Origin of the sequence: Bifidobacterium sp. W8110 (assembly GCF_016101375.1) — a bacterium.
GTDB classification, from domain to species: domain Bacteria; phylum Actinomycetota; class Actinomycetes; order Actinomycetales; family Bifidobacteriaceae; genus Bombiscardovia; species Bombiscardovia asteroides.
The window spans coordinates 115,343-173,013 of the sequence record NZ_JACFQO010000003.1; the positions used below are offsets into that span (position 1 = coordinate 115,343).

General features: G+C 53.7%; 50 protein-coding genes, 1 tRNA gene and 2 pseudogenes (2 of these 53 running past the window's edge). 29 read left to right on the plus strand and 24 right to left on the minus strand.

Translation table 11 applies throughout. The annotated features are described in order from the left end of the window. The 10 genes from H3T88_RS06495 to H3T88_RS06540 form a co-directional block, all read left to right on the plus strand. Nucleotides 1-153 carry the 3' portion of a ClbS/DfsB family four-helix bundle protein gene (locus H3T88_RS06495; protein ID WP_198204003.1) on the plus strand. 381 nt of this gene lie to the left of the window's left edge, so the window shows 153 of its 534 coding nt (coding positions 382-534); its start codon lies beyond the left edge, outside the window; the stop codon is at nt 151-153. Nucleotides 154-361: 208 nt separating this feature from the next. Further along, nucleotides 362-961 carry an RNA polymerase sigma factor gene (locus H3T88_RS06500; RefSeq protein WP_332461021.1) on the plus strand — a complete coding sequence of 200 codons (600 nt, stop codon included), beginning with the start codon at nt 362-364 and terminating at the stop codon, nt 959-961. A 10-nt stretch (nt 962-971) separates the two neighbouring features. Then, nucleotides 972-1,817, plus strand: coding sequence for a hypothetical protein (locus tag H3T88_RS06505; RefSeq protein WP_198204004.1), 846 nt, complete (start codon nt 972-974; stop codon nt 1,815-1,817). A gap of 107 nt (nt 1,818-1,924) precedes the next feature. Further along, entirely contained in the window at nt 1,925-2,542 is a 618-nt protein-coding gene (locus tag H3T88_RS06510; RefSeq protein ID WP_198204005.1) for a hypothetical protein, read from the plus strand. Then, complete coding sequence (locus tag H3T88_RS06515) at nt 2,488-3,297, plus strand: murein hydrolase transporter LrgB (protein ID WP_198204006.1); 810 nt, start codon at nt 2,488-2,490, stop codon at nt 3,295-3,297. The genes H3T88_RS06510 and H3T88_RS06515 overlap by 55 nt, the downstream gene beginning before the upstream one ends. Before the next feature lie 85 nt (nt 3,298-3,382). Then, complete coding sequence (locus H3T88_RS06520; protein ID WP_232347223.1) at nt 3,383-4,228, plus strand: ATP-binding cassette domain-containing protein; 846 nt, start codon at nt 3,383-3,385, stop codon at nt 4,226-4,228. Between the two features lie 17 nt (nt 4,229-4,245). Further along, entirely contained in the window at nt 4,246-4,650 is a 405-nt protein-coding gene (locus H3T88_RS06525) for a DUF2511 domain-containing protein (protein WP_198204007.1), read from the plus strand. Between the two features lie 501 nt (nt 4,651-5,151). Beyond that, complete coding sequence (locus H3T88_RS06530; RefSeq protein WP_198204008.1) at nt 5,152-6,795, plus strand: MFS transporter; 1,644 nt, start codon at nt 5,152-5,154, stop codon at nt 6,793-6,795. Nucleotides 6,796-6,893: 98 nt separating this feature from the next. Beyond that, nucleotides 6,894-8,276 carry a sensor histidine kinase gene (locus H3T88_RS08850; protein ID WP_198204009.1) on the plus strand — a complete coding sequence of 461 codons (1,383 nt, stop codon included), beginning with the start codon at nt 6,894-6,896 and terminating at the stop codon, nt 8,274-8,276. After that, on the plus strand, nt 8,273-8,902 hold the full coding sequence (locus tag H3T88_RS06540) for a response regulator (protein WP_110417186.1): 630 nt from the start codon (nt 8,273-8,275) through the stop codon (nt 8,900-8,902). The genes H3T88_RS08850 and H3T88_RS06540 overlap by 4 nt, the downstream gene beginning before the upstream one ends. Nucleotides 8,903-9,123: 221 nt before the next feature. On the opposite strand, the gene H3T88_RS06545 is transcribed toward H3T88_RS06540, so the two are convergent. After that, nucleotides 9,124-9,651 carry a VOC family protein gene (locus H3T88_RS06545; protein WP_198204010.1) on the minus strand — a complete coding sequence of 176 codons (528 nt, stop codon included), beginning with the start codon at nt 9,649-9,651 and terminating at the stop codon, nt 9,124-9,126. 84 nt (nt 9,652-9,735) lie between these two features. Beyond that, complete coding sequence (locus H3T88_RS06550) at nt 9,736-10,539, minus strand: MerR family transcriptional regulator (RefSeq protein ID WP_198204011.1); 804 nt, start codon at nt 10,537-10,539, stop codon at nt 9,736-9,738. A gap of 329 nt (nt 10,540-10,868) precedes the next feature. Between H3T88_RS06550 and H3T88_RS06555 the strand changes: the two genes are divergently transcribed. The 5 genes from H3T88_RS06555 (at nt 10,869) to H3T88_RS06575 (ending at nt 15,592) form a co-directional block, all read left to right on the plus strand. Then, on the plus strand, nt 10,869-11,888 hold the full coding sequence (locus tag H3T88_RS06555) for an ABC transporter ATP-binding protein (protein ID WP_198204012.1): 1,020 nt from the start codon (nt 10,869-10,871) through the stop codon (nt 11,886-11,888). 20 nt (nt 11,889-11,908) lie between these two features. Continuing rightward, entirely contained in the window at nt 11,909-12,736 is an 828-nt protein-coding gene (locus H3T88_RS06560; protein ID WP_269748986.1) for an ABC transporter permease, read from the plus strand. Beyond that, nucleotides 12,733-13,533: an ABC transporter permease gene (locus H3T88_RS06565; RefSeq protein WP_198204014.1), complete on the plus strand. Its 801-nt coding sequence runs from the start codon at nt 12,733-12,735 to the stop codon at nt 13,531-13,533. The genes H3T88_RS06560 and H3T88_RS06565 overlap by 4 nt, the downstream gene beginning before the upstream one ends. Before the next feature lie 107 nt (nt 13,534-13,640). Beyond that, nucleotides 13,641-14,921, plus strand: a complete 1,281-nt coding sequence (locus H3T88_RS06570) for a sensor histidine kinase (protein ID WP_198204015.1) — start codon at nt 13,641-13,643, stop codon at nt 14,919-14,921. After that, entirely contained in the window at nt 14,918-15,592 is a 675-nt protein-coding gene (locus tag H3T88_RS06575) for a response regulator transcription factor (RefSeq protein WP_198204016.1), read from the plus strand. The genes H3T88_RS06570 and H3T88_RS06575 overlap by 4 nt, the downstream gene beginning before the upstream one ends. Before the next feature lie 69 nt (nt 15,593-15,661). On the opposite strand, the gene H3T88_RS06580 is transcribed toward H3T88_RS06575, so the two are convergent. The 4 genes from H3T88_RS06580 to H3T88_RS06595 all read right to left on the minus strand — a co-directional run bounded on the left by H3T88_RS06580 (nt 15,662) and on the right by H3T88_RS06595 (nt 20,705). After that, complete coding sequence (locus H3T88_RS06580) at nt 15,662-16,648, minus strand: alpha/beta hydrolase family protein (RefSeq protein ID WP_198204017.1); 987 nt, start codon at nt 16,646-16,648, stop codon at nt 15,662-15,664. A gap of 625 nt (nt 16,649-17,273) precedes the next feature. Next, the gene (locus H3T88_RS06585) at nt 17,274-19,481 is read right to left on the minus strand and encodes a glycosyltransferase family 39 protein (protein ID WP_332461022.1); all 2,208 of its coding nucleotides are present in this window, start codon (nt 19,479-19,481) and stop codon (nt 17,274-17,276) included. 221 nt (nt 19,482-19,702) lie between these two features. After that, nucleotides 19,703-20,128, minus strand: a complete 426-nt coding sequence (locus H3T88_RS06590) for a hypothetical protein (protein WP_198204019.1) — start codon at nt 20,126-20,128, stop codon at nt 19,703-19,705. Beyond that, complete coding sequence (locus tag H3T88_RS06595; protein WP_198204020.1) at nt 20,094-20,705, minus strand: glycosyltransferase; 612 nt, start codon at nt 20,703-20,705, stop codon at nt 20,094-20,096. The genes H3T88_RS06590 and H3T88_RS06595 overlap by 35 nt, the downstream gene beginning before the upstream one ends. Before the next feature lie 1,866 nt (nt 20,706-22,571). Here H3T88_RS06595 and H3T88_RS06600 point away from each other — a divergent pair. The 5 genes from H3T88_RS06600 (at nt 22,572) to H3T88_RS06620 (ending at nt 28,667) form a co-directional block, all read left to right on the plus strand. Then, nucleotides 22,572-23,510, plus strand: coding sequence for a carbohydrate ABC transporter permease (locus tag H3T88_RS06600; RefSeq protein ID WP_110417175.1), 939 nt, complete (start codon nt 22,572-22,574; stop codon nt 23,508-23,510). 16 nt (nt 23,511-23,526) lie between these two features. After that, nucleotides 23,527-24,429: a carbohydrate ABC transporter permease gene (locus tag H3T88_RS06605; RefSeq protein WP_198204021.1), complete on the plus strand. Its 903-nt coding sequence runs from the start codon at nt 23,527-23,529 to the stop codon at nt 24,427-24,429. Nucleotides 24,430-24,501: 72 nt separating this feature from the next. Continuing rightward, nucleotides 24,502-25,836, plus strand: a complete 1,335-nt coding sequence (locus H3T88_RS06610) for an ABC transporter substrate-binding protein (RefSeq protein WP_110417173.1) — start codon at nt 24,502-24,504, stop codon at nt 25,834-25,836. A 101-nt stretch (nt 25,837-25,937) separates the two neighbouring features. After that, nucleotides 25,938-26,633, plus strand: coding sequence for a DUF624 domain-containing protein (locus H3T88_RS06615; protein WP_198204022.1), 696 nt, complete (start codon nt 25,938-25,940; stop codon nt 26,631-26,633). 9 nt (nt 26,634-26,642) lie between these two features. After that, nucleotides 26,643-28,667, plus strand: coding sequence for a glycosyl hydrolase 115 family protein (locus H3T88_RS06620; RefSeq protein ID WP_198204023.1), 2,025 nt, complete (start codon nt 26,643-26,645; stop codon nt 28,665-28,667). Between the two features lie 19 nt (nt 28,668-28,686). Here the strand turns inward: H3T88_RS06620 and H3T88_RS06625 are convergent, their stop codons facing one another. Next, a complete protein-coding gene (locus tag H3T88_RS06625) occupies nt 28,687-29,811 on the minus strand; it encodes a LacI family DNA-binding transcriptional regulator (protein ID WP_110417170.1) in 1,125 nt (374 codons plus the stop codon). Nucleotides 29,812-30,879: 1,068 nt separating this feature from the next. On the opposite strand from H3T88_RS06625, the gene H3T88_RS06630 reads away from it, so the two are divergent. Continuing rightward, complete coding sequence (locus H3T88_RS06630; RefSeq protein ID WP_110417168.1) at nt 30,880-31,047, plus strand: helix-turn-helix transcriptional regulator; 168 nt, start codon at nt 30,880-30,882, stop codon at nt 31,045-31,047. Nucleotides 31,048-32,234: 1,187 nt separating this feature from the next. Here the strand turns inward: H3T88_RS06630 and H3T88_RS06635 are convergent. Then, complete coding sequence (locus tag H3T88_RS06635) at nt 32,235-33,062, minus strand: hypothetical protein (RefSeq protein ID WP_198204024.1); 828 nt, start codon at nt 33,060-33,062, stop codon at nt 32,235-32,237. Nucleotides 33,063-35,295: 2,233 nt separating this feature from the next. On the opposite strand from H3T88_RS06635, the gene H3T88_RS06640 reads away from it, so the two are divergent. After that, a complete protein-coding gene (locus H3T88_RS06640; RefSeq protein ID WP_198204025.1) occupies nt 35,296-36,876 on the plus strand; it encodes an ATP-binding cassette domain-containing protein in 1,581 nt (526 codons plus the stop codon). Between the two features lie 250 nt (nt 36,877-37,126). Here the strand turns inward: H3T88_RS06640 and H3T88_RS06645 are convergent. Then, nucleotides 37,127-37,203: transfer RNA gene (locus H3T88_RS06645), tRNA-Pro, on the minus strand. 179 nt (nt 37,204-37,382) lie between these two features. Between H3T88_RS06645 and H3T88_RS06650 the strand changes: the two genes are divergently transcribed. The 7 genes and pseudogenes from H3T88_RS06650 (at nt 37,383) to H3T88_RS06675 (ending at nt 44,992) form a co-directional block, all read left to right on the plus strand. Then, complete coding sequence (locus H3T88_RS06650) at nt 37,383-38,813, plus strand: UTP--glucose-1-phosphate uridylyltransferase (protein ID WP_198204026.1); 1,431 nt, start codon at nt 37,383-37,385, stop codon at nt 38,811-38,813. Between the two features lie 144 nt (nt 38,814-38,957). After that, nucleotides 38,958-39,741, plus strand: a pseudogene (locus tag H3T88_RS08930) (helix-turn-helix transcriptional regulator); the annotation flags it as partial. Nucleotides 39,742-39,815: 74 nt separating this feature from the next. Beyond that, nucleotides 39,816-40,913, plus strand: a pseudogene (locus tag H3T88_RS08935) (helix-turn-helix transcriptional regulator); the annotation flags it as partial. Between the two features lie 21 nt (nt 40,914-40,934). Continuing rightward, nucleotides 40,935-41,258, plus strand: coding sequence for a hypothetical protein (locus tag H3T88_RS06660; protein WP_198204027.1), 324 nt, complete (start codon nt 40,935-40,937; stop codon nt 41,256-41,258). 13 nt (nt 41,259-41,271) lie between these two features. Next, nucleotides 41,272-43,836, plus strand: a complete 2,565-nt coding sequence (locus tag H3T88_RS06665) for a DEAD/DEAH box helicase (protein ID WP_198204028.1) — start codon at nt 41,272-41,274, stop codon at nt 43,834-43,836. Between the two features lie 84 nt (nt 43,837-43,920). Further along, a complete protein-coding gene (locus H3T88_RS06670) occupies nt 43,921-44,268 on the plus strand; it encodes an RNA polymerase-binding protein RbpA (protein ID WP_015021769.1) in 348 nt (115 codons plus the stop codon). Then, a complete protein-coding gene (locus tag H3T88_RS06675; protein ID WP_198204029.1) occupies nt 44,261-44,992 on the plus strand; it encodes an HAD hydrolase-like protein in 732 nt (243 codons plus the stop codon). The genes H3T88_RS06670 and H3T88_RS06675 overlap by 8 nt, the downstream gene beginning before the upstream one ends. Before the next feature lie 260 nt (nt 44,993-45,252). On the opposite strand, the gene H3T88_RS06680 is transcribed toward H3T88_RS06675, so the two are convergent. The 15 genes from H3T88_RS06680 to rlmN form a co-directional block, all read right to left on the minus strand. After that, nucleotides 45,253-45,849: a MerR family transcriptional regulator gene (locus tag H3T88_RS06680; protein WP_015021767.1), complete on the minus strand. Its 597-nt coding sequence runs from the start codon at nt 45,847-45,849 to the stop codon at nt 45,253-45,255. Between the two features lie 13 nt (nt 45,850-45,862). Further along, nucleotides 45,863-46,306, minus strand: a complete 444-nt coding sequence (locus tag H3T88_RS06685; RefSeq protein WP_110417160.1) for an FHA domain-containing protein — start codon at nt 46,304-46,306, stop codon at nt 45,863-45,865. Between the two features lie 6 nt (nt 46,307-46,312). Next, nucleotides 46,313-47,146 carry a DUF881 domain-containing protein gene (locus H3T88_RS06690; protein WP_015021765.1) on the minus strand — a complete coding sequence of 278 codons (834 nt, stop codon included), beginning with the start codon at nt 47,144-47,146 and terminating at the stop codon, nt 46,313-46,315. Between the two features lie 4 nt (nt 47,147-47,150). Then, complete coding sequence (locus tag H3T88_RS06695; protein WP_015021764.1) at nt 47,151-47,483, minus strand: small basic family protein; 333 nt, start codon at nt 47,481-47,483, stop codon at nt 47,151-47,153. A gap of 1 nt (nt 47,484) precedes the next feature. Beyond that, nucleotides 47,485-48,441, minus strand: coding sequence for a DUF881 domain-containing protein (locus H3T88_RS06700; RefSeq protein ID WP_198204030.1), 957 nt, complete (start codon nt 48,439-48,441; stop codon nt 47,485-47,487). Further along, nucleotides 48,434-49,057: a CDP-alcohol phosphatidyltransferase family protein gene (locus H3T88_RS06705; protein WP_198204031.1), complete on the minus strand. Its 624-nt coding sequence runs from the start codon at nt 49,055-49,057 to the stop codon at nt 48,434-48,436. The genes H3T88_RS06700 and H3T88_RS06705 overlap by 8 nt, the downstream gene beginning before the upstream one ends. Before the next feature lie 4 nt (nt 49,058-49,061). After that, nucleotides 49,062-49,913, minus strand: a complete 852-nt coding sequence (gene hisG, locus H3T88_RS06710) for an ATP phosphoribosyltransferase (RefSeq protein WP_198204032.1) — start codon at nt 49,911-49,913, stop codon at nt 49,062-49,064. Between the two features lie 50 nt (nt 49,914-49,963). Further along, on the minus strand, nt 49,964-50,227 hold the full coding sequence (locus H3T88_RS06715; RefSeq protein ID WP_198204033.1) for a phosphoribosyl-ATP diphosphatase: 264 nt from the start codon (nt 50,225-50,227) through the stop codon (nt 49,964-49,966). Between the two features lie 31 nt (nt 50,228-50,258). Next, nucleotides 50,259-50,924, minus strand: coding sequence for a ribulose-phosphate 3-epimerase (gene rpe, locus H3T88_RS06720; RefSeq protein ID WP_110417155.1), 666 nt, complete (start codon nt 50,922-50,924; stop codon nt 50,259-50,261). A 90-nt stretch (nt 50,925-51,014) separates the two neighbouring features. Next, nucleotides 51,015-51,926 (minus strand): prolipoprotein diacylglyceryl transferase, encoded by a 912-nt coding sequence (lgt, locus tag H3T88_RS06725; RefSeq protein ID WP_198204034.1) that lies wholly within the window; start codon nt 51,924-51,926, stop codon nt 51,015-51,017. A 37-nt stretch (nt 51,927-51,963) separates the two neighbouring features. Beyond that, nucleotides 51,964-52,854 carry a tryptophan synthase subunit alpha gene (gene trpA / locus H3T88_RS06730; protein WP_198204035.1) on the minus strand — a complete coding sequence of 297 codons (891 nt, stop codon included), beginning with the start codon at nt 52,852-52,854 and terminating at the stop codon, nt 51,964-51,966. Further along, the gene (trpB, locus tag H3T88_RS06735; RefSeq protein WP_198204036.1) at nt 52,854-54,959 is read right to left on the minus strand and encodes a tryptophan synthase subunit beta; all 2,106 of its coding nucleotides are present in this window, start codon (nt 54,957-54,959) and stop codon (nt 52,854-52,856) included. The genes trpA and trpB overlap by 1 nt, the downstream gene beginning before the upstream one ends. Before the next feature lie 43 nt (nt 54,960-55,002). Beyond that, a complete protein-coding gene (gene hisI / locus H3T88_RS06740; protein ID WP_110417151.1) occupies nt 55,003-55,437 on the minus strand; it encodes a phosphoribosyl-AMP cyclohydrolase in 435 nt (144 codons plus the stop codon). A 191-nt stretch (nt 55,438-55,628) separates the two neighbouring features. After that, nucleotides 55,629-56,405: an imidazole glycerol phosphate synthase subunit HisF gene (gene hisF, locus H3T88_RS06745; RefSeq protein WP_198204037.1), complete on the minus strand. Its 777-nt coding sequence runs from the start codon at nt 56,403-56,405 to the stop codon at nt 55,629-55,631. Between the two features lie 114 nt (nt 56,406-56,519). Beyond that, a protein-coding gene (rlmN, locus tag H3T88_RS06750) for a 23S rRNA (adenine(2503)-C(2))-methyltransferase RlmN (RefSeq protein WP_198204038.1) crosses the window boundary here: on the minus strand, nt 56,520-57,671 show its 3' portion. 36 nt of this gene lie beyond the right edge of the window; the window shows 1,152 of its 1,188 coding nt (coding positions 37-1,188); its start codon lies beyond the right edge, outside the window; it ends in the stop codon at nt 56,520-56,522.

Genomic DNA, 57,671 nt, shown 5'->3' on the forward strand with positions numbered 1-57,671 from the left:
GCGCAATCGTTCACCAACGAGCAGCTATTCACCAAGGGCGCCCTCCCATGGACAGGCAACTCTACCTTGGGCTCTGCCTTCATCTCTTCAACCTCCAGCCATTACGACTGGGCCCTGAAGAAGATACGTAAGTACTTGAAAGGACGCAAATAAGCGCTAGGACACCTACACCTGATAAGAAGTTGCTTGATACGCAGACGTTAATGAGTTGTCTTGCGACGGGATTCACAGGATGGGCGACCCTAAAAGCAGCATCCCAGTATATTCGTAATAGCAATGGAGCATAACCACGATAACCGCTTGTATAACAGTATGCAGGACGTTATCTAGGATGTAGACAAAACAGAGAAGGACATCATCGGTGAAACGATCTCGCATTGATCCAGATGCTGATGATATAAGGCTGATCAAGATGGTGGCTGACGGAAATGAATCAGCCTTTGAAGCACTTTACCATAAGTATGCCCATACCGTCCAAGCCTTTATTGCCTTGCGAATATCCGACGATGAGGATGCCAGTGAAGTTTTTGCTGACACATGGCTGGGCTGCTGGCGTTCCTCAAAAATCTTCCGCGCAGACAGCAAGGTGCTTACCTGGATACTCAGCATTGCCCGGCGGCAAATCTATATGAAACGTCGCAAACCGAAACCACCTGACCAAATGGATCAGGCGGAACTTGACTCGATAACCGATGATCAGCTGGAGCCTGTAGAACTGGTCAATAGGGATCTGACGATGAGAATAATACGGCAAAGGATTGATGCACTCCCAGCAGAAATGGCATACACGGTGACGCTGGCATGGCTTCACGAGTTACCCTACCAGGAAATAGCCTCCCTGCTCGACGTTCCGGTCGGGACTGTGAAATCTCGCATTGCCCGGGCAAGACAGATTCTGCGCCCGCAGTTGACCGACCTCGCTCCAGTCAAAACCCAAAACTGCAAAGCCAGAGATAATTGAAGGGGTGATTATGGCAGACCGATACAAGAGCACAAGCCCAGACAGCACAGGCCCAGTCACCGAAGAATACCGGGGTGAAGTTCAAGAGGCGCTTAGAGAGAAAGAGCAAAATGCCCAGCCGGCAGTTCCGGCTTTTACTAGCGTAATGAAGGCCATCCACCAGAAGCCGTCGCTGGCAACGGATCAACCAATACCATTCATGCGTCGAGTGCGTTCCTGTGGCCCGCTTGTTCTGGCACAATTACGCCTCATACCGCGATATATCTTACTGGTGGAAATTGCGATAGCAGCGTGCTCCGTTTTAATTAGCAACCTTATGCAAGGTGCACGTTACGGCAGTCTCGGTACGCATATCTTTTCAAATATACTCATGCTCAACATGGCACTGACCATGATCCTGGTCTTTTCCATTAAAGATGATCGTGAATTAATGCTCAGTATGCCCCTGGGACCTCAAGTTGTAGTAGCTACTAGGCTATTGCTGGCCTTTATCTCCAACATTGTCGTCGGAGGAGCAGCCTTATTGATTGTCGCTGCCATCAACCCTGGAATAAGGCCCCTGCCAGTTATTGCCCAAACCATAGCCCCCATAACACTCCTGGCGAATATCGTGGCCCTCTTATGCATATGGCAATGCTCTTGGATTGCACTGCTCCTAGGGGTACTTGCACCACTATTGAGAACTTTGCAGAACTTTAGGTCATCATTTTTCCTACCGGCATGGGTCAATTCGGCACCCACTACCGCCGCAGCCTGGGCAGGGTTCATCCTCGTTACAGTGGGACTCATATCTGCTGTTATCCTTACAGCCCCTCTTGCCTGGCATACTCGACTCGCCGGTGGAGATAAAAATTAATGAACCTTTCCATCCTCTCTCGCTACTAACTAAGCAGACGGAACGAGTAGCGAGCAATGTCTGGCGGCAGCCGAGACCAAAACCAGATATGAGGAAGGTGGACGAGGTTGGCTTTCGTAGGTATACAGCTCAAGAGGCTTTATAGGCTGGCATTACTGCCATTCATACTAACCGCAGGTATTCTTCTTGCGGGCTTCGTACTGGAGGGCATCTGGTCATTGAGCCGCATACGGCTGGTTATGATGGTTCTTACTCAGGTGCCAGTATTTGCTGCTGGCCTATCTACAGCTTTTGTGCTCAATGGTGACCCAATCGTTGAACTTGCTGAGTCAACTCCAACTGGATGGCGGAAAGTTCAAGTGACCAGGCTGCTTATCATTACCGGAGCATTTCTTGCTGCCGAAGGCCTTCTTTTTATTGGCTTGCATGTGATGCGACTTTGGCCACGTGACATGGGATGGGTGAGCATCATTACCCCGGTTGGCAGTATATTCATTGTCAACTGTCTGGTTTTCCTTATAGCCGTACTCACCACGTCTATGCCAACATCGTCGCTGGCTTCCATAGCTATTTGGCTGTTTTTATGTTTTATATGGGATCCATACATCACCGATCCGGTCCGGCAACGACTCATTCCATTGTTTATTGCAGCAGCAGGCGCAATCTTCGGATGGAAAATCTGCAATTATGCGGAGCGCAATGTTATAAAAATGGCAACCCTATGAGGATACTGAGCCTTGTACGCATCACGCTACTGATGTTTTATCGGCGCAAAGCCTTGTGGATAGCCAGCATACCGCCGGCGATCTTCGCCCTCTTTTTGGCCTATGCCTCTCCTATGTCACCTGGATTCAACAACACAGATGGTCTGGTCTTTACGGGACAGGTTCTTGCTATGTTCACCCCGTTGGCATACGCAGCATCTTTTAGCGACCTTATGACTGCCGGCAGGCGAACAGGTATGGACGAGCTTGAATCCACCTCCCCCTTGCCGATGGCAGTCATCCGCTCGGCTCATGTCTTGGGAGCCTGGGTCATCTGCATATCGTCTTCCCTGCTTTTCCTTGTATTGATCGCGGTCCACCAAGCCTTTAAAGGCAACGGTAAGGCAATACTGGTGGCCCTGGCATTAGCACTTGTCATACTCTCACCATCAATGCTGATCGCTATGGGGATATCCGCCCTGCTAGGAGCCCTGTTGCCCACAATCGTAGCCCGAATTCTTGCCGTCCTGGCATGGGCCTGGCTGGCTTTCTATACCCCCCTATTGCCACTTCCAACGCTCAATGGCGGCCCGCTGGCCGTCATTGGCGATCCCATTGCCCAAGGATGGTTCCATACAGATCCTATGTACGTACCGGCGAACGGCCCCTTTACCGTCCAATCGGGAGTCATATCCTTGCTCTGGCAGGCGTGTATTATCTTCCTTCTCTTCACTGGCGCAAACATAGCCTCCAACCACATGAAAGTTCGGGTCTGACTATCCACTGACTTTGAAAGGAATTACTCACATGTTTATCTCTATTGACCATCTGACCAAGGATTTTCGGGGGAGACCGGCCGCTTTGAACGATCTGACCGTTGATCTTCCACAGGGCATGATAGGGCTTATTGGTCCAAATGGTGCCGGCAAAACAACCCTCATGCGCATTCTCACCGGAATAATCAAACCGACTAAAGGTAAAGTTTTTATTGATGGGCAAGACCTGTCATCGCCGGCCAATAGGCGAAATCTAAAACGACACCTGGGTTATCTGCCTCAGCACATCACCCCCTACGACAACCTGTCGCCACTTGAATTCCTTGATTATATCGGCATCTTGAAAATGATTGACAACAAACACGTACGGCAGGAGCAGGCACATACCCTCCTGGGACAAGTGGGATTGGAAGACGTGATGAACCTACCTATCCGGGGCCTATCCGGGGGTATGAGGCGCAGGGTTGGCATCGCACAGGCCCTTATGGGCGACCCCCAGCTGCTGGTAGTCGACGAGCCCACAGCAGGGTTGGATCCCGAAGAGCGCATGCGGTTCCGCACACTCCTTGCCCAACTGGGACAGGATCGAACCGTTATCCTCTCCACCCACATACTCGATGATGTTGCACAAACCTGCCCTTGGGTGTGCGTATTACGTTGCGGACGCAACCAGTATGACGGGCCGACAGAGGGGCTGATCCATGAAGCTGCCGGTCACACCTGGGTCACGCCCCCCATCGCAGCCCCACCGGATAATGCCACAATCATCAACGCGGAACCTACCCCACAGGGGACAAGGTACCGCATAGTCACCGACACCCCGCCCGCAGGCTCTGTCGAAACCGCACCCAACCTTGAGGACGGATATATGGCCTTAGCCAGTGAGCAGCAGATACCGCCTCTTACAAGGACACCCAATACTCAAGTATGAAAGAACGCCGAACAATTATGAAGCGAACCAAGCAGAGCCTCAGGACCCTTTCCCTTATATGCGCCACAATTATGCTGACTGTTGGGGTTGGCGGCTGCACTGATGGCATGAGGCACCCTGAAGAATATTCCACCGATGGAAGCAATAAGGTTGCAGCCACCAGTAACCCGCAAGCAATTTCAAAAGAAGAACTGGGACACACCTGGCCTCTGAAGGTAGATAAAGGCACCGTGTCATGCAAGCTCAGCAAGCATGGAGACCCCATCCTCCGCTTTACCACCTCAGATGGCGCACAGTACGCGCTGAACCAGGTGCAAGACAATGAGAATCTCAAAAGCATTGAAACATTAAAATCAGATAAGAGTAAGTCAGTAGGAACTCTGATGAGTTTCGCCTTCTCGGTCTGCGACATATCAAAATAAACCAATTTACAGTGCCCAACAGATAGCCAAACGGTGGGCAACAATGACGACAGGTCAACCAGGTTGACCGCGTGGAGAATGTCCTCACATTGCATTGTCTGTCGCTGATGTTGCTCATTCATAGCGTCAGGCGAATCCCGCTCACATTGGCCAGTGGAGAAGGCAGTTGCTCACGGGTCTTCTGGGTAATCTGCCTGCCATAACTATTGATCCCCCCCCCCACCAATTGGCTTATAAAATCACTCGATAAACTGCGAGACAGTACTTTTCCCAGCACTAGAGGGCCCTATAATTCACACAGTCAGATTTCCACAAACTGTTGCATTGCTGATCTTCTAGCCCCAGCTCTGACACGGCTGACATCATGTCATCCGAATGGGGGACAGAGATACAGCGACTGGGATGACATAAGAAGCGAGAATATCTTTTTACTCTCATGGTGTAGCGCTTCCAAAGCCGATTACGGCGATACCAGTTGCGCAAACACAAAAGGGAGACAGCATGCAAGATTGCGAAGTCAAGAGACAAGAAGACCCCTTGCCAGTGATTGAGTGTTCACAACCTCCTATCAATCACAAAAAACTCAGCCTGATCATGATTGGACTTATTGTCGCCGTCTCTATGACCAACATAGATTCGACAATCGTCTCCTTATCGAGTCAGGCAGTCCAATCAGGTCTGGGTCTGACCGCAAGCGGCATACAGTGGATTGTCAACGCCTACATGCTGGCTGCGGCCGCCACTTTCCCCATCTGCGGGCATCTGTCTGATCTAGCGGGCTACAAGCGCATCATGCTTTCAGGTACATTCCTTTTTGGAATGGGCAGTTTATGTTGCGGACTTGTTCCTGCAAATTCACTCTCGCTGATGCTGATGATCTTCTCCCGAGCGCTCCAAGGCATTGGTTCAGCCATGATGTTCCCGGCCGCTATCGGTATTCTGTTCTCCTACTCGGCCGAAAACAAGAGGGCCGGAAATATGGCTCTGTTCTTCGCCATCACAGGAGCCATGACATGTTTGGGCCCCATTCTGGGCTCTTGGCTGATTCAATACTCCTGGCGCGACATCTTCTTTATCAATCTGCCTCTGGCTCTGGCGGCAATCGCCATGATCGTCTCGATGATTCCGAAGGACTCACCCACAACCGAACCCGGTAGTCAGCATATTGACTGGGCTGGCGGCCTGGCCGTAGGACTCGCCATGATAGCTCTGATCGTGCCGATTCAACAGGGCAGCACCGTTGGCTGGTCGGATTGGCGCATTATTGCCAGTTTTGGTGCCAGCCTTGTGCTATTCCTTGTGTTCGGCTTCTGGGATTCGCACGTTGACAATCCAATCATTAAACTCAGAATCTTCCGCAACCCACCATTCGACATTTCCCAGCTCGCCATGTTGGTAGCCGCCGTGATCTTCCAACCCATCATGTACTTCCTCAGCGTCTATGGGCTCCTTGCACTCAACCGGTCAACATTGATGACCAGCCTATTCATCCTCTACTTTTTCTTAGGTTTCCTGGTTTCCGCCTTGTTAGGCGCCCAACTCTTCAACAGACATGGCATGAAACCGGTATTGCTGATTGCCGGCTTGATAGCCGCAACGGGTTTCTCCCTCATGTCGCTTACAGCCGGTTCACTCGATAAAGGACTGCCCTCCAATACCGTCTGGCTGTCACTTTCCATGGTGGTTGCGGGTGCAGGGATCGGATTCATGTTCTCGCCATCATCCACTGATGCGGTCAATCGGGCCATCAACGCCTCTTATGGCGAAGTCACTGCCATCAATCAGACCTTCAAAAACTTCGGCGGCGCCTTGGGCATGGCAATGCTTGGACCATTGTGCACCCATTATTTTGCCCTGGATATTCATAAAGCCTTGGGCAAGTACGGAGTAAGTGCATCCCGAGCGCAAGCCATCGCAGATACTATTGGATCCGGAACTTCGGCAGGTGCTCAATCACAATTCGCCAGTATGCCCCGATCCATGCGGAATATGATCATGCCTCTGATCAGGGCCTCCTATGCCAGCGGCAGCAGCAAGGTCTTCCTAGCAATGGGTTGTCTGTCCTTGCTATTCATTCCCTTGGCTCTCTTGTATCCCCGAAAAGGCAAGCAAATTTTCGCTGGTAAGACAGTCAAAAACCAATGAAGATCCCGGTTTCGAGGCTCGGAAACAGGAAAACCCGACGATTTCTACAGGCATTTTGGCAGTAGGGTGAATAAGTGTGCAAATCATGGGAGACATGAGTGAAAATCACTGAGGGAATTAATAGAGAAAACCAACAGCAAGACCAGCTTTCAATGAATCTAAATGGTGATTGCGGCGACGGTCAACTTGACGCGACCGCAAGGACCGATGCCCAGCGTCAACGTCTTCATAACACCTGGAACTGGTATTTCATTGTGGAAGCAGGCTGCGTAACAGGAGCCAATTGCTTCTTCTCGACTGCATCCATGACCTATAAACTTGTTTCAAGCTTTCTCATCCTATTGCCCTGCCTATTTTTCATGATCGTGGTTCTGCCTAGGGTATATGACAAGTCTGAAAGATTTGATCGGAAAACGGCAGATCAGCCGGTAAGCAAAACAGGAGCATATGGTTGGATTTTCGCTCTGCTGACGCTGGTCTGCCTGCCCATGGGCGCCTGGTTAGATGGTACCGCTATTCTGGCTCAGCTGTTTATCGTGCCACAACTCTTCATCGCTTTTGCCTACCTTCCTGCCCTGGGATTGGTAGGAGTCCTGAATATAGCCTATCTGGGCATGGTCTTGGCTGGAAAGAGATTTTTAAGCACTGATCTAACCGGCAATCTTATGCTCATGATTCTCGTAGTGGTATTCTCCGCAATGATTGGAAAGTCCTTTAATGTCCTGGCTTTGACCAACGGACATAATCAAATGCTGCTGGACAAAATGGAGTCTCAACAAGAGACGATTCGCAGACTCAGCAGAGCCGAAGGAGCGTCCATCGAGCGTGAACGTGTGGCCAACGAAATGCATGACACGATCGCCCAGTCTTTGACTTCCATTCTGGCCTTGGCCAGGGTAGCTCATGAAGAACTGATCGACGACATACCTGCAGCTCAGAAACATTTGGAAATGATCGCCAGCACGGCGAAGGGTTCTTTGGATGACACCAGAAGAATGATTGCGGATTCGGCACCGGCTGATCTGGATGGCAGGGACCTGAAGACGGCCCTGGAGCGGACAGTGCATGCCGCCGCAGCAAAGACAGGTTTTCAATCACAGTGCCAGATTCAACGAACCTTGCCGCCCTTGCCTAAGCAGACCGAGGTCAACCTGCTACGTATAGTTCAGGAATCCCTGACTAATATTTCCAAGCATGCCAATGCCAAGCATGTACAGGTGAGCTTGCTTTTGAAAGGGCAGGAACTGTTACAGCTTCGGATCAAGGATGATGGTCGTGGTTTTGATATTCAGAACTTGGATTTCCAGGAGATGGAAAAGGCCGGGCATGGCTATGGTCTGCGAGATATGGCCAAACGAGCTCAAGACGCGCGTGGGCGCTGTACGGTAACCTCCGTTCCAGGGCAAGGCACCTCCATAACTGTAAATATTCCTGTCGAAAGACCAAGTAACACTACTCGACCAGATAAGGAGGAAAGATGATCCGACTTGTCATGGCCGACGACCACCCCATGGTTCGGGAGGGCATACGCAGCATGCTGAAACGCCATGCAGACCTTGAAGTGGTTGCCGAAGCATGTAATGGCGCCCAGGCCATAGAGGCTGTAGCGAAAACACGTCCGGATTTGTTGCTACTCGATCTGCGGATGCCTGATATGAACGGTTCTGAAGTCACCCGGAAAGTGCTGGCTTCTTATCCCAAAACCAAGGTATTGATCCTTACCACTTATGATTCCGACCACGATATTCTGCCGGCCATAGAGGCCGGAGCCAATGGCTATCTGCTGAAAGACGTAGAACCTCATGTCCTGGCCCAAGCCATCCGTGACACTGTTGCAGGGTCCACTGTCCTGAATCCGACCGCCGCGGAAGCAGTCAGCAAGGCGCTGCGCCCTGCGACCAGACCAGCACTGTCCGAACAAGAGACACGTGTGCTGCGCGAGGCCGCCAAAGGCATGACCAATCGGCAAATCGCAGAACACTTATACATCAGCGAGGCAACAGTGAAAACATACTTCAGTCGGATCTTCGCCAAATTGGAGGTCAGCGATCGCACGGCTGCAGTAGCGGAAGCCATCGAAACTCTAGGCTTGAAATCCGAGCAGTAAACCTGCTGGCCTAACTTCCATAACTGGACTAACTTCAATAACCAATAGCCCGCTAACCGATAGCCCCTTAAGCGATAGCCTCTTTCGAATCCAGGGGCAAGAACCGGCTTTATACAAGAACAAACGTTATAAGTCTTATATATTTTTCATTCGGCCGTTCGAGACATCTAATCGTTGCTCTTTCAATCAAATCACGAGTAGGGGAGGTACTTCATCTTTGTTCATTGACCGTGCGAGTTCAGATAAACTTGAGCCTTCTGTTTGTCGACAGCCAAAGCGGCTGTTAGAATAAGGATCAGGCCTTCCGGAGTGTGAATCCTGGCTTCTAGTGAGTTCCACGGCTTACGTAATGGAGCTGAAGTGGAGCCCGGACGGAGGCGCTCGCATGCATCCACAATCTTGCTGATCTGCTTTTCCGTGACTGCTACGCTCAGGCTTCCTATGGACTCCATATCCGTATCAGGGTCGCCAGTATTGGAACCACTCTTACGAATCAGCACATCCTGAAAGGCCCAGCGCCTCAAGTGAATCATCATGCCCGGCATGGTGTATAAATTGATGAAGCCCAATCCCTGCGTCCAGAAAACCTCTGATTCATCTAGATCGTCGCTATACAGGCACATGAACATGGGCATGAGATAGATGCCCCTATAAGGTTCCGGCGGTTCCGCATCCTTCCCCGGCTCCGGCACGGGACTTATGCCTGCACCTGCATAAGCAGTAGTTTTGGGCTGGTCATGGTTGTCCATGGCTACCTCGTTCCTTAGTTGAAGTGTTTTGAATTGGGTAGTCAAACACAAAACGTGATACGTAGACGGAAGATACTGACTGCATCACTCCCATTTGACGGTTGCCGGATCTATCCCGTTTGCACGCGCTGCAGTTTCGATTGCAACCAGCATCCATTTCGCCAATCCAGGTTCCAGTTGTTCGTAATGGCGCCTGAAACGCGGGTCGGCCACATACATCCGCCCCAGAATGACATGCATGGACGGCGTCACATGGAACCATGACAAAGCCTGCCGATGTTCGTCAATCAGTTCGAGAACCTTATCTGATGTCGGAGCCAGCCCTTTTCGTTTGGCTTGTGCAAGCTCACTTTCCACGTCTTTAAGCCGGGTCATGTCCTTTTTCTGTTCTTGTTCGGAGCGGGAAGCTTTTCGCTCCGCATACTCAAGCCACTGTCTGCTAGCACCCCAGCGTTCGTATGCTTCCGAAAAGTACCGGTCCTCCTGATCGATCTTCGTAGGAGCTGAATCATTACCTGACCTTCCCTCGGCAAGGGCTATGAGTCGGTCCAGACGATCCGCAGCTTTCCTAAAAAGCTGGATTTTCTCATCAATTCGCGAGCGCTGTCCCTGCAACTCGTCCAAGGCAAGCGGTGTCTTGCAATCGAGCAATGCCTTGATTTGTCTGGCATTGAATCCCATCTCCCTATAGGTCACAATTCGCTCCAGCCGTGCGACGTCATCCTGCATATATTGCCGGTAATTCGACAGTCCACGAATGGGATAGATCAGTCCTTCCTCTTCCCAGTGGCGCAGCATTCTCCTACTGACCCCTGTAAGTTCAGACATCTGACCGATGCTCAAGCCGCTCTTGCTGCCTTCGCCACTGAATTCGCTCTCACGTGTCATGCCTTGACCCTAAACCCTGCCATCATGTCAAGGTCAAATCAATTGTTTCCTGGGGATGGATGAGGCAGTGCATGCACACACCGGCCCCAAACGCCCCAATAACAGGTTCTTGAGGAGGCAGCTTTTGATCCTGCTTGTTTGCGAAGTATTCCCCCTCCGATTATGAAAACGACTAAATCCGGCGAGACTCCTTCCCCATATGTGCAAATTAGCCTCGTCAGCAGCGACGTGTCCCCTGCAGGGGACAGTTTCTTTTCCCGCGTTGAAGGATTGCGCCCGCCGAACTTGCATAGGAATCAGTTGAATTCCGATTTGGAAGGGGAGGCGCAATGGCATATACGGACGGAAACAACGACCCGCAACTGGCTGTGTCCACACAGGGGTTGGTCAAGGCCTATGGCGGATTCAAAGCCGTGGATGGACTGAATCTACGGGTGCCGGCAGGCGGGGTCTACGGACTGCTGGGACCAAACGGAGCCGGAAAATCGACCACTATGAAACTCCTTCTGGGATTGACAAAACCGACTGCTGGAAGCATGTGGCTGCTTGGACAGCAGGTCGGGAAGAAGAGCAGGATCCAGCCGGGCCGTGTGGGCTCCATGATTGAAGGACCCAGCTTCTACCCAGGCTTATCAGGTCTCGATAACTGCCGCATGGTAGCCGATTATCTGGGTCTGCCAGTTTCGGCTTCCTCAGAAGTGCTCACCAAGGTTGGATTGCGGGGATACGAGAATAGGAAGGCGGGCGCCTACTCCCTGGGGATGAAGCAGCGGCTGGGCATCGCCATGGCGCTGATCTCACATCCGGAGCTCCTGCTCCTGGATGAGCCCACCAATGGCTTGGATGCCGAGGCAGTGGTCGAGGTGCGACGAATGATTATGGACTTGGCCGCCTCGGAGGGGGTCACTGTCATCATCAGCAGCCATATCCTGTCGGAGATTGAAAAGATGGCTCCGGTGGTTGGCATCATTGCCGATGGTCATTTGCTCTACCAGGGAACTTTGAAAAACCTGCGGGAAGAGGGTCATATCGATCTACGGGTGTCCGATCCTGGGCTCGCATCAGAGATGCTCGAAGCTCAAGGCATTCACCACGAATATATCAGGAAGAGCGCAACCCTGCGAATTCCCGAGATACCCGATCCACAAATCGGGTCGCTGGTAACTCGACTGGTTTCGCATGGTCTGCTGGTATACCGTGTCGCTTCCGAACGCAAAAGCCTGGAAGAGGCCTTCCTCGAACTAGTGGAAAACCCGCAGAACCATATTCCACAAAACTATGTCTTACAGAACCATGTAGCTCAGAGTGGTATGAAGCCGTCCGGTCTTAAACGGAGGAGCACACGATGAGCTCTGTCGAATCAATCTCCATGCGGTCCGAAGAATTTCGATTGGGAAAACCGCCACGCCCATCCCATCCAGGAGGGCTACCTGTTCTGCTTTCCATGGAGCTTCGCAAGTTGAAAGGCTCCTCATTCTGGTGGATGGCCTTGGGCATGATTGTTCTGGTTTCGTCATGGTCGGGCTTGGCATTCATGAAACGAGCTGAATCTTCGAACCCCGCCACTCGTACCGTAGCCCTTGCACAAGGTGAGATCTTCCAGACCGTAGGCCTGCTGGCACCAATCCTCGCGGCCCTGCTGACCAGCCGGCTTGCCGTCATGGAGAGCAGCGAGCGCATGGATCTCAAATGGCTCTCCTTGGGCCAGAGCCCGATGGGGATGTTTCTTGCCAAGCTCGTAGTTGCGGGGTGCGCGCTTACACTTTGCTTCGTAATTCCTCTGACTTGGATACCGTTGACGGCCTCGGCACAAGGGTTCCATCTCGAGGGCAGTCTGGCCGAATACATACTCCTTCCGACACTGATTGCCTGCTTCTCATCCATGGCTGTCACGACCATACAACTCGCCCTCTCCCTGACTATCGAAAGGCAGGCCATAGGCCTGGGACTGGGTGTGATAGCCGGTCTGATCGGGACTGGACTGGCCCCGATGAGTATGCCGGGTCTGGGCTGGTTCTTCCCGGCCGGGATCAGTTCCGCCGCCAGCCCGTTCCTGTTTTCAGCCAGCTCTGATGGTTTTGCCAGAATGACCTTGGTCACCAACCCCTGGCCAAAAGTTCTGACCAGCCTTCTGGCATACATTATCTGGTCGGGAATATCAGCACTCATCGTCAAGGTCAAGGAGTCAGACCGATGAACAGGCAATACCCTGTAAACGCTATAACCATCACCCCGATGCATCGCCACAAGCCATCGATCGCCGCCGCCCTCAGATGGGAGATTCGCAAGGCCGGCAATCTCTGGTACTGGCTGGCCACCATGCTCTTCGACGCCATAGGAATCTTCAACGGTTGGGACCAGTACCAGAGCTACAGACCGGACTTCCAGGCTCAAGGAGTGACCTGGGCTGCGGTCTGGGGGCAGGCGATCCTTCTGCCAAGCATGGTCTTCATACCAGTCCTGGTCGCAGCCTTTGCAGCCCAGGTTGAAGCCAGCGAGCACAAGGGACGCAACTGGCAGCGCCTTAATGCCTCCGGCATGGTCGGGACCGCCATAGTCGGGAAGATGCTGCACGGACTGCTGGCATCCCTCCTTACCGTCGCCATTTTCGAATCCGAATTCATACTCGTGGGTGTTCTGGTAGGAGGCTTCGACCCTGCGGAACTCGGTCCCTATCTTATGCGTGGCGTACCGATGACGTTGTCAGTGTGGGCCATTATGACTCTGACCCAGGCCATAGCTGCCAGAGCCGAATCCTTTGCCTCAACCATGAGCATCATGTTTCTGCTCACTCTGGCAGGCTGTGCGCTGTCGGTTGCCGCACCGGCTTTGGCACTGCCTTATCCGCTGGCCCTGATCACCACTGCATCCGCAGCCCGTGACATGGGCAATATCGCGTCTACGGCCTCTATGGCGGCCTCGTGCATGACGGCAATCCTCTGGGTGCTGATCAGCCTCCTTATATTCCGGCACGAGGCCCGCAGAGCAGTCTAATTTTGATGCAGAGTCAATGAAGAGAGGATGCAGCACTCGCAAGGTCGCACATTTCAGTGTCTGACAGCATAATGGACTACCAGCAGTTACCAGGAAGAGGCTCATCGATGAGGGCAGACAAGAAGACTCAAGGTTGGATTCAGTTATGGAACCGGCCATACACGGCCTTCGTGGCAGTCTTTCTCTGCGCCATCTACGAGACGATGATGCTGACCAGGCTGATTCTCGCCCCGGGCAGTGCCAATCGAACCCTTTACCAGGTTTTGAAGTCTGACAGCTGGGGCTTGCCCCTGTTCGTGGTCATTATTTTTGTCGCACTTGTCACCCTATGCCTGCGCCGCCTATATCCTATGGCGACCCTACTGGTTTTCAGTGGCCTGCTTGCCCTGACTGCCGCAATCTATGGCTCGGGATGCACCTACCTGATCATCCCCTGGCTCGTCAACCTCTACGCCTGCGCTGTAGAAGCCAAAAGCATGGCATCATTGGCAGCCGGACTGTGTAGTTCCACCATTCTGGGTCTGCTCAGCATTGCACTCTCTACCAACTGGCATCATGATGTCCACTTCACTGACCTTCTATATCCGACTGGTCTGGCATTCGCCCTGTGTCTGACAGCCGCCTTTTTCTCACGCTCAGCAAGGCAGTCACGCATGTCGGCGCAGGCGCTGGAGGAGGAGCGCTCGCATGCCCAGACCCTGGCCCGCGAGCGGGACCAAGCCATGTATCAGTCCAAGGTCGCCGCCGATTTGCACGACAGCCTGGGTCACGACTTGACCGCCATCATCGCCCTATCCGAGGGGATGGATCATGCCAGCGGTAAGCCGGAAATTGATGAGGCCATCTCGATGATCAACGACCTGGCACGACAGGGATTGGACGACACCCGGACAGCTGTAAAAACCCTGCAATCAAAGGCAGGACCTGAAAACGACCCAGCGCAGTCCATAGGGGAGGAGCATGGCTGGAATGACATCAAACCCATCCTCGACCACGCCCGTCATGCCGGCATCAGCACTGCCCTGACAGAGACAGGCCGCCGACCACAGGATCCCAGGCAGGCCAATCTTGCTTTCACTGTGACCAGGGAGGCGATCACCAACGCTCTCCGCCACGGACAAGGAGTCGATCGTATTGTGGTTTCCTGGGATCACGACAGCCAGGGCGGCACAAACATTACCGTTCGTGATGATGGCCAACTTTTGAACAACGATACTGACAACAACGGTAGCAACGGTACAGGCCTTGCCAGGTTAGGAGCCGAAGTGCAAGCTCATGGGGGCAGCTTCCATTCTGGTCCTGGTCCTGACGGTTGGATCTTGCAGGCCCGCATACCCTCACTAGCCGCAATGGCAGCTGACAACAGGGGTAAGGAGGAAAGTGCATGATCCGTGTCATGATCGTCGACGACCAGCGCCCGACCCGCATGGGACTGGCACTCATGGTCGCCAAGGATCCAACCTTGCACGTCGTAGCACAGGCGGCCAACGGCCAAGATGCTCTGGATCAGCTGGCTACAGCCGCCGAAAATCAGCAGCCTCTGCCCGATGTGATTCTGATGGATGTGCGCATGCCTGTCATGGACGGGCTGGATGCCACCAGCCGTATCAAAAAGCTCCATCCTGAAATGAGCATTCTTATTCTGACCACCTACGACGAGGACGACTATGCGTTCACAGCCTTAGGGGCAGGCGCCTCCGGCTTCTTGCTCAAGGATGTCAAGACAGCCGATCTGAATAGAGCCATCCATGCGGTGCAAGCAGGCGATGCCATTCTTACGCCGCGCATCACGGCCGAAGTGATCAGGAGGGGAGTCCCAAAGACAAGAGCCAGTGATGAGTCTAAGGCTCGCGAAAAATTCGCCCAGCTGGGCAAACGCGAGCTTGAGGTCGCTTCGCTGGTCAGCCAGGGCCTGACGAATGCGGAGATTGCCGAGCGCCTCCAGCTGCAGCCCGACTCGGTCAAAAAGACAGTCAGCCGCATACTGGCAAAACTCAAGGTCAGGGACCGGATCAACATCGCCGTCCTTTGGTATCAGGCCAACTTGGCAAACCACTGAATAGCACTGAATGCAAGCGGGCTTATCCCTAGATGGAAGGGGACTTCATCCGGCTGTATCTTTTACGGCTTAATCCATATATTGGCGATAGAAGTCCGCCATTTGGTTCATCAACGGCACATCCAGCTCGAAGCCCCTCGACTTGTCGAAATGCTTGGCCGAATATGCGTTATAGCTTTCGTTAGAAGGCTTTTGACCCAGTCGTCTCATGTGTTCCTTGTATTTCTGGTCGAATTGCTTGCGGTATCGCACTGAGTCCTGTGAATAGTAGACATAGGCGTGCCCGCGATCCTGGTATTCACGGAACCGGAATCGTGGGTTGGACTGAAATTCCTCACGGAAGAGGTCATAACTATATCTGACCGGTACCACCTGATCGTCCCGGCTCTGAGTGATGAAAATTCCCGCCTTGGATTTCTTCAAGCCATCCAAAGCGGTATAGCCCGCAAACTTCCCGAACTTTATATGCTCATACAAGCTCACGCAGGGCATGATGAGCGAGACGGCAGGGCCAGCGATTTTTCTGCCGGGCTGACGCATCATATCGATCGAGCGATTGAATCCAGAAACCATGACCGTGGCCTTGACCTCTGGGTGAAGGTTGAGAACAGCGCCGACGGCATAGCCTCCCCAGCTCTGTCCGAACAGGAAAAGAGGGAGACCCTTATATGATTGCTCACCCTCCACGAAACGAAGGGCTTGGTCAAGATCCTCGACCCCTTGAGGAAGGCCCCTGACGGACTTGCCAGCGCTTTCATCATTACCGGTGACGTCATAGGCGAAGACCAGGAAGCCCTGGGAGGTGAAGTAGTTGGCAACATCCATGTAGGTATTCTGTCCGCCGCCGCCGAAACCATGAGCAATGACCACAAGGCCCTCAGCCTTGTCCCCAGGCTGGTTCGAATTCTCTCTTGAATACTGATATCCTGCCAGTTTCTTACCGTCCTTGGACCGGAAGACGCACCGCTTCATGCGCAAGCCGGGAAAGTCTGCGAGCGCATAACGCATCCATCCGGGAGTGTTATACCGTTTTCCGAAGGTGTCCTCATAGACCAAAATGGAAGCCCCCGGCAGAATGATAACCATGACAAGAACAAGTACTATTGCCAGGGCAAGAAGGGCCCGCCTCCAATTGCTTTTGGGCTTTGTCCCGTCCGGATTTTTGGACATTTCACTCCCTGATCGGCACCCCATTGTCTGCTTGTATAGATATAAATTCTATAACTATGAGACCAGACCGACCAAGCGGTATCGCAGTGATTTAATCGCGTGTTTGTAAATACTTGTCCTCCTATTCGTGTGGCAAAGGTTGTCAGATTCTTATTAGCCGGTGTTCGTTTGAAAATGGTTCCATTTGTATGGATTATCTACTACCGTGCAATGCAACCCTCGCAACGCAGACCAATGTAATGAAATCAATGGCGCTATTGAGTTTGATCTGCAGTGATTTGGACTGCAATAACAGATCCTGCAATAATCAGACAAAAGTACCTTCCTGTATTTATCAATAAGAAATGAGCGGACTGTGATATTCCCGGCCCGCTCACTGCTTTGCACTTTTACACCACACAAAAGAGACAACTACTCACAACCTACAGCTTAGAAGTCAGTGGCTCGTCTCATCTTTATCTTGTTACCGCAAACCTGGGAGTATCCCTTAGCCAAGAGCTGCCCCCACCGCTCAGCTGGCCTGCTGCTGGGTCAGATCATACACAGTGACGCCGTCAACCGTGGTTGCGGTATAGTGCTTGGCCACCCACTGCGAGATTTGTGTGGCCGTATCGGAACCTCCCATCTGATGACCGCCCATCTCACCAGCTATGTAGTAATGAATCTGCTTATCCTTCACGTACTGCTTGAACTGTTCCAAGTTGGGGTAGGGGTCGGAACCATTGAACCCGCCAATGGCCATAACCGGCTTTTGAGAGGCCAGCTGATAGCCCGCCGCCTGCTGGGATCCTGTCGTGGCCGCGGACCATCGGTAGGAGTCGGATGACTTTTCCAGCATGACGACGACCTTGGAACTGGACCGGCCTCCACCAAGCAGACTTCCTCCTTTCATCCTTCCTCCTTCTGATCCCCCATGGAATCCAGATTTGCCCCTGCGCTGTGAACGCATGGAGGGCGCACCCGAAGAGCTGGATTCCCCCTGTGGCCCTGAAGAATCCTGGCCCATGGGACCTGGTCCTTGAGAACCCATGCTGGGAGGCTGTTGACTATCCGAACTACCACCGGGCATCTGGCCCTGCTTGCTCGGCTGTCCCAGCTGATCCGTCGGGTCTTGACCCATTTGATATGAACCCATGGGACCGCCGTCACCACCAGGTATGCCTTGCTGCATATTGCCAGGTGCCATGCCGCATGCCTGACCACCACCATGCCGGCCACCGCCAGGAGCACCCCCGGGCATACCACCGGGGCCGCCACCCATGCTCCTTGAAGTCAGACTGGGGCCGGCCAGGACGATTGATCCCATGTGTCCTTGGGATACGGTGTACAGCGTCCATGCAGCAGGGCCAGCCATAAGCCCTATGACCGAGAGAATGAGGGCTACAAGAGCGAGTCGTCGTATTCGCAAGAGTCCAGCCAAAGCAAAACCGAGGGCGCCCATGAGACCGATTATGAGAATGGACCACTTGAGCCAGGGGAGCCACTGGGAGCGACCTGCCAGACTGAAATCCCAGAAGGCCGCGAAGGTGATAAGAATCGGCGTGACAATCCTGGCCCAGAGCTTGTCCCGGGCGATCCACAAACTGAATGCGCCGATGGCCACCATCGCAGCCAGGGCTGGAGCCAGTGCCACAGTGTAATACTGGTGGAAAATGCCGGCCATAAAGCTGAAAACGAGCCAGGTAACGATCGACCAACCTCCGAAAGCAATGACGCTGGCCCTGCGCACATCAGTACGGGCAGCTCTGCCGATAACTAACAAGCTGATGACAATGCCCGCGAAAGCCAAAGGAGCCAGCCAGGAAATCTGCGTACCGAACTCGCCGCTGAACAGACGGTTAAGGCCAGTCTGGCCCCACTTGCCGCCACCGCGACCACCACCAGCCGGCATGCCGCCACCTTCATGGCCATGGCCAGGTATGACCGATTCCTCCTCGCTGCCGGTCAAGCGTCCGAAACCGTTGTAGCCAAAGGTGAGCTCAAGGAAGGAATTTCGCTGGGAGCCACCTATATAAGGCCTGTCGTTGGCTGGCACGATGACCGTCAGCAGCACCCACCAGCCAGCGGCGACGATCATGGAACCAATGGCAGCCAGTGAATCCAAGATGCGACGAACCATGCCTGTCGGCGAGGCCAGAAGAAAAGCCAGGGCAAAACCAGGCAGTACGAGCAGCGCCTGCAGTTGCTTGGTAAGGAAGCCGAATCCAATCAGAGCACCGGCCAGGACCATCCACCAAGTGCGCTTTCGATTGCCAGAAGGATGGTTGGCATACTCCAGGGATCTGAGGAGCGCGTGAGTGGCACCGGTCATCAATAAGACCAGCAAGGCATCGGGGTTGTTGAAGCGGAACATGAGCGCGGCTACCGGAGTGAGCATGAAGATGAAACCGGTGACAATACCCGCCCAGTCTCCCCAATACCGGCGCACTGTGGCATAGAGCAGGTAGGTGGTCGTAACCCCCATCAGCGCTTCCGGCAGGAGGATGGCAAAGGAACTTAGACCAAAGATACGCACGGAAAGTGCCATCAGCCAGAGGGCTGCCGGCGGCTTGTCCACGGTGATGGCGTTCCCTGAGTCCAGGGACCCCCAGAGAAAGGCCTTCCAGCTGACCGAGCCTGCCTGGGCCGCAGCCGAATAAAACTCATTGGTATATCCGGATGCTGTAAGGTTGATGAAGAATATTGCACAGGCTGCAAGCAGCATGGCTCCAAGCGCCACCCAATCTCCACGAGTCCGTCTGGGCAGAATATACGCGCGGGAGGTGTGCTCCTCAGCGACTGTGTCTACGCTTGTTGATCGTAGCGGATTGAAAGTCCGTGAATGCGAGGGAGAAGCCATAGCTGCTGTTAGAAGCCAATGAAGCGTTCAGATAAGTGAAGTTTGCTCTTTCTATATCTGATTTCGTTTGCTGTCAGTCCGTTTCCACTGCTGTCAGCCACTCAACAAGCGGCAGCTTCTTTGACTGGATTCTGCATACTTGAATGCGGATCCTTCTCTTCTGCAGGCAAGAGGGATCCGCGTAGCTCATGTTGGCGGATCTGATCCCAGATAGCAGGGGAGTCCAGGTCGACGCGAAGCTGCTCGACCGCTCGGGCCTCCATACCCTCCCTGACCCGGTGCATGCCTTCCAGATCCTTCTTTACCGTGTCTGGAATGTCGACCGTCGAGCCGGCATCCTCCACCCAGCGAACAGGCAGCTCCAGCATGGTCATTCCGGCCTGCTGGGCTCGCACAAGCAGCTCGGTATTGAAGAACCACTCGTCATCTTTCACCTGAGGCAGCAGGGCATGCGCAGCCTGGGCAGTAATGGCCTTGAAACCGCACTGTGCATCATGACAGGAGACCGCCAGATATGAGCGGAGCATGAGGTTGTAGGTGCGCGAAAATGAATTCACGTTTGGGGGAGCGGGTGACCTGAGATTGCGGCAACAGACGCGAGCCAAAGGCGATGTCAGCCCCACCCTGGAGCAGGGGAAGAATAAGGCTGCCCGTAGAGCCGATGTCGCTGGATAGATCCACATCCATATATGCTACGAATGTCGCCCTGGAGCCAAGCCAGGCCTGTTTCAGGGCGTACCCGCGGCCCTTTCTGGTGAGGTGCAAGGCGCGTACCTGATTGGGACACCAGTCACACAGGGACTTGGCGATCTGCCAACTGGCATCGGTGCTGGCGTTGTCCGCAATCACGACATTCCAGCTAAAGGGTGTCAGATCTCTGGGGTGACGATCCAGAAAGCTGCATAAGGTGGATACGGAGTCAACCAACTGGGTCTCCTCGTTGTATATGGGAATGACAATATCGGCATCGACCGGCGCTGGATCGCCATGGTAGATAGGCGAATCATCTTCACCCGGTGGGATTTGCCTGTTGCCAGAAGAGCGCTTGCCAGGCACATAGAGTTGCCCGCTGATGTTTCTTTTGAGTATATTCGTTGTATTCATGACTCATAGTAAACAGCGGCTTCTTGGGATATTCCTCGAACTTGGCTTTATAAACTGATTAGACTCCTTAAAAAGTATCATGAGGATTTCTCAATGTTTGCTGACACATCAGCGTCAAGAATCAACAATCGATAGCTTTCTGCGCATCAATCAGCTTTGTGTTGCTTGACGCTCAGCAAAGGATAAACCGCATTAAATTCCCAAACACCGTCAAGGGCCGGCACTGCTCATATACATCCGAGCTGGATCCATACCATTAATAATCCTGAAACAATGATTGTAAGAGTGACGCATCTCTTGGTTGAGCATTTTCTGATTTATCAAGTTCAATCCCTAGATCTAATCCTGAAATGACCGCAATAGCTTTATGGGTTGGCCGCCGTTCCCACGTCGAAGACAAATGAATCAAACACTAGCTGGCTTTCTTGGTCTTGGATTTTAGTCCTGCGGAAAATATTTAATCAGAGCTTGCTTTCTTCCCCTTCCCTTTATGCTGGCAGCCGGAGTATATGGATAATCGGAGATGCAAAAGTCCAAATTGAATTTGGGAACATAAGTACTGGGGAAACCACCCAGATACTATCGCTTCCTAATACCCGAGGTTTGTAAAATGCGAATAAGAAAGTTAGTAGAGCAGTATAGATTGCAGCAAGATATTCTGAGAAACCAACCGAAGCATTAAAGTTTATTTACTCAATTCATGATCACGTACCGGATCAAAGAGACCGTACATGCTCCCGCTGTAAACTCCACTCTTAATTCCTGTAATTCACCGAAATGTGATACTGAATAGAAAACTGTGCTAAGAACCAAGAGCAGACTCGGCACAAACCAAAAACTGTCAATTGTCCACCCGACCGCTCTCTGACGACATTTCTTTTGCAGAATCGCGGCATAAGCTGAAAGGACATATTATGGATAGCTACGCGCGCGAGAGAGGGAGAGAAAAAAAAAAGAGCAGTATCAGCTATATGGTTTTCTTTTTCCATCTTTTATCTCAAGCAGTAAAAGTCAATCTATCAACCATAGCAGATTCAATTCATAGCAGTGATTAGGGTAATAGCAGTGATTAGGGCTCAGCATAGCTAAAAATTTAAAAAAAAATAATATGAATAATATCAAATATACTTTCGTCCAAATTATTAACTAAATAAAATGCAGAATTAAGAACGGAAGGGCCACATTATTAGATAGGCAAATATCTATTGGTTAAAGCGGACAAAACCGGTATTGGAATAGCCGTATTACAACTTACATATTTAAAGTAATTGAATATAATCTACTGCTTCACCATAAATAACCTAATGTAAATAACCTAATGCGCTGAACGCTGACCCCTCCGTTTCTGGCATCAGTAGCTCAATATAACGGTCTTGACTCATGACTTACGTTTGATAAATAGAATTTTTTCAAATACAAGAATGTTGTGATACTCAAATAATGAATTTATCCGCGCACTTGTATCTATGACTTTACCCACTAATATCAATACGGTTCATAACCATGAACTATTTTTCTTCGGTGCTTTGCATATAGATGTAAAAGCCTGTGTGCTCAAATCACTAACTACAAATAACTCTTGACTTAAGCAAACGTTAACTCGCTCTTCTTCGCTGGAATCGACAAGAAGATATTTTCCAGCATCAAAACTGATTCTATAAATCTTTTCTATACTCGACAGGCACTTTGACAAAATCAACGGTCTGTTTTAGAGTTTGATACGAATCGAGTAAATTCGTATCGATTTAAGGACAGAGGTGTTCGCACAGTCAAAGACATGTATCTGCAGTCGTCTGAGCAAAGGTACAAAGCCCTGCGTCGACCGTTAGACGTGTCTACTTGTCTGTTATGCTGAGGAGGTGGGCTATGAGCGCCGCAACAGAATTCGCGACGTTGATAAACAATCGAAAAAAGGGAAAACGCGACAACAACAACACAGATATTAAGCCCGCATGCGGATTTCTGCTGCCATGGCTCATAGGTGCTTCTTGCCTCACGCTTATTCCCATGATAGCTTCTCTTTTTCTGAGCCTGGCAAATTACAATATGCTAAAGCCACCTCGCTTCATGGGGCTGGCAAATTATCAGCGAATGCTCACTGACCAGCGTTTTCACCAAGCGCTCAAAGTAACTTTTACCTATGTTATTATTTCCGTTCCTCTCCAACTTGTTGCCGCTCTAGCCCTCGCGATTTTGCTCAACAAGGGCATGAGAGGACTCGCCTTCTACCGATCAGCCTTCTACATACCTTCGATGCTCGGAGGGTCTGTAGCAGTTGCTGTACTGTGGAAAATTATCTTCGGGACAAATGGGATAATTAATCAGACACTGCAGATGTTTGGTATACACAGCACCCAATCGTGGGTGGCGAATCCGTCTACAGCAAATTGGACGTTGATTGCATTACACGTGTGGCAATTCGGATCAGCAATGGTGATTTTCCTTGCTGGTCTTCGCCAGATACCTAAAGAACTATATGAAGCAGCCAGCGTGGATGGAGCTGGCAAATGGCGACAGTTCCAATCGATTACTATACCAATGCTCTCTCCAATAATCTTTTTCAATCTGGTCATGAGTATTATCAATAGCTTCCAGAACTTTACCCCAGCTTTTGTGGTATCCGGAGGTACTGGGGGACCGGCAGACTCCACACTTTTCTATACTCTATATTTGTATCAGCAAGGGTTTGGATCTATGCGCATGGGTTACGCATCAGCAATGGCATGGGTGCTAGTAATCATTGTTGCCATTTTTACAATCATTAACTTCGTCTTGTCGAAGTTTTGGGTTCATTATAGCGACTGATAGTCAAGAGAGAGCCATGACATCTATAAATTCATCATCCAAGACCATACAGAAAACAGACTTTCCGGGAGAACACGCACGAGCAAAGAACACAAAAACATGGGTTGGAATAGTGAAGCAGCTCGTTGTCCTCGCTTTGGCTATTCTCATGCTTTATCCAATACTATGGATGGTCGCCAGTTCGCTCAGAGCTCCATCAGAGATCTTCGCGAATTCCGGACTCGTTGTGCGTAAGCCCGTATGGAGTAATTACAGTGAAGGGTGGAACGCCTTAACTTACCCCTTCAGCCGTTATTTTATGAATTCATTCTTGATTGTTGCTTGCGCAATATTAGGCAATATTTTTACTTGCTCCATGGCAGCATACGCTTTTGCGAGGTTGAAATTCCGTTTCCGAGGTCTTCTCTTTGGCTTTATGCTGCTCATGCTGATGGTCCCAGTACATGTGATAATAATTCCGCAATATATACTTTGGAATAGCCTGCATTTGGTCAATACTTTTGTTCCTTTAATTCTTCCAAAATTCCTTGCTACAGATGGTTTCTTCACATTTCTTATGTATCAGTTCATCCGTGGGTTACCCCGCGATTTGGATGAGGCTGCTAAAATCGATGGGGCAGGGCATATACGTATTTTCTTTCAAGTATTGCTGCCTTTGATGAAACCGGCTATTGGGACGACAGCCGTATTCACCTTCATCTGGACTTGGAATGATTTCTTTAGCCAGCTAATATATTTGACCAAACCAGAAATGTACACTGTTCCCATCGCTCTGCGTACTTTCATAGACGCACAATCTCAATCCTCATTCGGGCCTATGTTCGCAATGAGCGTGGCTTCAATCATACCTCTGTTGATTGTTTTCACACTAGGTCAACGCTACTTAGTCGAAGGCATAGCCACAACTGGCGGTAAATGACAAGCAATTGGAGACAAATACAACATTTTCCTATAGGAAGTTAATTCTAGTCAAAACAACGAAGGAGCAATTATGCGAAAAACCGGCAAATGGCATCGTATTTTACCCATTGCTTACCTGGCAGTGGCAATGTGCCTTACAGGATGCGGATCGAGTGTATCCGATTCTGCGGCTGAGAAAACAGCTATCGTCACTCCAGCGAAAGGAAAGGTCTCTCTTACCATTGATTGGTGGGGAGCCGACAGTCGGGTAAAAGTAACAGAGCAAGCAATTCAAGCATTTGAAAGCAAGCATCCGAATATAACAGTCGAAACACAATACTCAGATTGGTCTGGCTACTGGGATAAACTTGCAACTAACTCCGCTGGTGGAAATGCACCGGATGTAATGCAAATGGATGAGCTCTATCTTGCATCATATGCTTCCCAAGGTTCGCTATTTGATATGGATCGTGTCTCGAATTATCTGAATCTCAATCACATGGATTCTTCCTTAAGAGGCATGGGCAAGGTAAATGGAAAGCAATATGCTGCTCCGATCTCATCCACGCCGCTTGGCATAGTCGTTAATATGGATGTCCTAAGTAAGCTTGGGCTAAATCTGCCTGATACAAAGCAGTGGACCTGGGATGACCTAATCAGCTTTGCAAAAGAAGTAACTACTAAATCCAATGGACAAATTACAGGAATAGCTCCACTAAATAACGGCATGGGATTACAGATTTGGGCGAGGCAAAACAATGAACAACTCTTCAATGAAAATAAGGTATCTATCTCAGAAAAGACTCTGTCTTCATTCCTAAAAATGTCCTACGACTGGACGCATGGAAAAAATCCGATATCCGGGACGGCAGATCATCTTTCAGAGCAGGCTTCCGGGACAACAGACCAATCTGATCTTGCGACCAATAAAGCCGCAATGGGCTTTACCCAGGCAACGCAAATCACTGTCTATTCGAAAGCGGCTGGAACCGATAACATGAAACTCGTTCCTATACCTCAAATGAAGGCGAACGAGAAGGCTTCATATCTCAAACCTGGAATGTACTGGACTATTTCAGCCAAATCAAAACATCCTGCCGAGGCAGCGATGTTGGTTGATTTCCTTATCAATAACAAAACCGCTGGTAAAATACTTGGTACAGAAAGGGGAATTCCAAGTAACAACGATATTCGTAAAGAACTCTCCGGAACTTCAACTGGTGTTCAAAGACAAACACTTGATTTCCCCACACTGATAGCAAAGACCATCGGCAAATCTCCGGCAGTTACTCCTAATGGAGCCTCTGACCTCGATAAAATAATTGCCCGCTATTCGCAAGATGTCGCTTTCGGCAAAAGAAGTGCTAATGATGCTGCAAAATCCATGAAAAAAGAGATACAAGATAACATAAATTCAGCTCAATAGATTATTCCCTGCAGGGTATGGCTGGTTCTGCATACTCAAGGAGATGCTGAATCAGCCACACCCAGGTATCAAGGCAGAACTCATGATTAGAGTGAAATACAATGAAGCTTTTCGATTCAATTTATAATCCACCTGAACGCGCGCCTGATCAAGACGAAGCCTGTGATATTAGTAGTCAATCAGCACCAAGAAGGGTTAAAGATGTTGTAGTTCATCACACTTCACAACTTATTGAACTTAACATCCTCCTGATCGTAACTTCTTTACCAATCCTGACTTTGCCTATTGCATGGTTTGCAGCCACCAACATTTGCCTATCATTATTAGAAGGCAAAATAGTTTATGTCTGGCATGACTTCTGGCATTATATTCGGAATATCTGGAAACCGGCCTTACAAATGGGAATCACAAACATCTTCATGTTTGTGCTCGCTGGGATTGGCATGGCCTTCTATAACAAAGGTGGAGACATGCTGGGTAAATCTCTTTCTTGCGTGTGTGTGATCATTTGCATTGCATTGCTGTTGCAATCAATTTACCTACCGACTATGAATAACTTAACTGGGCTGACAATGAAACAGAAGTGGGTTAATGCAGCGCTCCTTGTCCCTGTTCAACTCAAATGGACATTAGCGACCGCATCATTCGACATGTGCATCGTTTTCATTGGTGTGGGTTTACTCCCATATAGCTTCTTCATTATTCCGCTGATTGGAGTTTCTTTACTGGTATTAGTCAACGCGGAATGTGCCAGTCATGGGTTGATCACTTATGTTGTCAAGCAAAGAGGAAGATAAGGAAACTGAATGGTACTCTTACATTCACACGTACAAATTCTTGGTCGAATAACTAGCAAGGCTGTCCAGTTAGCAATAAATGATCTACAAAGGGACCTGAAAAAGGTTATCTCTGATTCAGATGTGTCCGACTTTTCACTAAGGCTTGAGAAAGACTCGAATCTGCCTAGACAGACTTTCTCTATTAAAGCGGAAAGAAACGGATTAAGTATGTGTGCCCCGGATGAATTAGGCTTCGTATATGGAATTTATCATATAAGCCGCGAGCTACTTGGAATACCAGACTTCTGGTTTTGGATGGATTGGAAAGCGAAGCAACATAACTATGTTGAATTACCTGATAATTATCAATATACTTCCGGTCCTTTCCTGGTAAAAAATCGCGGTTGGTTTATTAATGATGAAGTTTTGCTCATGGAATGGAGCATCGAAAACGATAGGTTGCAGCCATGGCGTATGGTATTTGAAACCTTGCTTCGATGCAATGGCAATATGGTAATACCGGGTACAGGTTCAGATGTCAATAAGCATATACCACTGGCAAGGGAACGTGGACTTGTAATCGCTCAGCACCACAGTGAACCTCTGGGTGCTCCAATGTTCTCAAGCGTATATCCACACGAAGCTCCATCATGGTCAATCAACAAAGATAAATTTATTTCACTATGGAGGGCCAGTGTTGCTTCTAACAAGAACAGCAAGACCATTTGGAATCTTGGATTCAGAGGGCAAGGCGACAGACCATTTTGGCTGGACGATCCAGCTTTTTCAACCGATCAAGCCAGAGGGAAACTGATAAGTGAAATTATCAAGATACAACGCGAGATCGTTATCCAAGCAAATCCACATGCAACAATGTGTACATATCTGTACGGTGAGGTCATCGATTTATATGCAAAAGGACTAATCAACATACCAAGAGATGTAATAAAAGTCTGGTCCGATAATGGCTATGGGCGAATGGTTGCTCGCCGCCAGAACAATACAGATACACGTATAGATTCAATGCCACGATCTGATGACACCGGTAAACAAGGAATTTATTACCATGTTTCATTCTTTGATCTTCAAGCGGCAAACCATATTACTACCTTGCCCAACAATCCTTGTGACGTGGTCAAAGAATTAACCCATGTCCTTGGCCACAAGGCCACTGATTATTGGATCATTAACGCTTCAAACATCAAACCACATACCTACTACCTCGATTTGATTGCAGATCTTTGGAGGAAAGGAATTTCGGAAAAACCTGACGCGTTTGTTAAACATCATGATGAGCGATATTCCTCTACATACTATGGAAAGGACAACAGGCAAGCGGTAGAAGAATCAATCCAAGCCTATTTCCATTATGCTGTCTCTTTCGGACCGCATTGGGATAATCACGCAGGTGAACAATTCTGGAACTATATTCCTCGGGTGCTCATCAGCCAATTCATGCATGACTCAAACAGTAGATCAACTGAGTTAGATTGGATGTGGAAATCCGCCTCCTTGAAAGAACAGGTGACATCATATAAAGACCTATGTAAAAAAGGTGCGGCTCAGTATGAAACCCTAGTCACATTCCAGAACAAAAGAGCCTTGAAAATGGATAAAACCGCCCGCAGATTGTTCGAAGATACCTTATTGCTTCAGTCACAGGTATACGCCCACTGCTCACGTGGCGCTCTTCTCACATGTAATTCACTGGCACAAGGGTTTAAAGGCATGTGGCAAAAAGCCTTCTATAGTGCCGGTTTAGCTCGTCGCGAGTATATAAGAGCAAGAGAAGTCTTGAATAAAAGCGAACATGGAGTTTGGACGAACTATTTTAAAAATGAATGTCTAACTGATATAGCACAAACTGCTAATGTACTGAGTGGCTTTATGTCCTATGTGCGGAATGAAGGTGAGGGGCCATATTTCTATCAATGGCAACGAGATTTTACCTATTCAAAAAACGAGCAAAAAGTGTTGGTATTACTAATTAATCATAATCATCTCACCGACGACCAATTATTTAGAGCAATGCTAACTCGCTGGGAGGAATGAAGCGACTTTTTTGCTTTTTTTAAAAATGCGCTAGAGTACAACGACTATTCAGTCCAAGGGGTTTAACCGCCTCAATGATTTGATTGTCTACAGAGCCTTCTATACGGTTTATAAGTGTATCTACGACTCGGCGAGAAACAAACTCAGGCCTCGGTGATACATTTGCAACCGGAAGTTGGAATGATTTTGCAACTGGATCATCGAAAACACCTATAAGAGAGACATCTATTCCTATTCGAAGATGCTCTTGTTCAAGAATCCTGTGTAAGGGTTCGAAATCTTGCGGAGATCTTGAAACTACCGCCAAACGATCTCTGCAGTTCATTAGGATTTCTTTTTTAGAAACCGAAATGCCTCTCCATCCTGATGACCCTATTCGTATAATGGCAACATCTATACCAAGCTGACGTGCTCTCATCACCCCACATCGATAAAAAAGAACAAAAGACTTAAATTTATCTTCTCGCCCTTCCGAATCAGGTTTAATAAAAACTATATGTCTATGCCCTGCAGATGCGAGCGTATCGACGATAAGTTTCGCAGCAGCCTCATAATCAAAATAAATTGTATCCAGCCCAAAACTTCTATTAGGATGTCCAAAAATAACAGAAGGAATCTCTAATTTTGAAGCCACCTCAATTCGCGGATCATTCTTCTCAACATCCATGATGATGAAACCGTCGCATGAAGAACGCCCAGACAACCTCGTTAAGGCTGCCGGTCCTTCTGACGTTGCAGATAGAATGATATCAAAGTTACGCTTACGCGATTCCTCAGCAATAGTCGCGAGATAGGGCGGAATAATGGTTGCATCCGAATCTGCCGTTATAGTTTCAAGTACGGCAATGAGTTGTGTTTTAGACGTCCGAAGTACTCTTGCTGCTGTATTAGGTTGGTAATTCAGCTTTTTCATTGCTGACATTATTTTGTCTTTTGTAGCTTTAGAAACTGGACGTGACCCATTCATAACATAGGAGACCGTACTTTGAGCGACACCTGCCAAAGCTGCAACATCTTTACTAGTCGGGTGTTTCCGATGCGACGTAAGCGAATTAGCCGATTCCAATTCTCCCAATGTCAAGTGATCCTCCAAGAAGACACCCTCACCAATAATCAATATCTTTACAACTCTATCCACTCGCATAGACTGTGACGAGCCTAAAAATCCCGATTAGATTTCACCAACTTCTAAAACTAAATCTCTACTTATGGAGCTAATCACAGTATCTAGTCTTTTCACATCATCTATTCTAATTAACGTGAATAAAAAATGATAGCCGGGATATCTTCATTATAAAAATCAGGTATGAATTGACACCGCTCGGTCGCTTTATAAGATCAAGTTTATTTCTAACAACTTTGTAACTAGCTCAACTATATCGAAACCAGTAGTCCAAGAAACTAATAAACCATGGTAGATTGACTGACTCAGCTGTTAAAGGAATTATAGCCCATTAACCGAAAGAAAGTTCGCACTTTAATTGCAATCACAGATTACTTCAAAGCTGTTTGACAACACTATTCAAAGACCTACGTTTGGCAGCTCTTAACAGGCTGTTAATTGTGCCTCCAAACGTCCTAAGGCAGAGAAGAAAATAGAAACTCTTTCCCAGTGTTAGCGCAAGTGCATATTGTCAAATACACTTGACGTAAAGTTTGCCTTACATTTTAGTAATGTCCATCCAGGTCGACCGATTCTAATTTGAGTTCAACAAAGGAGAAACCCATGAAGAACAAGGAGATCAGTAAAGAAACTGTCGATGTGCAACCCATATCGTTTGGCACTGTTCGTTCGGTTCCCGTTCGATGCCAGCGCTCACAACCGCTTTGGTTCCAGGCCTGGCGATCAGCATAGTTCCGGGAATCCTTCTGGCTGGCTTCATGCCACAGCCCATGCCATGGATAATCAAGGCTCTAGCTTTGTCCCATATCCGTGAGCTTTTGGTGGGTAATTTTGGTGGATCCCGATACCTTGCCTGGATCAAATCTATATGCAGAAGAGAACATAGAGAGCCACTGGTACGGAAGGGCCGCGCAACTTTCATACCGCATTTTCATCGGGTTGGCGTCGGCCGGTTGCCTGCTGGCCAGTTTGATGGGAGCCGATCAATGGGCTCTCATGCTGGTGTGTGTTCTCATAGGGATGCTCTTGATCCTTGCCCTGTCGTATGCATTTGTGAGGTTCGCCCATCATGGATAACCGCCGGGCAAAATGCGAAAGGAGCGTGGCTGGTCTCAGGAGCAACTATCAAAAAAGCTGGGAGTAAGTCGTCAAACAGTTATTTCGATCGAAAAAGGCCATTTCGACCCTTTACTTCCACTAGCCTTCCACCTAGCTGATGTATTCGATTCAACCATAAAGGACATATTTCAACCCTGAAATTAACACAGCGCCTGTAACCGCGATTACGTTCGGTAACATCATGCAATATAAACCAGAATGAGTTATAGGAGTAGCAATACGCAATCCGCGGATTCAATTATTCTACTGTTTAAATTATAAACATGCCGTTCAAAGCTCAAATAGAATTCATCCAAGCTGATGAGTTCTATACTCTTGCAGCTATGGCTGCGCTACAAGTACGTGTCGTTTTCAAATACTCGCTAATATCAGCAGCGTGGGCTAAGACAAACCGCAGGATGTTTATTTCTGCCCCTGCCTTGATATCAAAATCGGCATTCTCGTCGTGTAGAAAGTAAATGAGAAGGAGCTCAATGTCTTCCACTTCTACCTGCTAAGAGGTCAAAAGCTCAGATACACATTCCTTTGAAGGCAAGCAGGCCACTGGCAGTAGTGATGGCGTCATTCATCTGTTTTCTCAGTATTTTGATAACAAATATTATACAATATAACTACTGTTGAACCGTGCTTTGAGTTATTTTGGTATATAACCCTGAATAGGCGTTGATTCAACTGTAATCGGAAGCTAAATCAGTATTGATCAGCAATCGTATCTAAAGATTTAGAGTCTCTCCAAATTGGTACAGCCAGCAACTTAAGTGACTAAGTCACAAAAAATGATTTTGATGACATACTCTATTGATTTCGGCCATAACAAGCGTACTTAATCGCACTACATTACTGTATATTATTCGTATATAGGTTATAATTATTTAAATAAGCTTGATTTATTGATAATATCTAAAATTCATGGATTTCATCGGCAGAACGCAGATTTGTCAATTCATATTCCACTATCTATAGCTGTTTAGACTGCTTATTTAATAACGCATGTCTGTTCCAGGATGACCTGCATGCGCGGGGGTCGAATAGAACACAAGGTGAGCCTGCAGAAGTTAGTTAATGCTCGGCACATTCAAGTCACCGCAGGCTGTGTCTTTAGCATTCTTATACTATCAAAATATACATGACTTTCTTCAATACTCGACTTCCTTTAGGCATCCTGCATGAGTCAATGCATAAAAACCAGTGGGTTGGATATATTTCAATTTTATTAATAATGTTAAGGCTTACAATCACTAAACTAAGGAACTTGCGTAAAGTAGGGATTCAAATCAAAATAAAGTTGTTTTTATTGCTTTTCTCATAATTAAATACGATTCTAGTTAATCAAGTATAGTATTTATCTGCTTGTCTGCTAAACTTAAGAAGCGCTTAAAAAGATAGTTAAGTATAATCATGCTGACCATTTCGAAACGTTCCTGCCAATCCGCAGGCCTATGAAGAAGTTCTCCATAAAGTATAAAAGCTATAGCATTTTCAGCTATCACTTTATAATCTATGAGGGTTTGCAATCTAAGTTTTTGCTCACTGCTTTTCATGTCCTTAGGCATCCACTTTTCCTGTGCCTGTTCAAACATGACTTGATCAACAGTGGGCCCCACTTCTCCACCATTGTTTATCAATACTGGATTATCTAATACGAGCCAGAAATCATCGTCCAACAAATCCAAATCATCTCCTGCTGGCGTGATTGGCGTGATTGAATCTTTCACTATGTCCAATAGCATATTCACAAGAGCACTAGCCCATTTTGTGTTATCTGATAAGTCTTCTTCTTGGGGCCAATCACGCAGTTGTGATCTCATTAGACCCACTACAACCATTTGTCCATTAAGTGCATGCAGCCAGTTTGTGAGTTGAGGTTGCACACTACTACTAGCTTCGATTGCATTAATTAAAGCAACAGAGTTAGACTTAAATGTATCTACTAAATAAGTGGACTCCTCTTTTTCCTCATTAATATTGGAAATCCAAGCATCATATGATGTGTTTACTTTATCGCGACTTTCTTGCAAGTCTTTTGCAAGATCCCTACGGGATTCACGCTTATTAAATTTATAAGCTACCCAAGAGATGATAACAGATGCTGTCGCCGTCACAATAGAAGCTGTATTATTAATATCATTCAGCACTGACTCAAAAATACTCATCACTAACCCTTCTCTATGAAGAATAGTAGCCCCCTCTCTCTGAAGAATATTATCATAGTGTATCTGTCTTATATTCACTTATTCGTTTATTATTTTTTTGCTATTTGAAAAAAGCTTGAAATCTCTCCATAAGTCACAGAATTAACTGGCTGAAGGTAGTACACCCAGATATTGATATTAACAATGTAACGCATAATGTCGAATTTTCTCAAAGAAACGATATTTATGTATGCAATTGCGACCAGGCTTGTTAAAGCCTTAATATTCTAACATAATCAGGAAGCTCAATAGTGTTTAGGGGGGGGGGTCTTGTTCAATTGAGTCACGAGGACCAGGGCGAATAGGGCCAGGCATTGCCCCTTTTGCCATACGCCGACGCGCACACACGGGCACAACATAGCGCTGTGTGCTCCCATCTTGCTCGATGATGCCTACCGAGCGCCGCGCCGACTGGTTGCGTGCCTCGCAAACTCAAGGATTCCCTAGACCGGCTGTAACAAGGAGCACCCGGATGTAGATAGGGCCTATAGAAGCTCCAAGGTCTGGCGTAAATAGTCGGTAGCTGATGCCGGAGCATAAGGCCGCGCAACGCGCTTAACGGGGGGTCATCACACTCTCATGGCCGACGGCACCTACGTAGCCCATGGCTGGTGCTCGATTATCGTGACTGACGGACAGAAGTGGCTGATATCGATGACAGTGGTTCCACAGTGAGAACATCGCGGCCTACACCGTTATCTTCAGCCGTATCCCAGGGCCGGATGTGCTCATCACTTGCGGTTGCGCAGTTTGGGGAAAGTCTGCGCTGCCGTCTGGTATCCAACGCTGGCTGGTGCACGTGTAAAGCGACACTTAAACGGCCCTGATTCTCAGGCCAGGGCAGCAGTACTGCAGTGAATTGAAGAAACTGATCGACCGGCTCACCCAGGGTCGATGACGTCGAGGGGCTACACGGTAGGGCGAGAGCCTCAACGCCAAACAAGAGCAATCGAAGGCGTTCATCAACAAACACACTATCACCAGTAAAGACCCAGCCGATCCCGAGGCCGCAAGCGGGTCCTAGTGGTAGACCACCAGAAACTACGTCGCTGTTACCGCAGACTTGAAAACAACTTCCGTAACGGCCAGCCTTTTTCCCTTTCTGAAACCCGAGCTCACCCAAGACGAGCCGGTCAAACCTACCCTGCTCCAGAACCACTGCCTGTCTCCGAAACACGCGAGACGCGCACGCGAATGCCGAACTATATGAAGGACCCACGTCACGACCCCGCCACCCTAAGCAAGGGTGAACACCACCAATTACCACCGGTATATAAGGACAAAAGAACAGATAGGAAACAGGCAAGCCCGAAGCTGCGGCGTAGCCACCGACTGGAACATGTTCCACGCTACAAACAGATACCCGACACCACAGCATCACAAACTCACAACCAGTCACATACACTGAATCTGAAACGGCACGTTTAATCCTGATTAGAGAAAATACCGCCATAGAATGCGTTCCACCCTGAAAGGCAGCACAGGCAGTACCGACTTCTAACTTAAGTGACTCTAAATCATGCCGGTGCCGAACGAGAATCCTCATGCCTTGAATTTTGGAACGTAGACGACCCTGAATGCGGTGGCATAAAGGGACAGGAGAGGTTCATAATGACCCTTTCTCAGACACTCGTAAGTAATCCTGGACACACACGGGATTCTCCTGACTTCCATCAGCTCGACCAGCTCGTTCGCAAAAGCCCAGCTGCAAGAATCAAAATCCTGCCGACTTCTCAAACCAATCCGCCACAGGCAACCGGATACCACCATCTGGAGGCAGCTCCATGCAAAAGATGAGATGCTAGGTTAAACTTGAATGTAGAAAGCTATTCGGAGGGACTGCCCCATATGCCAAGGTGGTCCAGTGAAAGAGGACCTCGACTTGCGTTTGTGATCAGACAGTTGCCTATGCGGTCGGTATAGACCGTCGAAATTGGTGAGCTTCGTTTCTAATCCGCCACCCTACTGTGTAGCGGCCAGAGCATGAGGTTCCCAGTTATTTGCGGCGACTGTCCCCGCAGGGGAATCCTCAGGCCAAAACTACCGTCACTCACATTCGCACCATCCACTGCAATTATTCCAACATAAGGTCGATGGCCCGAAGTTGCGCGATGACGGTCTGACCGCCCGACCAGTCACAGCCTACGATTCCCCTGATGATGAACCAGACCGCATCACCATCAGAAGGAAACCCATGTCGAACCCTAGTATCATCACCATCACCGACCTCGGCTTCGCCTATCCGAGCAGCCCATCCGCCATTTTCGAGCATCTGTTCGCGACCTTGGATCGGGGCTGGACCGCCCTGCTTGGCGATAACGGCTGCGGTAAAACCACCTTGGCTCTGCTCCTGTGCGGACGCCTATCGCCGACCCAGGGAAGCATCAGCCCGAAACCCAGAAGCCTGGTCTGTGAATACTGCCCCCAGGACATTGCCGAACAACCGCATAACCTGGACGATTTTGCCAACGATTGGTCACAGCGGGCCGTTGCCATCAGGCGGACCCTGGGCATAGCAAACGATTGGGCCTACCGATATTCGACCCTCTCCGGCGGCGAGGCAAAGCGCCTACAAGTAGCCTGTTCCCTCAGCCGGGAACCTGACCTGCTGATCCTGGATGAGCCGACCAACCATGTGGATGCAGCAACTAGGACCCGAATTGGCCAGGCTATGGATAGCTTCGCAGGCATCGGTCTATTGATCTCTCACGACCGGGCCCTGATCGACGCCAGCTGCCCTAGGTCGTTGGTTTTCCGCAAACGTCACACGCAGGCCGGCAATGTGCTGACGCTGACCCAGTTCAAGGGCAGGCTGGCGCAGATCGAGGAGCAGGAGAAGGCTGAAGACCGTCACGCCCAGGAGGAATTGGATGGCAACCACAGGGAATTGGACAGGCTTATGCGGTACAAGGCTGCCCGCTTCCAGAAACTCCAGCATGTGGATGCCCTGAGACGGCAGGGAGGCCGGATCGACCCACACGACCACGACGCCCGGAACATTCACAAACTGGCCAGGCCCGGGGCCTCGGGAACAGCAGCTGCCCGCGGCTATCGGCAAGCTGACGCGCGCATCGCCGCGACCAGCAAAATGAACGCCGACCTACAGACTGCCGCAAAACGCTATGACGGGAGCATGAGCCTGCAGGCTGAAGCCAGCCACAAACGTGAATTGATCCGGATTGATGGCGGCGACCTACGTGGCTGGATGGAAGGGCATGGCGTCGAAGACTTCCGCCTGTATCTGCGCGGGAGTGCAGCTACAGACAGCGGGGCAGACAGCCAGCATGGGCCAGCCCTAGAGACCATCAGCATCGGGCCGAAAGACCACATCGGCATCAGTGGTCCGAATGGACGTGGTAAATCCACCTTGCTCGAGCTACTTGCCGCCCGTCTGTCCACGGATCTGCCCCGCCTGATCCTGCCTCAGATCATTGGCTCGGCACGAATACATAAGGCCCTGGATGACGCGGCCGCGCTGCCGGGGACTCAGAAAAAGAAACTGATGTCGGCTTACGCCCAGCTCAACGCTGACCCAGAAGATCTTCTGGCCGGTCACGAACTCTCTGCGGGCGAGGGCCGCAAACTGTTGCTGTGCCTGGGATTCTTGGAGCATCCCCAGCTACTGATCCTGGATGAACCGACCAATCACCTTGACCTACGTTCCCAGTCAGCTCTGGCCGAGGTGCTGGCACCCTACCAGGGAGCCCTGGTGATCGTCTCCCACGACGAAGGCCTCTTGGACGCTGTAAGTTCGATTCGCTGGGAGGTCGAATGATCCCAGGACACCCAGCAGCCTGATATTAGTGTGCGTGTTAGGGGACGCAAGTCATTGATGTACCAGTCGCCATGCGACCTCCATATGAACATGTTGCCCCAAACATGTCGGCCCAATCCGCCACAGTGCTGTGCAGCTAAAAGAGCGAAGAAACGAGAAGAACCAGTGATGTGTCAAATATGTACCCGGAGCCGGGAATACAGATAATAAAAAAAAAACCAAGGGCTAAGACCTTGGAATCGTTGCTATTTGGTCGGGCCGGCGGGATTTGAACCCGCGACCCCTTGACCCCCAGTCAAGTGCGCTACCAAACTGCGCTACGGCCCGACGGTGCATCAGCACCGAGTAGAGATAATAGCACAGCGTAGCGGGGCCGACAACGGTCCGGCGAGTCCTTGCAGACTAGACCAGGCAGGCCAGGTCCCATACTCAACTTGCTATCATGATTCTGGACGGTCGGCGCAACCCGCGTCGGCCGCAAGTCGTCCCAGCCCGGAAGGGGTTCCATGAGCACAGACGTTTTCGACCTTTCGGCCGCGAAGATGCGAAACAAGGGCATGAGCGAAGTCTCCATCAACCAGTTCAAGCACCTCTACGAAACCTGGGAACGGGGAGATGCCAAGGCCTGCGTGCGCGAGAAGGACGTCACCCCGCTCAAGGACGTGCCCCGCACCAAGGACATCCACGACGCCATGGACATGGACATGGCACTGGACGCATTCTCCCGCACCGCCTTCATCAAACTCAACGGAGGGCTGGGCACCTCCATGGGTTTGGAGAAGGCCAAGTCCCTGCTGCCCATCCGCCGACACAAGGCCCGTCGGATGCGCTTCCTGGACATCATCATGGGCCAGGTGCTGACTGCACGCAAGCGTCTGGGAGTACCCCTGCCGCTGATCTTCATGAATTCCTTCCGCACCTCGCGCGACACCATGCGTGTGGTCAAGCAAGACCGCCGCTTCGTCCAGAACGACGTGCCCATGGAGATCATTCAGCACATCGAACCCAAGATCGATGCCGACACCGGCCGTCCTGTCGATTTCCCGACCAATCCCGACCTGGAATGGTGCCCTCCCGGCCACGGCGACATCTTCTCGACCATCTGGGAGACCGGTCTGCTGGACACGCTCAAGAAACAGGGAATCGACTACCTGTTTATCTCCAACTCCGACAACCTTGGCGCCAGGCCTTCAAGGACCCTGGCCGGCTATTTCGCACAGTCCGGAGCGCCCTTCATGATCGAGGTGGCCAAGCGGACCGAGGCTGACCGCAAGGGCGGCCACATCGTCATCGACAAGGCTAGCGGACGCCTCATCCTACGGGAGATGTCACAGGTGGACCCGCATGACCGCAGCTCGGCCATGTCCATCCGCAAGCATCCCTACTTCAACACCAACAGCATCTGGGTCAGGGTCGATGCCCTGCGCGACAAGCTGGCCCAATACGACGGCGTGCTGCCCCTTCCCATCATCGAGAACCGGAAGACCGTCGATCCCACCGATCCTTCCACTCCTCCCGTAGTGCAACTGGAGACAGCCATGGGCTCAGCCGCTTCGCTCTTCGACGGGGCCATCTGCGTCCAGGTGGACCGTATGCGCTTCCTGCCCGTCAAGACCACCGACGACCTGTTCATCATGCGCTCCGACCGCTTCCATCTGACCGACTCCTACGAGATGGAGGATGGCAACTACGATTTCCCCAACGTGCAGCTGGATGAGCGCTACTACAAGTACATCGCCGACTTCGACGAACGCTTCCCCTACGGGGTTCCCAGCCTGGCGGCTGCCAACTCGGTCACCATCGAGGGGGACTGGACCTTCGGCAGGGATGTGACCCTGTATGCAGACGCCCACCTGAGCGACCAGGGACGCTCCTCATACGTGCCCAACGGTCAGTATGTGGGACCCCAGGGGATCGAACCGGACGAGTGGGTCTAGAGCCAGGCGCAACAGGGTTCAGCCTGTCAAGAAAAGGTACCGTATTTGGGTGTTTGACTCCCACGGTCCTGAAAATCAATCTATGATAGATAAGCGTGCGTTAGGCGCACTGATATACAAAATTTTAACGATACGCGAGGACTGATGGCAGAAGGCACGAACGGAAGACGGCGTTTCTCGGATAAATGGGGCAAGCACGAACTTGATGTCCTGGCCGTCTTATCGTCCGCTTTCCCGCAATGGCTTACATCACGGCAAATAGCGCAACGGGTCAAGGCCTATGCCGATTCCTACGGCGAACTGGCTGACCAGGCCGCCAAGGCCGCCTTCGCCAAACAGTTCCAGCGTGACCGCGCCAAGCTGGCGGCCATGGGCATAGCCATCGAATCCCGTCAACCCGAATATTCCTCCAAGTCCGAGGGGCAGGATTTCGCCTCCTACCGTCTACAGCTGGGGGACGAGCCCCGCATCCGCATGCACTTCAACCAGGAGGACATGCCGGTGCTGGCCGCGGCCAACTACCTTGCGCGATCCATAGCCATGTCCCAGGAGGCCAGCGAGGAGCCGACCCGACCGGTTTCGCGCACCACACCCAGAGTGCCGCAGGTGCCCATCCCCGGTCTGGGCCTGGACTCCATAGCCCCGGGACTGGGCACCCAGCGCATTCCCGACGATCTGGTCAAGGTCATCGATTCCCGCCGCTTCGCCGCCACCGTGGACGTGGACGGGGAGAACCTGAACGTGGCCTATGCCGACTCGGACGATCTGGCCATGTTCGTCCTGGAGCACCCCGATGCCTCCATCGTCAGTCCTCAGGAGGCGGCAGACGCATTCCGGCGGCGTCTGGATGCAGCCGCCCGTTTCAAGCTGGCCGACGAATCGCAGAGCCCCGGCGCAGCAACGGTCATCTCCCCGGAGATTGCCCGGACCAGCGTCGAGCATTTCGCCACTGACCTAAGCGACGACGACACGGACCTTCGGCACGCCCGCCGAGCCAGTGCATCCTCCTTCCAGACCGGATCCGAGGTGGACCGCCGCCTGCGGCTTATGCTTTTCCTGTCCGCACACCTGGGCGAGGAGTTCTCCCTGGCTGAGCTGGCCGATCGCTTCATCGGCCATCCCAACAGCAAGGAAGAGCTTCGCAAATACGTCAATACCATCCACAAGGACATCAACACCCTGACGACGGTCTCGGACGACGGGGAGATGGCCGGCAGCCAGTTCTTCGACATCGACTGGTCCCTGTTGGACGACAGCGGCATCGTCTCGGCCACCAACTCGCTGGGGCTGGAGCGACTGGCCGGCATCTCGCCCCAGTACCTGAGCATGCTGACCGCCTCGCTCAACTACCTGGCCCATTCACCCCTGCTGCCCGAAGAGTCCCGCAGCCAGGCCGAGTCCCTCTACCAGCGCCTGCGCACGCATGTTGGGCCGGGTGAGACACCCTGGCTCTCCCTGACCGGGTACGAGACCGAACCCAAGAGTTTCTCGGTGGTACGCCGGGCCATCAAGACCGAGTCCCTGTTGGACATGGAGTACACGGACGCCGCCGGTCGGACCCGCCGCAAGGTTGTGGCCCCAGCCAAGATCTTCGTGGATGAGGGTGTCTACTATGTCGCCGCCTGGACCGACATCGGTGATGCCGCAGAGGGCACTGAGGCTGCGGACGCCCCCTCGGACTCCAGCCGCCACCTCAAGCAGGGCACCGGACGCAACCGACAGTGGCAGGTTCTGCGAATCGCCAGAATCGAGCATGCGACCATCGTCAAGCCCAACCACAAGGTGGAGTTCCCGGATGTACCGGTCAGCGAACTGCGCAAGTGGTCCTTCGACAACGGCACGGCTGCGGTCTTCATCACCGACCGGCCGGACCTGCCCTACATCAAGTCCCTGCCGGGCGCCTCGGTGGAGCCTTGCGGACCCGGGCAGAAGATCCACCTGACCGTCTCCTCGGACTCCTGGTTCGTAGCTTTCTGCATCGCCCACGCCAAGCACATCACCGCAGTGGCGCCCAAGACCCTGCGCACCATGATCCTGGCCCGTGCCCAGCGCGAGATCACCATCAGCGACGCTCACGACAAGGAGCAGGACCGGCACTAGTCCCGGTCGGAGAGGAGTGCCATGCCTGGATGGATCTGGATTCTTCTGGTGATCTTCATGCTGGCCATGCTGATTGGCGGAGCCGTCTATGCCATCCGCCACGCCATGGCAGCCGGCCGCTCAATCAGGCGGGTCTCGGATGATCTGAACCGCCACATGCCACAACCCCCGGCAGCAGGGCAGTCCCAGGTAACGGATAGGACAAAAGGTCCGGCCTTCGCCCTGCCCCTGTCACAGTCAACCGAGCGATACAGTCAGGCCCATTCCCTGGTCCTGCAACGCAAGGAGCAGCGCAGAAGGAACCACAGCCGTATCTGGCGGCGGTGGAAGCAATTCAATAGGTAGTTCTTGGAGGAACATGTCAGGTCATCGTCACCACGGACAGGATTCATCAGCATCCGAACCGGGGCCGGCGGAACGCTACGCCCGTTTCAGTCGTAACCGCAAACGCATGACCGGAGCGCCCGCACGTTTTCAGTCCAAGTTGCCCTTCCCTCTGGACGACTTCCAGTTGGAGGCCATCACCGCCCTTGAGGATGGCGACAACGTCCTGGTGGCCGCTCCGACCGGCGCCGGCAAGACCATTGTGGCGGACTTCGCCGTATTTTTGGCCCAGGAGCAGAACGTCAAGACCTTCTATACCACCCCCATCAAGGCCCTGAGCAATCAGAAATACCATGACCTGGTCGACCGCTATGGCGAGGATCGGGTGGGGCTGCTGACCGGCGACACCTCCATCAACTCCGAGGCGGACATCGTGGTCATGACCACCGAGGTCCTGCGCAACATGCTCTACGAGCAGTCCTCCACCCTGACGGCCCTGAAGTACGTAATCCTGGATGAGGTCCACTATCTGGCCGACCGCTTCCGGGGGCCAGTCTGGGAGGAGGTCATCATCCATCTTCCGGCTTCCATCCGAATTGTGGGGCTGTCGGCAACCGTGTCCAACGTGGAGGAATTCTCCGACTGGATTTCTTCGGTGCGTGGGCGCACACATCTGGTGGTCTCCGAGCGCAGGCCCGTGCCGTTGGAACAGCATGTCCTGGTCCAGGCCGACAGGCATACCGAGCCCGAAATCCTGGACCTATATCGGCACGACGGCTCAGGACGGCAGACCCCAAAGATCAACCCGCGTCTGGTCTCCCGGCTGGCTCAGCTGGACAAGACCGGACAGGAACGTGCCCAGGCCCGCGACCAGGGGCACCACCACCGTCATGGCCGCGGCGGCAGGCCGGAGCGACGAATGGGGGAGCGGTACCGTCCAAGCCGGGCCGATGTGGTCGATGAGCTTGACTTCATGGATATGCTGCCCGGTATCTACTTCATCTTCTCCCGAACCGGCTGCGACCAGGCCGTCCAGCAATGCATCCGGGCGGGGCTGCAGCTGACCACTGATGAGGAGGCCCGCCGCATACGGCACATCGTGGACTCCATGGCAGCCGGCCAGCTCAGCAAGGAGGATCTCAAGGCCCTGGGATTCTCCCAGTTCCGCTTCGCTTTGGAGCAGGGCTTCGCCGCCCACCACGCCGGCGTGGTCACCCTCTTCCGGCAAATAGTCGAACATCTGTTCGAACTGGGACTACTCAAGGTGGTCTTTGCCACCGAAACCCTGGCCCTGGGCATCAACATGCCTGCCCGCTGCGTGGTAGTCGAGAAGCTGGAGAAGTTCGACGGCACCGGCCATGTAGCCCTGACACCCGGTGAGTTCACCCAGTTGACCGGTCGGGCCGGCCGGCGCGGAATCGACGACATCGGCCATGTGGTGGTGGTCGACCATCGGGACTTCAGCCCCAAGACCATGGCCGCCTTGTCCAGCAGGAGGGTCTACCCGCTGCACTCCAGCTTCCGGCCCACCTTCAACATGGCCGTCAACCTGCTCAACTCATCCAGCTACGGGCGTGCCCGGGATACCCTGGATCACTCCTTTGCACAGTGGGAGGCCAACCGATCAGCCTCGGAACTGGAGGAACGCATCGAAACCCTGACCAGCGGCCTGGAGGACTACCGAAAGGCAGCCCGGTGCAGCCGTGGCGATCTGATTGAGTTCATGCGCATCCGTGCGGCTCTCTCCTCGGCCCAGAAGAATGATCGCCGCCGCTTGAAGCGTCAAAGGTTCACCAGTGAAAAAGCCCGCGACCGGGCCTTCCGCGACCTTGATCGGCACATCGACCAGCTGCGCGAGCAGGAGCGCAACCATCCCTGCCGCCAGTGCCCGGACCTGCCCAAGCACCTGCGCTGGGGGAACCGGTGGATCCGCATGGACAAGGAGCTGCAACGCACCCGTGAACAGTACGAGTCCAAAACCGGGTCAGTCTCGCGCCAGTTCGACAGGATCTGCCAGATTCTGGCAGACCTGCACTACACCCGTCCCGTGGATCCTGACGACTGCCGACTGACCAGGAAGGGTCAGCTGCTCCGGCGCATTTACAGCGAGCAGGGTCTGAGCCTCGCCGAGATCCTGGACCGGGGCATCCTCAACGATCTGGAGCCCGCAGAACTGGCGGCCGCCGTTTCCGGACTGGTCTACGAATCCCGACGTGGGGTAGGGGAGCAGCCGGGGGAGAGGGCCGGATACAGAGCTCACAGGCTGGTCGAGGCCATGGAGGATATGAAGCGTCAGTGGTCCCAGGTGCAGGAACGCTGTGATCAGGCCGGATTGGAGCTGCCCCCGGAACTCGACTTTGGCTTGGGGCCAACCATCTACTACTGGGCCTGCGGCGACTCGCTGACCGCGATTCTGCGTGACAGCGATCTGACGGCGGGGGACTTCGTGCGCAACGCCAAGCGCCTGTCCGATGTGCTCACCCAGATCGTTCAGGTGGAACCCTACCTGGGAAGGGGAGGGCATCACCTGGCCAGGACTGCCAGCATCGCCGCCGACCAGGTCAACCGAGGCATTGTGGCTTATACGGGCGTGGAGTGAACACGGCCGTATATAGGGAATAAGTTTCAGGTCAACACTGTTCTGTAGCTTGGAAGCAGTGACGGACACGAGTATGGAGGAATCATGGCAGAGCGCAGTCTTCGCGGCATGAGTATTGGGGCGAAGTCCCTGGAATCCGATCAGAATGTGGACTTTGCGGCACGCAGCGAGGTCGCCTACATCTGCCCAAAGGGCCATCGGACCATCCTGCCCCTGGCCGAGGGCGCTGAGGTGCCACAGGAGTGGGAGTGTCGCTGTGGGCAGATCGCTCATCTTGAGGGGCATGACGAGGAGGAGTCCGGCAAGACCGGCAAACCGACCAGGACCCACTGGGACATGCTGCTGGAGCGTCGATCCGAGGACGAGCTCAAGGCCGTTTTGGACAAGCGCCTGAAAATGCATCGCGAAGGATGGTTCCCTGACTATGAGTAAATCACCGCGCCGTCTGGTTCTTCTGGACCTCGACGGCACCCTGACCGCATCACATCCAGGCATTATCGCTTCCGTAGTGCAAACTTTTAAGGATCTTGGTTATCCCGTGCCCAATGATAGCGAGCTTCGCAGATTCATCGGACCGGCCGTGAAAGTATCGTTGCGCCGCAACGGCGTCAGGGAGGAAGACCTCGACAGGGGCGTACAGATATACCGACGCTATTACAGCGAGATGGCATCATTCGAGGATCCGGAGCATCCTGGGCAACACATCCCTGGACGCCTGCTCGCCACCGTTTTCGACGGCATCCCAGAGCAGCTGAATCGTATACACGAGCGTGGTCTGACGTTGGCCGTGGCCACCTGCAAGCCTGAGTATCAGGCCCTGCCCGTCTGTGATCACTTCGGATTGAGGCCACTGGTAGATGGAGTCTATGGCGCCAGTAAGGACTCCACAAGGGTCACCAAGGATCAGGTCATCACCTATGCGCTGGAGCAGCTTGGTTTCGATGCCGAACACGGCGATCGGGCCCTTATGGTCGGCGATCGCTGGACTGATGCCGATGGTGCTCAGGAAACCGGTCTGGACTGTCTGGGATGCGGCTGGGGCTATGCCGAGCCCGGAGAACTTGAGTCCCACGGCTGCTACCGTGTCATCGACCAAGTCGACCAGTTGTTCCAGGCCGCCGAGGATTACTTCGACAAAGAACAGACTCAGCACTGAGTCGACCAGAACTGTATCCTGCCTTTTAGGGACCGCCTAGGGCCACCCGAGATTACCAGGGTGGCCCTTTGCCATCTGTGAGTGATGCTAGTGAAACGTCACCAAATTTGACCACAATAGATCGACCATGAATCGCTGGAAAATGGCAAAATCGTAATCATGACCTAGTAAGCCGATAATGTACGTTATGTCAAATTACTTATTGTTTTTCTCCCCTATTTGAGCCGCACATGGCTTCCGTACAATGTTGTACTCATCGATCATGCGGCCCGCTGACGCTGCTCGTGCTGGTGCTCCAGACGCTGGCGCAGACGCATGGCAGTCAGCTCATCGATGGGCCGCTCAGGCAGACCTGGTGTCAGCTGTCCAGTAGTCAAATCCACATGATCGCAGGTCTGCAATTCCAGATCCATGCGATGCCAGATTGCGCCCACAGAGATAGCAAAAACGGCACGCCCGGACTGCATCAGTGCGAAGACCTGATCCGGGCCTGAGCATTCGGTGACCTGATCACCGTCGCAAACCACGGTCACATGCTCAAGCTGACCGACAGTCCGACGCTCAAGATAAGCCACGGTACTCGTTGCGTTGACCAGGTTGACGCCGGCATCCAGGAGGCGCTTGAGGACAGCCAGGATGACCACATCCTTGAAGGAATAGAGCCTGCGAGAGCCCGAGCCATGCGAGGCCTTGATTGACGGTTCCACAATCCGCTTGCGGGCCCAATAATCCAGCTGCCGATAGGTTATGCCCGCCACCTTGGCCGCGACCGATCCCCTGTAGCCACGGGTCGTGCCTTCGGCCTGCTCAGGTGAAAAGAGTTCCCCTTGCACCAGCGTCGGCACCTCTTCGGCCATGTCAAGCCCCCTGTCAGTTCTTGGCGATGACTGCCCGATTATCGAAGTAGACCAACCGGAATTTGCCGATCATGATCTCGTCGCCGTTGTGCAGATCGGCCTGATCCACACGTTCACGGTTGACGTAGGTGCCGTTGAGGCTGCCCGTGTCCTCGACACGGAAGCCATGATCAGTCCGTACGAATATGGCGTGCGCTCGGGAGACCGTTGAGTCGTCCAACAGAATATCCGCCTTCGGATCGCGGCCCACGCTGACCTGGTCCTCGTCCAGCAGATAGCGGGATCCCGACACCGCTCCCCTGGTGGAGATCAGCAGGGCTGTACCCTCAGGCAATCGGGCCATGGTCTCCAGGTCGTCCTTGGTCAGTGGACGGTCACCGTTGGAGGTGACTGGAATGTTCAGGGCCGGCATGCCGATGATGGTCGTCTCGCCCGCAGTGGGAATAGGTTCTGTCATAATTGCCTATTCTACAGGCTTTGCATACTGGTAGTCCTGCATGCGTCGAACCTGGTCGATTTTGACACTATCGGACTGCTCCACGGAAACGGATGCATGGAATTGCACCTTGATCCGCGAGCCCACTCCCCCAGCGATCTGTATGGCGTTCTGCAGGCTGTCCGGATCCCCGATGGCCTTCACGACGTAGGGACTCTGCAACTTGGTGTGGTCGCACTGCAGGCCGGTTCGGGTATCCAACAGATAGGTATTGGTGACCACCCGGACATCGTTGAAGGATATGACCTCGGCCCCTGCATTGCGCAGCTCCTCGATCAGGTTGAACATGGTGGAGGCATCCACACGGTCGCTGTCCTCGGTGACCGTCACCACCACTCCCCTGCCCTGGGCCGGCAGCCGTCCGGACAGGATGCCGCTGCTCTGCTCGTTCTGCTGGGCGATGCGGGCGGCTTCCTTTTGCTTGTCGGCAGCGGACTTGATGGAGGTCAGCTGCTGGTTGAGCTGGCTCTTGCGCTCCTCCAGCTTGTCGACCTGGTTGCTGGTCTCGTCCAGCACCCGCACCAGTTCTTCCTCGGATAGGCTCTGGTAGGAGGACTGATTATTGCGCACCTGGACGGCGTACCCGAAGCCCAGCAGGGCGCACATAAGGGCCACCAGGACGCTGGTGACCAGCCTGACCCTGGTGGCGTTGGAGTTGAGCGTGCGTAGAGGCCGCCGGCGAACCACCGGGAAAGCTCCGGTCTGCGTATCGTCGGATGGAGCTCTGACCCGTCCAGGCCGTCTGGGCGGAATGCTCTTGGGCATCTGTTCATCGCGCTTCTTCCTGAAGGTGTGTCTCATATGCTCACCCCTTGAAAATGAAGCGCCGAATAGCGGAGACGTTGGAGAAGATGCGGATGCCCAGAACCACGATGACGGCTGTGGACAGCTGGGAGCCCACACCCAGCTGGTTGCCCAGGAAGACCAGAAGGGTGGCCGTGATTACATTGGAGATGAAGGAGACCACGAAGACCCGGTCCGAGAAGCTGCGCTCGAAGTATGAACGGACCGCGCCCATCAATGCATCAAGGGCGGCCACCACCATGATGGGCAGGTAGGGCTGCAGCACGATGGGAATGTCGGGCTTGAGGAAGATACCCGCAACCACGCCCAGGATCAGGCCGAGAATTGCCGACATGTCAATGACTCCTTCCGGCATATGACAGATTGGGCAGACCGACGGCATTCAGATTCAGACGCCGTTGCTTGCTCACATTGACGGTGATGTTCGCATTCTTCAGATCGTGCAGACGGTTCTGCAGATCGCTGCGAGACATCAGATCAGAGAGAGCATTCTGGTCGCCTATGGCCTCAATCTTGTAGGGTGCCTCGATGGAGGCGGTCCCCACCAGGATGGTCTGACCGGCTGTGCGCACTGAAGTCTGTGTCCCTATTCTATTGCCGTTGATGGCAATGGCCTCGGCTCCCGCAGACCAAAGCTTGGTCAGGAACCACTGCAGGTCCTGGTCGGTGACCAGTTTAATCTGATCGGCATTGTCCCGGACATCCTTGGACGCAATAGGGTTGGCCAGGGTGATGACGATACCCTGGCCCTGCACCTTGCTGGTGCCGTTGGTCAAATCGTCTGCGATTTGCGTGCTGTTCTGGCCTTGGCCACCCACTTGACCCGAAAGCGTGTCGATATTGCCGTTGAGGTCCGAGATCTGCCCGTTAAGGTCGTTGGCACGCTTGCTGACCGCCTCCACCTGGGTTATCAGCTTTTCACGCACCTTCTGACGCGGGTCCCTGTGCAGTACCTGCACTATTCCCGTGCCAGCCAAGCCGACCAGCACGCAGATGACGAAGACCAGGACCCTGTTCACCCAGATGCTCAACGGTGATCTGCGTTCAGCAGGCAACAGGCGTGCATCCTCGAACATGGGATCCATGGGACGGTTGGTCAGATCATCAATCAGCCTCAGGGACTCATCGGCCATTCGCCGCCGGATGGACTCCTGGGAGGGCTCAGAGCTCTCCTCATCCACATAGTGGCGTTCAAGGCCAGCACTGGAATGCGAAAAAGCCGCCCGCCGGTGAATGAGGGCACGGTCGGGCGGCACGGGGAAGGATTCAGGCGTCATCTGCGGTTCAGTCATGGTGGCGGTCCTGACGGTCCTGGCGAAGCAGCCCGATGCCTTGACGTGCGTAAATCAGCCCTGCCAGCCAGTAGAGCGCCACACCCCAGATGACAGCCGCAAGAGCCACCAGATGGAAGAAGCGGAAGAAGGTCGAGGTACCCACGTCTGCAAAAATCAGGGCAGGTATGGCCAGCATGAGCACAGCCGTCCCGGTCTTGCCCGCGAAATGCACCGGCAGAGGACCATAGTCGTGCTGGGCCAATGCCAGAACAAGCAGGCCCATGAGCACATCCCGGGCCCCGACCAGGGCCAGAAGCCACCAGGGCAGAATGGAGGCGATGCTCAGAGCCAGGACGGAGCAGAGAATAAGCAGGCGATCGGCCACCGGGTCCAGAATCTGGCCCAGCTTGCTGACCTGGTTGAACCTGCGGGCAATAATCCCATCCACACCGTCTGACAAGGCCGAAATCAGCATGACCACCAGGGAAATGATCAGATGTCGGTTGGCCACCAGGTAGGCAATAAGGGGTATGGACAGGATACGAAGCAGGCTGATGACATTCGGTACGGTGAGAATCACCGACCTCGGCTCAGGGCTGTACCTGCTGCGTGAAATTCGATCGATCAGTGCCATCCGACTACATTCTAGAAGCTTGGAGGGCTGTTACAAGGATGGCGCGCGCACCGATCTCATAGAGCCTGTCCATCAGGTTGTTCACCTGGTCCCTGGGCACCATGGCCCTGACGGCCGCCCACTGCTTGTCGTGCAGGGAGGAGACCGTCGGCGACTCATAACCGGGCGTGATGGCTACAGCCATTGCAACGCGCTCGACCGGGATGTCGTAATCCATCAACACATAACGGCGGGCTGTCAGCACACCCTCCAGCCTGCGGGACATGACTGCCAGACGCTCATCATTCGGATCCAGGTGTGGCGATCTGATGAGAATCCCCTCGGATTCCAGGATGGGATCGCCGAAGACGCGGAGCCCGGCATTGCGCAAGGTGGTGCCGGTGGAGACCACATCAGCGATCAGGTCTGCCACACCGAGCTGGACTGAGGACTCCACTGCCCCATCCAGGTGGATCAATTCGGCCTTGAGTCCCTTGCCGGCCAGGTAATCACCAAGAAGCCGGTCGAAGGTGGTGGCGATCCGCTTGCCGTCTACATCCTGTAGATTCCTGATACTGCTGGATTCGGGAGCGGCGAACCTGAAGGTGGATGCGCCGAATCCCAGCTGGGTGACCTCGACGGCCCCGGTGCCCGAGTTCAGCAGAAGATCACGCCCGGTGATGCCCAGATCGATGGTTCCCAGACCGACATAGACCGCTATGTCGTTGGGTCTTAAGTAAAAGAGCTGGATGCCGTTGTCAAGGTCATCGACCACCAGCTGCCGATCGTTGGAACGCAGACGATAGCCAGACTCTGACAGCAGCCTCCATGCGGGCTGGGACAACATGCCTTTATTGGGCACCGCGACCTTCAACACGGCAACCTCCTAATTGCGGAAGCGAATCTACAGCGGAATGGGATTGGGGGTCACAGGTACCTGTAGACATCCTCCAGAGTGATGCCCCGATCGATCATCATGACCTGGATGTGATACAGGAGCTGGCTCATCTCCTCAGCCGTCCGCTCCTTACCCTCATACTCGGCGGCGATCCAGGTTTCCCCGGCCTCTTCATTTACTTTCTTGCCGATGAAATGCGTGCCCTTGTCCAGTTCGTCCACTGTCAAGGACCCTTCTGGGCGCTCCTTGGCCTTGGTCGTGAGCTCCTCAAACAACCCATCGAAGGTCTTCATCTGGCTATCTCCATTCTTCCTGCAAAACCTGTCAGTCCTTGTAGCTTACCTGCGCGGCCTGTCTGATCCGGTCAATGGCCTTGGCCGGGTCATCAGCGCCATAGACGGCGGAGCCCGCAACCAGGACATCGGCTCCAGCCTCTGCCACGATGGGAGCCGTAGTGGGGCTTACCCCGCCATCCACCTGGATGTGGGTCTTAAGACCACGGGCGGTGATCTGATCACGCAGGCGGCGGGTCTTGGGCATCTGATTGTCCAGGAACTTCTGGCCGCCGAAGCCTGGCTCCACGGTCATGACCAGAATCATGTCAAACTCATCGAGAATATCGAAGATGGGCTCCACCGGTTCGGCAGGGCGCACAGCCAGGCAGGCCTTGACCCCCATGTCGTGCAGCTGGCGGGCCAGACGGACCGGGGCATGGACGGCTCCGGTGTGGAAGGTGACTGAGGCGACACCCAGCTTGGCGAATTCGGGGGCCCAGCGGTCGGGGTCCTCAATCATCAGATGCACGTCCACCGGCAGATCGGTCACCTGGCAGATGCGCTCCACCACGGGCTCACCAAGCGTCAGGTTGGGAACAAAATGATGATCCATCACATCCACGTGGACCATATCGGCATTGGCAATAGCCTTGAGATCCCGCTCCAAGTTGGCGAAATCGGCGGAAAGAATGCTGGGTGCTATCTGAATGCTCATGGAGATTATTCTATGTTGAACGGAAGACGGGCGGCACCGGTTTGTGGCTCAATTGCAAAGGTCCCGACTCTCGGGCAACCGACCCCTGTCCTACTTGCTCCGGGCCTCGGATTCCTGACGTATCTCGAGCTCGGTGATGGTCCTCAGCTTTTCGGACAGCAGGGAGGTCGGCTTGCCCTTGCGCGCTATGAGTACGAAGGCCGCGGCCGCCAGGAAGAAGACAGTCATGGACACCCAGACATTGATCCTGACACCCAGGAATTCGTGGGCGAAGTCGATACGAAGGGCCTCGATCCAGGTGCGCCCCAAGGTGTACCACATGACATAAAGGGCGAAGAGGGACCCGGCCTTGAGGATGTTCACCGCCTTGTGGCCGATCCAGACCAGAATGGCCGCGCCAATCAGGTTCCAGATCATCTCATACAGGAATGTGGGTTGGAAGAGGGTGCCGGTCGGGCAGGTGGCCCCGTCATAGCACTGTTCGCTGCTGCCGATGGCGGAACCTGCGGCATCGATCTTCAGTCCCCAAGGCAGTGTGGTGGGAGCTCCGTAGAGCTCCTGATTGAACCAGTTGCCCAGCCGCCCGATGGCCTGTGCCACCAGGAGGGCAGGAGCCACGCTGTCTGCCAGCAGGGCGGTCGGGTAATTCTTGTGGCGGCACCAGGCCCAGGCCGCCAGGGCTCCCAGGAGGACCGCACCCCAGATGCCCAGGCCTCCACGCCAGATGCGCAGAATGTCCGCTGGGTTGCCATCAGCCCCGAAATACCGCTCGGGTGTGGTGATGACGTGATAGAGCCTTGCGCCGACGATGCCGGCCGGTACCGCGCAGATGGCGATGTCCAGAATCTGATCGGTCCGGCCACCTTCCTTCTTCCAGCGTCTGGCCGTAATCCAGGCAGCCACGATGATGGCCAGAAGCATGGTCAGGGCATAGAACCTGATGGTGACCGGCCCCAGTTGGAAGCTGGATATTCCCGGCGATGGAATGTAGGCAAGCGTCATAAAGCCCCAATCTAGCCTCTGGGCCTTACAGCCCTACTCACTTCCTGGCCTGGGAGATGCCCCAACGCAGATCAGAGCAAACCTCAGCCAAGGCCTCCAGTGCCTTTCTGCGGTCCTTCCGCGGCCTGCCCTCGTCATCCAGAAGACAGTGAACCAGGGCTGATCCGACGATGACCCCGTCCGCGTATGCGCCGACCTGGGAGGCCTGCTGGGCGGTCGAAACCCCGATGCCCACGCACACATAAGGAGCGCCCGCATGCCTGACTCTCGCCACCAGGTTCTGGGCCGAGTTGGACATGCTGGTTCGCTCTCCGGTCACACCCATCCGGGATGTCGCATAGACGAAGCCTCTGGCAGCTCGGGAGGTGAGCTGCAGACGTGCATCGGTGGAGTCGGGCGAGACCAGATAGACCCGGTCGAGGCCATAGCGGTCCGACTGCTCTATCCATTCCCCGGATTCGTCGACGATCAGATCCGGGGTGACCAGCCCGGATCCTCCGGCTTCGACCATGTGTTGAGCAAAGTCCGCTACCCCATGATGCAGAATCAGATTCCAGTAGCTCATGACCAGAGCCCTTGCACCGTCCGCCTGGACCTGTCGGACCGCATCGAAGACGCCTTCGACCTTGACGCCATTGTCGATGGCGCACTTGCTGGCCGCCTGGATGACCGGGCCATCCATGACCGGATCGCTGTAGGGCAGTCCGATCTCGACGATGTCGACCCCGTTTTTCACCATGACCCGCATGGCCTCCAGGGATGTGGGCACGTCGGGGAATCCATAGGGGAAGTAGCCAATGAAAGCGGGTCTGCCTTGCTGGCGGAGGGCCTGCAGCGTGGATGCCACCGGGCTGGCCGCAGAGCTGAACCCCTTGGGCTGGACGGGCTGGGCGGGGGCTTTCTGCCATTGCCATTGCTGGTTGACCATCAGCGGGCCTCCTCTTCTGTTTGACCGCTCTTTCCGTGCCCGGCCTGGGCTTCCAGAGCGCTGGCCTCCTGCTCGGACAGGTAACCGAACCATCTGCCCGCCGTGGCCACATCCTTGTCGCCCCTGCCCGAGATGTTGATCAGAATGACAGGATTCCTGATTCCCTTGCGCAAAAGGTCGGCGGCCGCCTTGCTGGCTCCGGCCAAGGCGTGCGAGGACTCCAGGGCAGGGATGATGCCCTCGGTCCGGCAGAGGTCGCTGAAAGCCTGCATGGCCTCCTTGTCGGTCGCATAGTCGTACTTGACCCGGCCCATGTCGTGCAGCCAGGCGTGTTCAGGTCCCACGGAGGCGTAGTCCAGGCCAGCGGAGATGGAGTAGGTGTCCATGGTCTGGCCCTGGTCGTCCTCCAACAGATAGGACTTGGTTCCCTGGAAGACGCCGACCTGGCCTGTACCCGGCGACAGGCGAATGGCGTGCTCGCCCGACTCGGGCCCGTTCCCGCCGGCCTCGTAAGCGTAAAGGGAGACCCGGGGATCGTCCAGGAAGGTGTTCATGATGCCTATGGCGTTGGAGCCTCCACCGACGCAGGCGACAACCCCGTCAGGATGGTCGATGCCATATGCAGACAGCTGAGCGGAGGCCTCTTCGCCGATGATCTTCTGAAAGTCCCTGACGATGGTCGGGAAGGGGTGGGGGCCGGCCACCGTACCCAGCAGGTAGTGGGTGGACTCCACGTTGGTCACCCAGTCGCGCAGGGCCTCGTTGATGGCATCCTTGAGGATCCTGGTCCCGGTGGTCACCTCGACGACTTCAGCTCCCAGCATTCGCATCCTGGCCACGTTCAGGGCCTGCCTGCGCGCGTCGATCTGCCCCATGTAGATCCGGCACTTGAAGCCCAGGAGGGCACAGACCGTAGCGGTTGCCACGCCGTGCTGCCCGGCGCCGGTCTCCGCTATGACACGGCTCTTGCCCATGCGCTTGACCAGGAGCCCTTGGCCCAGGGCATTGTTGATCTTATGGGCGCCCGTGTGGTTAAGGTCCTCCCTCTTCAGGAAGACCCTGACCTGGCCGCCGACCCGATCGCTGATCAGCTTGGCGAAGCGAGGAGCCGGGGTCAGGGCCGAAGGACGCCCCACATAGACCCGGTTGAGTCTGTTCAGCTCCTCGCTGAAGGCCGGATCAGCCTTGGCCTCCTTGTAGACACGCTCCAGCTCGTCAAGGGCGCCCACCAGGGCCTCGGGGACGAAACGTCCGCCATAGGGTCCGAAATAGGGACCGTCATGTGTCGAGAGGGGCCTGGCCTCGGCGGCCTTGAAGCGGTGACCGGCCTGGACCAGCAAGCGGACCGTACCCTCCTGGTCCTGGGAGGTGACCAGACCCTCCCCTATCAGGACCGCATCGGCCCCTGCCCGGGCGTACTGCTCCAGCTCGACCGTCCCGAACACTCCGGACTCGGCCACCTTGACCACGTCCTTGGGCAGGTTGGAAGCCAGCCGGGCATACTGGTCAACGTCAACGCTCAGGTCCTTCAGGTTCCGGGCGTTAATGCCGATTACCCTGGCACCGGCCGCTATGGCCCGCTCGATCTCCTGACGATCATGAGTCTCGACCAGGGCGGTCATGCCCAGGCTCCCGGCCAGGGCTAGCAGGTGCTTGAGGCGGGTATCATCCAAGGCCGCGACAATCAGCAGGATCATATCGGCGCCATTGGCCCTGGACTCCCAGACCTGGTAGTCGGAGACGATGAAATTCTTGTTAAGCACGGGAATGCCCACGGCCTGCCTGACCTGCCGCAGATCCTCCAAGGACCCCAGGAAGCGTCTGCCCTCGGTCAGGACGGATATGGCCGAGGCGCCCCCGTTGGCATACTGCCGGGCCAGAGCGGCGGGATTTTTGATGTCGGCAAGATACCCCTTGGAGGGCGAGGCGCGCTTGATCTCTGCGATGATCGGAATGCCGACGCTCTCCCTGAGCAGTCGGGCGGCATCCAGGGGTGTGCGCTTCATGCTCCTGACCTGTTGCTTGAGGCTTTCCAAGGGAATCTTCTGTACCCGGCCCCTAGCATCTTCCACGGCGCCGGCCACCAGTTCATCCAAGACGGTCATAGAGCCCTTCCCTCCAGTTTCCTGTGTGTTCCCTGCCACAACCTTAGCGTCTTTCTGCACTGGATGGCCCTTCCTGGCTCTGCATTTCCGCCTGAGTACGATTACCCTGTACCGCCGGAAGCGGTCCGCCGGCTTCGAAACACGACCTGGTCCCGGTATGGCAGGCGGCCCCCACCTGGTCCACTTCGATAAGCAGCGCGTCCCCGTCACAGTCGATGCTGACTGCCTTGACGTATTGGACATGCCCGGAGGTGTCCCCCTTGCGCCAGTATTCCTGCCTGGAGCGGGACCAGAATGTGACTCTTCCTGTTGTCAGGGTCCGTCTAAGGGCTTCCTCGTCCATGTAACCGACCATAAGAACCTGGCGGCTGTCATACTGCTGGACCACTGCGGCCACAAGTCCCTTGGCGTCCTTCTTGAGCCTGGCCGCTATGCTCGGGTCCAAACGTGCTTCCTGGTCCTTCGAAGACTGTGACATTGATCCTCGTTCTCCTTGATGATTCAACTGATGATTCAACTGATTGATTCAGCTGATTGATTCAGCCAGTTTGTCCGACATATCCTCGTCGGTCGCTTTTTTATGGTATTGGGTACGGTTTCCCGATTGCTGCCAATAGGACCTGCAAATGCCATGCACCGCATGGTGCCGAAATTCTCTGCGGGATTGGTTCAGGCCTGCCATCGAACCGGATACCCGGCCGCATGGAGCGCCTGCTTGACGTCCTTGATGGACACCTGTCCAAAATGGAAGACGGAAGCCGCCAGGACCGCATCGGCCCCGGCCTTGACAGCGGGAGGAAAATCGGCGGCCTTGCCTGCCCCGCCGCTGGCGATGAGCGGAAGGGATACCGCCTTGCGCACGTCGGCGATCATCTCCAGATCGAATCCCTGACGGGTGCCGTCCGCATCCATGGAGTTGAGGAGGATCTCACCGGCTCCGAGTTCCTGGGCCTGCTTGACCCAGTCGATGGCATCGATGCCGGTGGACTGGTGTCCGCCCATGGTGGTCACCTCATATCCCGAGGTAATGCCCTGTGCATCGGATCGGCGGGCATCGACCGAGAGCACCAGGACCTGGCGACCGAAGCGGTGGGCGATGTCGCCGATGACCTGCGGGTTGGCAATGGCTGCTGTGTTGATGCCGACTTTGTCAGCCCCGGACCGCAGAAGAGTGTCGACATCCTGCGGGGTGCGCACGCCTCCGCCGACGGTCAGCGGGATGAAAATCTGGTCGGCGGTGCTTTTGACCAGGTCCACCATGGTGGCTCGCCCGCTGCCAGAAGCAGTCACATCCAAAAAGGTCAGCTCGTCGGCTCCCTGTTGGTAGTAGGCGGATGCCAGTTCGACCGGGTCACCCGCATCGCGCAGATTCTTGAAGTGGACGCCTTTGACCACACGACCCTGGTCGACATCAAGGCAGGGAATGACACGAACCGCTACCGTCATGCGACCTGCCTTCCTGCCTGAACCGAATTGTTTGAGTCACGACACTAGCTTCTGCAGTGTCGGAAGACTACCGTATGTCCACACTATGGCATGGCCACACTGCAAAAGGCCGAATCAGGCCTGAAGCTTGACGGCCTTGGCTGCCAGCTGACCACAGGCGCCGTCGATGTCCGATCCGCGGGTGTCCCTCATGGTCGCAGTGATGCCGGCCTTGTGAAGAATGTCCAGGAACCGCTGCTCATCCTCAGGCTTGGAGGCCGTCCAACGAGACCCTTCAATCGGATTCAGAGGTATGGGGTTGACATGCGCCCAGTCGTCCCCGTAGTGGTTGAGGCGCTTGGCCAGAAGGCGGGCATGCTCGGCCTGGTCGTTGATGCCGCGCATCAGGGCGTACTCGATGCTGACCCGTCTGCCGCTGGCCAGGTAGTAGTCGTGGGCTGCATCCAGAACCTGGGTGGTGTTGAAGCGCCTGTTCATGGGCACAAGCTCGTCGCGCAACTTGTCGCTGGGGGCATGGAGGGAGACGGCCAGACGGACCGGGATTCCCTCCTTGGTCAGCTTGCGGATGCCGGGGACCACGCCGACCGTGGACACAGTGATATTCCTGGCCGAGATGCCGAATCCCTTGGGTGGCAGGGCGCTGATCTGCCTGACTGCGGAAAGCACGGCCCGGTAGTTGCCCATGGGCTCGCCCATCCCCATGAAGACGATGTTGCTCAGACGACCCGGGCCGCCCGCCACCTGTCCGGACCTCATCATCTTGGAGGCGGCCCTGACCTGTTCCAGAATCTCTCCGGTCGACATGTTCCGGGTCAATCCAAGCTGACCTGTGGCGCAGAAGGGGCAACCCATGCCGCAGCCGACCTGGCTGGAGATACAGAGGGTGGCCCTGGAGGGATAGCGCATGAGCACGGACTCGATCCTGGACCCGTCGAAGAGCTCCCAGAGGGTCTTGATGGTGGTCCCCTGATCCGCCTTCTGAACGGTGACCGGGGTTATCAGTTCAGGGAAGAAACGGTGTGCGGCCTCCTGGCGGTTGGCCGCGGGGAAGTCCGTGAAGTCGTCCGGGTTGGTGGACAGATGGTTGAAGTAATGGTTGGCCAGCTGCGAGACACGGAATTTCGGCAGGCCCAGTTGGGCGCAGACCTCCTGCCGCTCCTGCTGGTCCATGTCCGTAAAGTGGCGCGGCGGCTTGCCTCGCCGGGCATGGTCGGCAGCCAGAACGTCCCTGAAGGCCCCATCCTTGCCTCCTGGGGTGATGCCTGT

What these genes read in the sequence shown, in the direction of transcription:
- H3T88_RS06505 (WP_198204004.1), top strand. Translation starts at nt 972, where the DNA reads ATGGCAGACCGATACAAGAGCACAAGCCCAGACAGCACAGGCCCAGTC.
- H3T88_RS06515 (WP_198204006.1), top strand. Translation starts at nt 2,488, where the DNA reads ATGGAAAATCTGCAATTATGCGGAGCGCAATGTTATAAAAATGGCAAC.
- H3T88_RS06525 (WP_198204007.1), top strand. Translation starts at nt 4,246, where the DNA reads ATGAAGCGAACCAAGCAGAGCCTCAGGACCCTTTCCCTTATATGCGCC.
- H3T88_RS06530 (WP_198204008.1), top strand. Translation starts at nt 5,152, where the DNA reads ATGCAAGATTGCGAAGTCAAGAGACAAGAAGACCCCTTGCCAGTGATT.
- H3T88_RS06540 (WP_110417186.1), top strand. Translation starts at nt 8,273, where the DNA reads ATGATCCGACTTGTCATGGCCGACGACCACCCCATGGTTCGGGAGGGC.
- H3T88_RS06545 (WP_198204010.1), bottom strand. Translation starts at nt 9,651, where the DNA reads ATGGACAACCATGACCAGCCCAAAACTACTGCTTATGCAGGTGCAGGC.
- H3T88_RS06550 (WP_198204011.1), bottom strand. Translation starts at nt 10,539, where the DNA reads ATGACACGTGAGAGCGAATTCAGTGGCGAAGGCAGCAAGAGCGGCTTG.
- H3T88_RS06555 (WP_198204012.1), top strand. Translation starts at nt 10,869, where the DNA reads ATGGCATATACGGACGGAAACAACGACCCGCAACTGGCTGTGTCCACA.
- H3T88_RS06560 (WP_269748986.1), top strand. Translation starts at nt 11,909, where the DNA reads ATGCGGTCCGAAGAATTTCGATTGGGAAAACCGCCACGCCCATCCCAT.
- H3T88_RS06565 (WP_198204014.1), top strand. Translation starts at nt 12,733, where the DNA reads ATGAACAGGCAATACCCTGTAAACGCTATAACCATCACCCCGATGCAT.
- H3T88_RS06570 (WP_198204015.1), top strand. Translation starts at nt 13,641, where the DNA reads ATGAGGGCAGACAAGAAGACTCAAGGTTGGATTCAGTTATGGAACCGG.
- H3T88_RS06575 (WP_198204016.1), top strand. Translation starts at nt 14,918, where the DNA reads ATGATCCGTGTCATGATCGTCGACGACCAGCGCCCGACCCGCATGGGA.
- H3T88_RS06590 (WP_198204019.1), bottom strand. Translation starts at nt 20,128, where the DNA reads ATGCTCCGCTCATATCTGGCGGTCTCCTGTCATGATGCACAGTGCGGT.
- H3T88_RS06595 (WP_198204020.1), bottom strand. Translation starts at nt 20,705, where the DNA reads ATGAATACAACGAATATACTCAAAAGAAACATCAGCGGGCAACTCTAT.
- H3T88_RS06600 (WP_110417175.1), top strand. Translation starts at nt 22,572, where the DNA reads ATGAGCGCCGCAACAGAATTCGCGACGTTGATAAACAATCGAAAAAAG.
- H3T88_RS06605 (WP_198204021.1), top strand. Translation starts at nt 23,527, where the DNA reads ATGACATCTATAAATTCATCATCCAAGACCATACAGAAAACAGACTTT.
- H3T88_RS06610 (WP_110417173.1), top strand. Translation starts at nt 24,502, where the DNA reads ATGCGAAAAACCGGCAAATGGCATCGTATTTTACCCATTGCTTACCTG.
- H3T88_RS06615 (WP_198204022.1), top strand. Translation starts at nt 25,938, where the DNA reads ATGAAGCTTTTCGATTCAATTTATAATCCACCTGAACGCGCGCCTGAT.
- H3T88_RS06620 (WP_198204023.1), top strand. Translation starts at nt 26,643, where the DNA reads ATGGTACTCTTACATTCACACGTACAAATTCTTGGTCGAATAACTAGC.
- H3T88_RS06625 (WP_110417170.1), bottom strand. Translation starts at nt 29,811, where the DNA reads ATGCGAGTGGATAGAGTTGTAAAGATATTGATTATTGGTGAGGGTGTC.
- H3T88_RS06630 (WP_110417168.1), top strand. Translation starts at nt 30,880, where the DNA reads ATGCGAAAGGAGCGTGGCTGGTCTCAGGAGCAACTATCAAAAAAGCTG.
- H3T88_RS06635 (WP_198204024.1), bottom strand. Translation starts at nt 33,062, where the DNA reads ATGAGTATTTTTGAGTCAGTGCTGAATGATATTAATAATACAGCTTCT.
- H3T88_RS06640 (WP_198204025.1), top strand. Translation starts at nt 35,296, where the DNA reads ATGTCGAACCCTAGTATCATCACCATCACCGACCTCGGCTTCGCCTAT.
- H3T88_RS06650 (WP_198204026.1), top strand. Translation starts at nt 37,383, where the DNA reads ATGAGCACAGACGTTTTCGACCTTTCGGCCGCGAAGATGCGAAACAAG.
- H3T88_RS06660 (WP_198204027.1), top strand. Translation starts at nt 40,935, where the DNA reads ATGCCTGGATGGATCTGGATTCTTCTGGTGATCTTCATGCTGGCCATG.
- H3T88_RS06665 (WP_198204028.1), top strand. Translation starts at nt 41,272, where the DNA reads ATGTCAGGTCATCGTCACCACGGACAGGATTCATCAGCATCCGAACCG.
- H3T88_RS06670 (WP_015021769.1), top strand. Translation starts at nt 43,921, where the DNA reads ATGGCAGAGCGCAGTCTTCGCGGCATGAGTATTGGGGCGAAGTCCCTG.
- H3T88_RS06675 (WP_198204029.1), top strand. Translation starts at nt 44,261, where the DNA reads ATGAGTAAATCACCGCGCCGTCTGGTTCTTCTGGACCTCGACGGCACC.
- H3T88_RS06680 (WP_015021767.1), bottom strand. Translation starts at nt 45,849, where the DNA reads ATGGCCGAAGAGGTGCCGACGCTGGTGCAAGGGGAACTCTTTTCACCT.
- H3T88_RS06685 (WP_110417160.1), bottom strand. Translation starts at nt 46,306, where the DNA reads ATGACAGAACCTATTCCCACTGCGGGCGAGACGACCATCATCGGCATG.
- H3T88_RS06690 (WP_015021765.1), bottom strand. Translation starts at nt 47,146, where the DNA reads ATGAGACACACCTTCAGGAAGAAGCGCGATGAACAGATGCCCAAGAGC.
- H3T88_RS06695 (WP_015021764.1), bottom strand. Translation starts at nt 47,483, where the DNA reads ATGTCGGCAATTCTCGGCCTGATCCTGGGCGTGGTTGCGGGTATCTTC.
- H3T88_RS06700 (WP_198204030.1), bottom strand. Translation starts at nt 48,441, where the DNA reads ATGACTGAACCGCAGATGACGCCTGAATCCTTCCCCGTGCCGCCCGAC.
- H3T88_RS06705 (WP_198204031.1), bottom strand. Translation starts at nt 49,057, where the DNA reads ATGGCACTGATCGATCGAATTTCACGCAGCAGGTACAGCCCTGAGCCG.
- H3T88_RS06715 (WP_198204033.1), bottom strand. Translation starts at nt 50,227, where the DNA reads ATGAAGACCTTCGATGGGTTGTTTGAGGAGCTCACGACCAAGGCCAAG.
- rpe (WP_110417155.1), bottom strand. Translation starts at nt 50,924, where the DNA reads ATGAGCATTCAGATAGCACCCAGCATTCTTTCCGCCGATTTCGCCAAC.
- lgt (WP_198204034.1), bottom strand. Translation starts at nt 51,926, where the DNA reads ATGACGCTTGCCTACATTCCATCGCCGGGAATATCCAGCTTCCAACTG.
- trpA (WP_198204035.1), bottom strand. Translation starts at nt 52,854, where the DNA reads ATGGTCAACCAGCAATGGCAATGGCAGAAAGCCCCCGCCCAGCCCGTC.
- trpB (WP_198204036.1), bottom strand. Translation starts at nt 54,959, where the DNA reads ATGACCGTCTTGGATGAACTGGTGGCCGGCGCCGTGGAAGATGCTAGG.
- hisI (WP_110417151.1), bottom strand. Translation starts at nt 55,437, where the DNA reads ATGTCACAGTCTTCGAAGGACCAGGAAGCACGTTTGGACCCGAGCATA.
- hisF (WP_198204037.1), bottom strand. Translation starts at nt 56,405, where the DNA reads ATGACGGTAGCGGTTCGTGTCATTCCCTGCCTTGATGTCGACCAGGGT.